The sequence below is a fragment of the Streptomyces sp. NPDC050161 genome, from assembly GCF_044460025.1.
Classification (GTDB): Bacteria; Actinomycetota; Actinomycetes; order Streptomycetales; family Streptomycetaceae; genus Streptomyces.
This window is the reverse complement of sequence record NZ_JBITJM010000002.1, coordinates 57,672-114,117: the sequence shown is the minus strand read 5'-3', so window position 1 is coordinate 114,117 and position 56,446 is coordinate 57,672. Positions and strand designations below refer to the sequence as shown.

Annotated in this window: 46 protein-coding genes, 1 tRNA gene, 1 other RNA gene and 4 pseudogenes (1 of these 52 running past the window's edge); 16 read left to right on the top strand and 36 right to left on the bottom strand. The window is 71.4% G+C overall.

The window, feature by feature from the left end; genetic code table 11:
- The 4 genes from ACIBK8_RS03710 to hppD form a co-directional block, all read right to left on the bottom strand.
- Positions 1-1,085, bottom strand: the 5' portion of a protein-coding gene (locus ACIBK8_RS03710; protein ID WP_399039874.1) for a dihydrolipoyl dehydrogenase family protein. The gene continues 370 nt to the left of window position 1, outside the view; only the first 1,085 of its 1,455 coding nucleotides appear in the window; it begins with the start codon at positions 1,083-1,085; its stop codon lies beyond the left edge, outside the window.
- 93 nt (positions 1,086-1,178) lie between these two features.
- On the bottom strand, positions 1,179-1,472 hold the full coding sequence (locus tag ACIBK8_RS03705; protein ID WP_399039873.1) for a hypothetical protein: 294 nt from the start codon (positions 1,470-1,472) through the stop codon (positions 1,179-1,181).
- A gap of 65 nt (positions 1,473-1,537) precedes the next feature.
- Positions 1,538-2,902, bottom strand: coding sequence for an FAD-binding oxidoreductase (locus ACIBK8_RS03700; RefSeq protein WP_399039871.1), 1,365 nt, complete (start codon positions 2,900-2,902; stop codon positions 1,538-1,540).
- Positions 2,903-3,021: 119 nt separating this feature from the next.
- The gene (hppD, locus tag ACIBK8_RS03695) at positions 3,022-4,173 is read right to left on the bottom strand and encodes a 4-hydroxyphenylpyruvate dioxygenase (protein WP_399039869.1); all 1,152 of its coding nucleotides are present in this window, start codon (positions 4,171-4,173) and stop codon (positions 3,022-3,024) included.
- Positions 4,174-4,302: 129 nt separating this feature from the next.
- On the opposite strand from hppD, the gene ACIBK8_RS03690 reads away from it, so the two are divergent.
- Genes ACIBK8_RS03690 through ACIBK8_RS03670 form a run of 5 tightly spaced genes read left to right on the top strand, consistent with a single transcriptional unit; the run spans position 4,303 to position 8,591 of the window.
- Positions 4,303-4,770 carry an Lrp/AsnC family transcriptional regulator gene (locus ACIBK8_RS03690; RefSeq protein ID WP_227049569.1) on the top strand — a complete coding sequence of 156 codons (468 nt, stop codon included), beginning with the start codon at positions 4,303-4,305 and terminating at the stop codon, positions 4,768-4,770.
- A gap of 15 nt (positions 4,771-4,785) precedes the next feature.
- Positions 4,786-5,433 (top strand): ABC transporter permease, encoded by a 648-nt coding sequence (locus ACIBK8_RS03685; protein ID WP_399039868.1) that lies wholly within the window; start codon positions 4,786-4,788, stop codon positions 5,431-5,433.
- On the top strand, positions 5,426-6,691 hold the full coding sequence (locus ACIBK8_RS03680) for a betaine/proline/choline family ABC transporter ATP-binding protein (RefSeq protein WP_399039867.1): 1,266 nt from the start codon (positions 5,426-5,428) through the stop codon (positions 6,689-6,691). The genes ACIBK8_RS03685 and ACIBK8_RS03680 overlap by 8 nt, the downstream gene beginning before the upstream one ends.
- Entirely contained in the window at positions 6,688-7,575 is an 888-nt protein-coding gene (locus ACIBK8_RS03675) for an ABC transporter permease (protein WP_393685764.1), read from the top strand. Before ACIBK8_RS03680 ends, ACIBK8_RS03675 begins: the two co-directional genes overlap by 4 nt.
- The gene (locus tag ACIBK8_RS03670; RefSeq protein WP_399039866.1) at positions 7,572-8,591 is read left to right on the top strand and encodes a glycine betaine ABC transporter substrate-binding protein; all 1,020 of its coding nucleotides are present in this window, start codon (positions 7,572-7,574) and stop codon (positions 8,589-8,591) included. Before ACIBK8_RS03675 ends, ACIBK8_RS03670 begins: the two co-directional genes overlap by 4 nt.
- Positions 8,592-8,691: 100 nt before the next feature.
- On the opposite strand, the gene ACIBK8_RS03665 is transcribed toward ACIBK8_RS03670, so the two are convergent.
- From ACIBK8_RS03665 to ACIBK8_RS03650, 4 genes are all read right to left on the bottom strand, one after another.
- Positions 8,692-9,471 (bottom strand): S16 family serine protease, encoded by a 780-nt coding sequence (locus ACIBK8_RS03665; protein WP_399039865.1) that lies wholly within the window; start codon positions 9,469-9,471, stop codon positions 8,692-8,694.
- Positions 9,472-9,582: 111 nt separating this feature from the next.
- Complete coding sequence (locus tag ACIBK8_RS03660; protein ID WP_393685770.1) at positions 9,583-10,224, bottom strand: IclR family transcriptional regulator; 642 nt, start codon at positions 10,222-10,224, stop codon at positions 9,583-9,585.
- Between the two features lie 349 nt (positions 10,225-10,573).
- The gene (locus ACIBK8_RS03655; protein ID WP_399039864.1) at positions 10,574-12,370 is read right to left on the bottom strand and encodes a DEAD/DEAH box helicase; all 1,797 of its coding nucleotides are present in this window, start codon (positions 12,368-12,370) and stop codon (positions 10,574-10,576) included.
- 82 nt (positions 12,371-12,452) lie between these two features.
- Positions 12,453-14,042 carry an MFS transporter gene (locus tag ACIBK8_RS03650; RefSeq protein ID WP_399039863.1) on the bottom strand — a complete coding sequence of 530 codons (1,590 nt, stop codon included), beginning with the start codon at positions 14,040-14,042 and terminating at the stop codon, positions 12,453-12,455.
- 209 nt (positions 14,043-14,251) lie between these two features.
- Between ACIBK8_RS03650 and ACIBK8_RS03645 the strand changes: the two genes are divergently transcribed.
- Positions 14,252-14,326: transfer RNA gene (locus tag ACIBK8_RS03645), tRNA-Cys, on the top strand.
- Between the two features lie 67 nt (positions 14,327-14,393).
- On the opposite strand, the pseudogene ACIBK8_RS03640 reads toward ACIBK8_RS03645, so the two are convergent.
- Both ACIBK8_RS03640 and ACIBK8_RS03635 read right to left on the bottom strand, forming a co-directional pair.
- Positions 14,394-14,715: pseudogene (locus tag ACIBK8_RS03640) on the bottom strand (site-specific integrase); the annotation flags it as partial.
- A 16-nt stretch (positions 14,716-14,731) separates the two neighbouring features.
- A pseudogene (locus ACIBK8_RS03635) lies at positions 14,732-15,100 on the bottom strand (ATP-binding protein); the annotation flags it as partial.
- Between ACIBK8_RS03635 and ACIBK8_RS03630 the strand changes: the two are divergent.
- The 3 genes from ACIBK8_RS03630 to ACIBK8_RS03620 all read left to right on the top strand — a co-directional run bounded on the left by ACIBK8_RS03630 (position 15,027) and on the right by ACIBK8_RS03620 (position 17,774).
- Positions 15,027-15,671, top strand: coding sequence for an HAD family hydrolase (locus tag ACIBK8_RS03630; protein ID WP_399039862.1), 645 nt, complete (start codon positions 15,027-15,029; stop codon positions 15,669-15,671). The pseudogene ACIBK8_RS03635 and the gene ACIBK8_RS03630 sit on opposite strands and share 74 nt — an antisense overlap.
- 265 nt (positions 15,672-15,936) lie before the next feature.
- Positions 15,937-17,148 (top strand): DUF262 domain-containing protein, encoded by a 1,212-nt coding sequence (locus tag ACIBK8_RS03625; RefSeq protein ID WP_399039861.1) that lies wholly within the window; start codon positions 15,937-15,939, stop codon positions 17,146-17,148.
- 11 nt (positions 17,149-17,159) lie between these two features.
- Positions 17,160-17,774 carry a HEPN domain-containing protein gene (locus ACIBK8_RS03620; RefSeq protein WP_399039860.1) on the top strand — a complete coding sequence of 205 codons (615 nt, stop codon included), beginning with the start codon at positions 17,160-17,162 and terminating at the stop codon, positions 17,772-17,774.
- Positions 17,775-18,580: 806 nt separating this feature from the next.
- Here the strand turns inward: ACIBK8_RS03620 and ACIBK8_RS03615 are convergent.
- The 9 genes from ACIBK8_RS03615 to ACIBK8_RS03575 form a co-directional block, all read right to left on the bottom strand.
- Positions 18,581-20,920 carry a xanthine dehydrogenase family protein molybdopterin-binding subunit gene (locus ACIBK8_RS03615; RefSeq protein WP_393685776.1) on the bottom strand — a complete coding sequence of 780 codons (2,340 nt, stop codon included), beginning with the start codon at positions 20,918-20,920 and terminating at the stop codon, positions 18,581-18,583.
- Positions 20,917-23,625: a 2Fe-2S iron-sulfur cluster-binding protein gene (locus tag ACIBK8_RS03610; RefSeq protein WP_399039859.1), complete on the bottom strand. Its 2,709-nt coding sequence runs from the start codon at positions 23,623-23,625 to the stop codon at positions 20,917-20,919. The genes ACIBK8_RS03615 and ACIBK8_RS03610 overlap by 4 nt, the downstream gene beginning before the upstream one ends.
- Entirely contained in the window at positions 23,622-24,518 is an 897-nt protein-coding gene (locus tag ACIBK8_RS03605) for an FAD binding domain-containing protein (RefSeq protein WP_399039858.1), read from the bottom strand. The genes ACIBK8_RS03610 and ACIBK8_RS03605 overlap by 4 nt, the downstream gene beginning before the upstream one ends.
- A gap of 309 nt (positions 24,519-24,827) precedes the next feature.
- Positions 24,828-26,492 carry a beta-N-acetylhexosaminidase gene (locus tag ACIBK8_RS03600; RefSeq protein WP_399039856.1) on the bottom strand — a complete coding sequence of 555 codons (1,665 nt, stop codon included), beginning with the start codon at positions 26,490-26,492 and terminating at the stop codon, positions 24,828-24,830.
- A gap of 4 nt (positions 26,493-26,496) precedes the next feature.
- Positions 26,497-27,354 (bottom strand): carbohydrate ABC transporter permease, encoded by an 858-nt coding sequence (locus tag ACIBK8_RS03595; protein WP_399039855.1) that lies wholly within the window; start codon positions 27,352-27,354, stop codon positions 26,497-26,499.
- Positions 27,351-28,298, bottom strand: a complete 948-nt coding sequence (locus tag ACIBK8_RS03590; protein WP_399039854.1) for a carbohydrate ABC transporter permease — start codon at positions 28,296-28,298, stop codon at positions 27,351-27,353. Before ACIBK8_RS03590 ends, ACIBK8_RS03595 begins: the two co-directional genes overlap by 4 nt.
- The gene (locus ACIBK8_RS03585) at positions 28,295-29,593 is read right to left on the bottom strand and encodes an extracellular solute-binding protein (protein WP_399039853.1); all 1,299 of its coding nucleotides are present in this window, start codon (positions 29,591-29,593) and stop codon (positions 28,295-28,297) included. Before ACIBK8_RS03585 ends, ACIBK8_RS03590 begins: the two co-directional genes overlap by 4 nt.
- A 280-nt stretch (positions 29,594-29,873) precedes the next feature.
- Positions 29,874-30,179: a DUF3039 domain-containing protein gene (locus ACIBK8_RS03580; protein ID WP_399039852.1), complete on the bottom strand. Its 306-nt coding sequence runs from the start codon at positions 30,177-30,179 to the stop codon at positions 29,874-29,876.
- Complete coding sequence (locus ACIBK8_RS03575) at positions 30,163-31,350, bottom strand: MFS transporter (RefSeq protein WP_399039851.1); 1,188 nt, start codon at positions 31,348-31,350, stop codon at positions 30,163-30,165. The genes ACIBK8_RS03580 and ACIBK8_RS03575 overlap by 17 nt, the downstream gene beginning before the upstream one ends.
- 182 nt (positions 31,351-31,532) lie before the next feature.
- On the opposite strand from ACIBK8_RS03575, the gene ACIBK8_RS03570 reads away from it, so the two are divergent.
- Positions 31,533-32,498, top strand: coding sequence for a LysR family transcriptional regulator (locus tag ACIBK8_RS03570; protein ID WP_399039850.1), 966 nt, complete (start codon positions 31,533-31,535; stop codon positions 32,496-32,498).
- 34 nt (positions 32,499-32,532) lie between these two features.
- Here ACIBK8_RS03570 and ACIBK8_RS03565 read toward each other — a convergent pair whose 3' ends face one another.
- Positions 32,533-33,204: a YqgE/AlgH family protein gene (locus ACIBK8_RS03565; protein ID WP_399039849.1), complete on the bottom strand. Its 672-nt coding sequence runs from the start codon at positions 33,202-33,204 to the stop codon at positions 32,533-32,535.
- Between the two features lie 297 nt (positions 33,205-33,501).
- Between ACIBK8_RS03565 and murA the strand changes: the two genes are divergently transcribed.
- Positions 33,502-34,848, top strand: coding sequence for a UDP-N-acetylglucosamine 1-carboxyvinyltransferase (murA, locus tag ACIBK8_RS03560; RefSeq protein WP_399039848.1), 1,347 nt, complete (start codon positions 33,502-33,504; stop codon positions 34,846-34,848).
- A gap of 51 nt (positions 34,849-34,899) precedes the next feature.
- On the opposite strand, the gene ACIBK8_RS03555 is transcribed toward murA, so the two are convergent.
- Genes ACIBK8_RS03555 through ACIBK8_RS03540 form a run of 4 tightly spaced genes read right to left on the bottom strand, consistent with a single transcriptional unit; the run spans position 34,900 to position 38,983 of the window.
- Positions 34,900-36,030 carry an ABC transporter ATP-binding protein gene (locus ACIBK8_RS03555; RefSeq protein ID WP_399039847.1) on the bottom strand — a complete coding sequence of 377 codons (1,131 nt, stop codon included), beginning with the start codon at positions 36,028-36,030 and terminating at the stop codon, positions 34,900-34,902.
- Positions 36,027-36,932 (bottom strand): ABC transporter permease, encoded by a 906-nt coding sequence (locus ACIBK8_RS03550; RefSeq protein WP_399039846.1) that lies wholly within the window; start codon positions 36,930-36,932, stop codon positions 36,027-36,029. Before ACIBK8_RS03550 ends, ACIBK8_RS03555 begins: the two co-directional genes overlap by 4 nt.
- Positions 36,920-37,783 (bottom strand): ABC transporter permease, encoded by an 864-nt coding sequence (locus ACIBK8_RS03545; RefSeq protein ID WP_399039845.1) that lies wholly within the window; start codon positions 37,781-37,783, stop codon positions 36,920-36,922. The genes ACIBK8_RS03550 and ACIBK8_RS03545 overlap by 13 nt, the downstream gene beginning before the upstream one ends.
- A gap of 51 nt (positions 37,784-37,834) precedes the next feature.
- The gene (locus tag ACIBK8_RS03540; RefSeq protein ID WP_399039844.1) at positions 37,835-38,983 is read right to left on the bottom strand and encodes an extracellular solute-binding protein; all 1,149 of its coding nucleotides are present in this window, start codon (positions 38,981-38,983) and stop codon (positions 37,835-37,837) included.
- A gap of 292 nt (positions 38,984-39,275) precedes the next feature.
- On the opposite strand from ACIBK8_RS03540, the gene ACIBK8_RS03535 reads away from it, so the two are divergent.
- Positions 39,276-40,016, top strand: a complete 741-nt coding sequence (locus tag ACIBK8_RS03535) for a GntR family transcriptional regulator (RefSeq protein ID WP_399039843.1) — start codon at positions 39,276-39,278, stop codon at positions 40,014-40,016.
- Positions 40,017-40,063: 47 nt separating this feature from the next.
- Positions 40,064-40,741 (top strand): HAD family hydrolase, encoded by a 678-nt coding sequence (locus ACIBK8_RS03530; RefSeq protein WP_399039842.1) that lies wholly within the window; start codon positions 40,064-40,066, stop codon positions 40,739-40,741.
- Between the two features lie 92 nt (positions 40,742-40,833).
- Here the strand turns inward: ACIBK8_RS03530 and ACIBK8_RS03525 are convergent, their stop codons facing one another.
- The 4 genes from ACIBK8_RS03525 to ACIBK8_RS03510 form a co-directional block, all read right to left on the bottom strand.
- Positions 40,834-41,115 (bottom strand): HU family DNA-binding protein, encoded by a 282-nt coding sequence (locus ACIBK8_RS03525; protein WP_004951951.1) that lies wholly within the window; start codon positions 41,113-41,115, stop codon positions 40,834-40,836.
- Positions 41,116-41,453: 338 nt separating this feature from the next.
- A complete protein-coding gene (locus ACIBK8_RS03520; RefSeq protein ID WP_399039841.1) occupies positions 41,454-42,887 on the bottom strand; it encodes an NAD-dependent malic enzyme in 1,434 nt (477 codons plus the stop codon).
- A gap of 471 nt (positions 42,888-43,358) precedes the next feature.
- Positions 43,359-45,890: a HelD family protein gene (locus ACIBK8_RS03515; RefSeq protein WP_399039840.1), complete on the bottom strand. Its 2,532-nt coding sequence runs from the start codon at positions 45,888-45,890 to the stop codon at positions 43,359-43,361.
- 89 nt (positions 45,891-45,979) lie between these two features.
- Entirely contained in the window at positions 45,980-46,555 is a 576-nt protein-coding gene (locus ACIBK8_RS03510; RefSeq protein WP_399039839.1) for a CGNR zinc finger domain-containing protein, read from the bottom strand.
- Between the two features lie 317 nt (positions 46,556-46,872).
- Here ACIBK8_RS03510 and ACIBK8_RS03505 point away from each other — a divergent pair, with 317 nt between their 5' ends.
- On the top strand, positions 46,873-47,649 hold the full coding sequence (locus tag ACIBK8_RS03505; RefSeq protein ID WP_399039838.1) for a class I SAM-dependent methyltransferase: 777 nt from the start codon (positions 46,873-46,875) through the stop codon (positions 47,647-47,649).
- A 73-nt stretch (positions 47,650-47,722) separates the two neighbouring features.
- Here ACIBK8_RS03505 and ACIBK8_RS03500 read toward each other — a convergent pair whose 3' ends face one another.
- Both ACIBK8_RS03500 and ACIBK8_RS03495 read right to left on the bottom strand, forming a co-directional pair.
- A complete protein-coding gene (locus tag ACIBK8_RS03500; protein WP_399039837.1) occupies positions 47,723-48,955 on the bottom strand; it encodes a uroporphyrinogen-III synthase in 1,233 nt (410 codons plus the stop codon).
- 160 nt (positions 48,956-49,115) lie between these two features.
- Positions 49,116-50,525, bottom strand: coding sequence for a nitrate/nitrite transporter (locus tag ACIBK8_RS03495; RefSeq protein WP_399039836.1), 1,410 nt, complete (start codon positions 50,523-50,525; stop codon positions 49,116-49,118).
- 244 nt (positions 50,526-50,769) lie between these two features.
- Between ACIBK8_RS03495 and ACIBK8_RS03490 the strand changes: the two genes are divergently transcribed.
- Entirely contained in the window at positions 50,770-51,552 is a 783-nt protein-coding gene (locus tag ACIBK8_RS03490) for a GIDE domain-containing protein (RefSeq protein ID WP_399039835.1), read from the top strand.
- A gap of 25 nt (positions 51,553-51,577) precedes the next feature.
- Here ACIBK8_RS03490 and ACIBK8_RS03485 read toward each other — a convergent pair.
- A pseudogene (locus tag ACIBK8_RS03485) lies at positions 51,578-51,823 on the bottom strand (LysR family transcriptional regulator); the annotation flags it as partial.
- Here ACIBK8_RS03485 and ACIBK8_RS03480 point away from each other — a divergent pair.
- Positions 51,823-52,218 (top strand): annotated as a pseudogene (locus ACIBK8_RS03480) (MFS transporter); the annotation flags it as partial. The pseudogenes ACIBK8_RS03485 and ACIBK8_RS03480 sit on opposite strands and share 1 nt — an antisense overlap.
- Positions 52,219-52,302: 84 nt before the next feature.
- On the opposite strand, the gene ssrA reads toward ACIBK8_RS03480, so the two are convergent.
- The 5 genes from ssrA to ftsE all read right to left on the bottom strand — a co-directional run bounded on the left by ssrA (position 52,303) and on the right by ftsE (position 56,197).
- Positions 52,303-52,672, bottom strand: a transfer-messenger RNA (tmRNA) gene (gene ssrA, locus ACIBK8_RS03475).
- A gap of 146 nt (positions 52,673-52,818) precedes the next feature.
- Positions 52,819-53,316 (bottom strand): SsrA-binding protein SmpB, encoded by a 498-nt coding sequence (gene smpB, locus ACIBK8_RS03470; RefSeq protein WP_393685818.1) that lies wholly within the window; start codon positions 53,314-53,316, stop codon positions 52,819-52,821.
- Positions 53,317-53,334: 18 nt separating this feature from the next.
- Complete coding sequence (locus ACIBK8_RS03465; RefSeq protein WP_399039833.1) at positions 53,335-54,522, bottom strand: S41 family peptidase; 1,188 nt, start codon at positions 54,520-54,522, stop codon at positions 53,335-53,337.
- A gap of 67 nt (positions 54,523-54,589) precedes the next feature.
- Complete coding sequence (gene ftsX, locus ACIBK8_RS03460; RefSeq protein ID WP_399039832.1) at positions 54,590-55,498, bottom strand: permease-like cell division protein FtsX; 909 nt, start codon at positions 55,496-55,498, stop codon at positions 54,590-54,592.
- A 9-nt stretch (positions 55,499-55,507) separates the two neighbouring features.
- Complete coding sequence (gene ftsE / locus ACIBK8_RS03455; RefSeq protein ID WP_030069385.1) at positions 55,508-56,197, bottom strand: cell division ATP-binding protein FtsE; 690 nt, start codon at positions 56,195-56,197, stop codon at positions 55,508-55,510.
- Positions 56,198-56,446 lie beyond the last annotated feature (249 nt).

The window sequence follows — 56,446 nt, the reverse complement described above, 5'->3', positions numbered from 1 at the left end:
TCGGCGGTGGCGGCGTGCGCCCCCCAGCGGTCGGATTCCAGGACCGGTACCTGCCGGGCGCGGGCGACGATGGCGGCGCCGGCGATCCTGGCCTGGTATTTGCCCTGGTGGGTCAGGAGCGCGCGGTGGTTGACGTCGCCGACGCCGTAGAGCCAGTCGCCGTCGCCGGGTGTGGCGACCAGGCAGCTGTCGTCGACCGTGAGCCAGCTGCCGGGTTCCAGGCCGACGGTCTCCAGGCCGATGTCGTCGGTGCGCGGCGCGCGGCCCGCGGCGATCAGGATCTCGTCGGCGATGATCTCGTCGCCGGTGTCCAGGACGACGGTGACGACACCGCCCGGGGCCTCCCGGCGCACCTCACGGGCCTCGACGCCGGTGCGCAGCAGCACCCCCGCCTCGGCGAGCGATTCGGCGACCAGGTGTCCGGCGAACGGTTCCATCCGGGGCAGCAGTCCGTCGCCGCGCACCAGGAGCGTCACGGACGCGCCCAGGGCCCGCCAGGCGGTGGCCATCTCGACGCCGACCACACCGCCGCCGACGATCACCAGGCGGCCGGGTACGGATCCAGCGCTGGTCGCCTCGCGGCTGGTCCAGGGCTTGGCGTCGGCGAGCCCCGGGACCGGCGGCAGCACCGCGCGGCTGCCGGTGCAGACCGCGACCGCGTGCCGTGCGGTCAGGGTCCTGCCGTCGACGGCGACCCGCCGCGGCCCGGCGAGCCTGCCCTGGCCGCGGATCAGGCCGATGCCGGCCGACTCCAGCCAGCGGACCTGCCCTTCGTCCTTCCAGTGGGAGGCGAAGGCGTCGCGGTGGGCGAGCACGGCCTCGGCGTCCAGGGGTCCTTCCACCGCGTCCTTGAGGCCCGGCACCCGGCGGGCCTCGGACCTGGCGGTGACCGGGCGCAGCAGGGCCTTGCTCGGCATGCAGGCCCAGTAGGAGCATTCGCCGCCGACCAGTTCGCTCTCCACGACGACGGCGCTCAGCCCGGCGGCGTGCGCGCGGTCGGCGAGGTTCTCGCCGGTCGGGCCCGCGCCCAGCACGATGACGTCGTAGGTTTCGTCGGCGGCTCGGGGCGTTGCGCTGGCTGCCATCGGCTCTCGCTCCTCGGGTGGCTCGGCGGGGCCCGTGCGGATGCCGGGGTCTGGTGGAGACGTCCCAGGGCCCATCCTGGGCCCGGCGGGGCGTCAGCGCATCCGGCGCTCGACGGCCGTCTTGGCCTCGACGAGGTCGGAGCCGGTCAGTTCGCGGTGCCGCTTGATGGCCTGGATCTTCTTGCCCTGCCCCAGCAGCTCGTCGATCTCGGCGTGCGCGGGGTCATCGGGCTCCTGGAGGCCGGTGTGCGCGGACAGCAGGTCGATCCTCCGTTCCAGGCGGGCGATGCGGCGGTTCTGGGCCTTGGCGCGGCGGTCGGCGGCGGATATCAGCAGGAGGAGGGCGAGGACGAGCAGGCCGGTGACGGACATCAAGGTGGTGTTCATGGACGGAGACTCTACGAGGGCGGCGGGAGACACCGGGCCCCTCAGAGCGGGAGGCACCGGGCCCCTCAGAACAGCTTGCCCGGATTGAGCAGGCCCAGCGGGTCGAAGACGCCCTTGATGCCGCGCTGCAACTCCAGGCCCACCGGGCCCAGTTCGCGCGCCAGCCACTCCTTCTTCAGGACGCCGACGCCGTGCTCGCCGGTGATCGTGCCGCCCAGTTCCAGGCCGAGCGCCATGATGTCGTCGAAGGAGGCGCGGGCCCTGCGGGACTCGTCGGGGTCGCCGGCGTCGAAGCAGACGGTGGGGTGGGTGTTGCCGTCGCCGGCATGCGCGCAGACGCCGATGGTGAGGTCGTACTTCTCGGCGATGGCGGCGGTGCCGTCGAGCATGGCGGCCAGCCGGGAGCGGGGCACGCAGACGTCGTCGATCATGGTGGCCGACTTGAGCTGTTCCAGGGCGGTCAGGGTCAGCCGGCGGGCCTGGAGCAGCAGGTCGGACTCGGCCGGGGTCTCGGCGGGTACGACGTCGGTGGCGCCGGCCGCGGTGCACAGCGCGCCCACAGCGGCGAGGTCGGCGGCCGGTTCCGGGGTGTCGAAGGCGGCCAGCAGCAGCGCCTCGGTGGTGTCCGGCAGGCCCATCTTCGTCATGGCGTTGACGGCGCGGATGCTCGTACGGTCCATGAGTTCGAGGAGCGAGGGGGCGTGGCCGCGGGCCATGATCTCGCAGACCGCCTCGCAGGCGGCGGCGGTGGAGGGGAACTCGGCGGCCAGCACCAGCTGTTGGGGCGGCTGCGGCTTGAGGGCGAGGACGGCGCGGACGATGACGCCGAGGCTGCCTTCGGAGCCGACGAACAGCCGGGTGAGGTCGTAGCCCGCGACACCCTTGGCGGTGCGCCGGCCGGTGGTCAGGAGCCGGCCGTCGGCGAGTACGACGTCCAGGCCGAGCACGTACTCGGCGGTGACGCCGTACTTGACGCAGCACAGGCCGCCGGACGCGGTGCCGATGTTGCCGCCGATGGAGCACTCTTCCCAACTGGAGGGATCCGGCGGGTAGTACAGGCCGTGCTCGTTGACGGCGCGGGAGAGGGTGGCGTTGATGACGCCCGGTTCGACGACCGCGATCCGGTCGACGGGGTTGATCTCGACGATGGCGTCCATCTTGGACAGCGAGAGGACGATGCAGCCGTCGGACGCGTTGGCCGCGCCGGACAGGCCGGTGCGCGAGCCCTGCGGGACGACCGGGACGCGCAGCGCGGTGGCGGTGCGCATGACGTGCTGGACCTGCTCGACGGTGCGCGGCAGGACGACGACGGCGGGGGTGCCCGCCGCGCAGAAGCTGGCCATGTCGCGGGCGTAGGAGCCGGTGACGTCGGGGTCGGTGAGGACCGCTTCCCCGGGAAGTCCTGCGCGCAGGTGTGCGATGAGGTCCATGGCGTCCAGCGTCCCACCCGTGGGCGCCGCAGGGAAGATCGCGGCCCGGTGCGACGCCCGAGGGCATCGCACCGGGCCGCGCCGCGGGGAGGCGGACGGCGCTCAGGAGCGGGCGCGGCTCACAGGTTGCCGCGCAGCTCCTGCTCGCGCTCGATCGCCTCGAAGAGGGCCCTGAAGTTGCCCTTGCCGAAGCCCATCGAGCCGTGCCGCTCGATCATTTCGAAGAAGACCGTCGGCTTGTCCTGGACCGGCTTGGTGAAGATCTGGAGCAGGTAGCCGTCCTCGTCGCGGTCGACCAGGATCTTCAGCTCGCGCAGCGTCTCGACCGGCACCCGGGTCTCGCCCGCCCACTCGCCGAGGGTGTCGTAGTAGGAGTCGGGGGTGTTCAGGAACTCCACACCGGCCGCGCGCATCGCCCGGACGCTGGCGACGATGTCATTGGTGGCCAGCGCGATGTGCTGGACGCCGGGGCCGCCGTAGAACTCCAGGTACTCGTCGATCTGCGACTTCTTCTTCGCGATCGCCGGCTCGTTGAGCGGGAACTTGACCTTGCGGGTGCCGTCGGCGACGACCTTCGACATCAGGGCGGAGTACTCGGTGGCGATGTCGTCGCCGACGAACTCCTTCATGTTCGTGAAGCCCATGACCTTGTTGTAGAAGGTCACCCACTCGTTCATCCTGCCGAGTTCGACGTTGCCGACGCAGTGGTCGATGGCCTGGAACCGGCGGGGGCCGCTCTCCACGATCGGCGCGGTGGCGACATAGCCGGGCAGGTAGGGGCCGTGGTAATTCGTGCGCTCGACGAAGGTGTGCCGGGTCTCGCCATAGGTGGCGATGGAGGCGCGGACGACGGTGCCGTTCTCGTCCTTGGTCTCGTACGGCTCCTCGATGCCGGTGGCGCCGTGCTCCAGGGCGTAGGCGTACGCGGCACGGGCGTCGGGGACCTCGACGGCGAGGTCGATGACGCCGTCGCCGTGGGCGGTGACGTGGTCGGCGAGGAAGCGGCCCCAGTCGGTGGTCGCCTTGATGACGGAGGTGAACACGAACCGGGCGCTGCCGGATTCGAGCACGTAACTGGCGGTCTCGCGGCTGCCGTTCTCCGGTCCGGAGTAGGCGACGCTCTTCATGCCGAAGGCGGTGGCGTAGTAGTGCGCGGCCTGCCTGGCGTTGCCGACGGCGAAGACGACCGCGTCCATCCCCTTGACCGGGAAGGGGTCAGCCTGACGAGCCGTGCCGGGGGTGGGCTGCGTGTGCATCGTGGTGTCTGCCATGGCCGCAGATTCCCTCCGATCCACAAGGTGCGCAATAGTTTGTGCATTCACTGGGCATTATGTATAGCGAACTGGGGGTGCCACCGGTACATCTGTACAGGATGACCATCGAAAACGGAGGAGGCTGCGATGGCGATCGATCATTTGGACGGGGCGCTTCTCGAACTGCTGGCCCGGGAGCCGCGGATCGGCGTCCTGGAGGCGTCGCGGCGGCTCGGCGTGGCACGCGGGACGGTGCAGGCGCGCCTCGACCGCCTTCAGTCCAATGGAGTGATCAGAGGTTTCGGCCCGGACGTCGACCCGGCCGCACTGGGCTACCCGGTGACCGCATTCGCGACACTTGAGATCAAACAAGGGCAAGGTGCGGACGTTCGCGCCCATTTGACGACCGTTCCCGAGGTATTGGAGCTGCATACAACGACGGGACATGGGGACATGCTCTGCAGGCTCGTCGCGCGGTCCAACGCCGACCTCCAACGTGTGATCGACCGGGTAGTAGGTTTTGATGGCATCGTGCGAGCTTCGACAGCAATCGTGATGGAAAATCCGGTTCCGCTGCGCATCATCCCTCTGGTGCAACAGGCGTCGGGGGACTGACCGAGGGGAGCGCGAGTGAGCTTCTGGGAGTACGTCGGCAGCCGGCACGCCCAGTTGCTGACGGATACGCTGCAGCACGCCAGCGCGGTCATCCAGTGCATGGTGATCGCCACCGTGCTGGGGGTCCTGCTCGGCGTCCTCACGTACCGCAGCGACTGGGCCGGCAACCTCGCCACCACCGCCACCGCCACGATCCTGACCGTCCCCTCGCTCGCCATGATCGGCCTGCTCATCCCGATCGTCGGCCTCGGCGTCGCCCCCACCGTCATCGCCCTGACGCTGTACGGACTGCTGCCGGTCGTGCGCAACGCCATCGTCGGGCTGCGCGGGGTGGACCCCACCCTCGTCGACGCCGCCAAGGGCATCGGGATGTCCCGCACCGCCCGCCTCCTGCGGGTCGAACTCCCGCTGGCCTGGCCGCCGATCCTCACCGGCATCCGGGTCGCGACACAGATGCTGATGGGCATCGCCGCCATCGCCGCGTTCGCTTCGGGCCCCGGCCTCGGCAACGAGATCTTCCGCGGCATCGCCTCCCTGGGCAGCGCCAACGCCCTCAACCAAGTGCTGTCCGGCACCCTCGGGATCGCCGTTCTCGCCCTGCTCTTCGACGCCGTCTACGTCCTGATCGGACGCCTGACCATCCCCAGGGGGATCCGTGCCTGAGACGTCCGCCGCGGCCACCGCATCCGGCGCCCGCATCCATCTGGAGAACCTGACGAAGATCTACCCGGGCAATCCGAACCCGGCGGTGGACAGCGTCAACATGGAGATCAAGGCCGGCGAGCTGGTGGTCTTCGTCGGCCCTTCGGGCTGCGGCAAGTCCACCACGCTCAAGATGATCAACCGGCTGATCGAGCCCACCTCCGGGCGGATACGCATAGGTGACGAGGACGTCACCGACATGGACCCGGTCAGGCTCCGCCGCAAGGTCGGCTACGCCATCCAGTCGTCGGGGCTCTTCCCGCACATGACGGTCGCGCAGAACATCGCGCTGGTGCCGAAGATGGTGGGCTGGTCGAAGGCGAAGGTCAAAAGCCGCGTCGAGGAGATGCTCGACCTCGTCGGTCTCGATCCCGGCGAGTTCCGCCACCGCTATCCGCGCCAGCTCTCCGGCGGCCAGCAGCAGCGCGTCGGCGTCGCCCGCGCACTGGCCGCCGACCCGCCCGTACTGCTCATGGACGAGCCGTTCGGCGCCGTCGACCCGATCACCCGCGACCATCTCCAGGACGAGCTGATCCGGCTCCAGCACGAGCTGCACAAGACCATCTGCTTCGTCACCCACGACTTCGACGAGGCCATCAAGCTCGGCGACCGCATCGCGGTGCTCCGCGAGCGCTCGCACATCGCCCAGTTCGACACCCCCGAAGCCATCCTCACCAACCCGACGGACGACTTCGTGTCCGGCTTCGTCGGCGCGGGCGCCGCACTCAAACGCCTCAACCTCACCCGCGTACGCGACGTCGGCATCGTCGACTTCGCCACCGCAGGCGTGGACGACCCGCTCCAGGACATCTTCGACCTGCTGCGCTCCGGCACCACCAACGAGGTCCTGCTCCTCGACCGGCACCGCCGCCCCTACAAGTGGCTGCGCCGCGGTGACCTCTCCCGCGCCAAGGGGTCGCTGGCGCGGGCCGGGACGCTGGTGCACGACACGGTGACCCGGGACGCGACGCTGCGCGACGCCCTGGAGGCGGTGCTGACCGACAACGCGGGACGGGTCGCGGTCACCGGCAGGCGCGGCGAGTACATCGGCGTCGTCGACATGGAAACCCTGATGAACAACGTCCACGAACTGCTGGAGGCGGACCGGCTGGAAGCCGTCGAGCACCAGCACCAACTCCAGGAACAGCGGGCCCGCCAGACCCACATGGCGCAGGAGGGCATCAACGGCGCGGGCAGCTCCCGGGGAGCCGGCGCATGACGCCGCGCGACGAGCGCACCCCGCGCAGGGACGAACGGCCGCCGGGCGAACACGAGGTGCACGGGCTGGCCTTCCGCGACCTGGTCCAGGCCGAGGAGCGGGAGACCGCGACCGGCGAGGCACCCGTCCGGGCCGCACCCGGAGCCCGCCGCATCAGCTGGCAGAAGTGGACCTTCATGCCGGTCTTCCTGATCGCCGCGCTGCTCATCACCTGGCTGTGGTTCCGCGGCGCCCGCCTCGACTCCATCGCCCACCAGGCGGTGGACAACGGCAAGGTGGGCCTCGCGGTGCGCCAGCACATCCAGCTCACCGTCGTCTCCACCTTCTTCGTGCTGATCATCGCGATCCCGCTGGGCATCGCACTGACCCGCGCCAAGCTGCGCCGGGCCACCCCGGTGGCGATGGCCCTCGCCAACCTCGGCCAGGCGATCCCCGCGCTCGGCCTGCTGATCCTGCTGGTGATCTGGCTGGGCATCGGCGCGGGCTCCGCCATCGTCGGCATGGTCATTTACGCGGTGCTGCCGGTGCTGGCCAACACCATCGCAGGGCTGCGCGGCATCGACCCCACGCTCACCGAGGCCGCCCGCGGCATCGGCATGTCCCCCCTGGGCGTCCTGCGGAAGGTCGAACTGCCGCTCGCCGTACCGCTGATCCTGGCCGGGGTCCGCACCGCGCTGGTCCTGAACGTCGGCACCGCGACGCTGGCCACCTTCGGCGGCGGCGGCGGTCTCGGCGACCTGATCTCGGCGGGCATCGTGACCCAGCGGATGCCCGTACTGATCCTCGGCTCCGTCCTGACCGTGGCGCTCGCCCTGCTGGTCGAATGGCTGGCATCGCTCGCCGAACTGCTGCTGAGGCCACGCGGCCTGGAGGCGACCACGTGAGCATCCAGCGGAAACACCGGAACCACCGGCAGCAGAGCCGCCTGCGCCGCGCCGCCCTCCTCGCCACCGCGCTGCTGGCCTGCACCGCGCTCAGCGGGTGCGGTCTGGTCAGCGGCAGCGCGATGAGCGACGACGTCTCCCCCGGCCCGGACGGCTATCCGGGACGGCCGCTCGAAGGCGCCCAACTGACCGTGACGTCCAAGGAGTTCACCGAGCAGATCGTCCTCGGCCAGATCATGGGCATCGTCTTCGAGGCGGCCGGCGCCACGGTCATCGACAAGACCAGCATCCAGGGGTCGATCGGCGCCCGCGAGGCGGTCAAGTCCGGTACGGCGGACGCCACATACGAATACACCGGCACCGGCTGGATCACCTACCTCGGCCACGCCAAGCCGATCGCCGACCCGCACAAGCAGTGGCAGGTGGTGCGGGACGAGGACGCGAAGAACGGCATCGTCTGGCTGCCGCCGTCGAAGCTCAACAACACCTACGCGCTGGCGCTCAACACCGCCCACCAGAAGAAGCTGGGCCTGCACACCCTCTCGGACGTCGCGCGGCTCTCCCGCAAGAGTCCCGGCGCGCTGTCGATGTGCGTGGAGAACGAGTTCTCCGCCCGCAACGACGGCTACCCCGGCATGGCGCGGGCGTACGGCATGAAGATCCCGCCCGCCAACATCCGCAGGATGACCGGCGGCGTCGTCTACACCGAGACCGCCAAGGGCAGCACCTGCACGCTCGGCGAGGTCTTCACCACCGACGGCCGGATCAAGGCGATGCAGCTGCACGTGCTCGCCGACGACAAGCACTTCTTCCCCAACTACAACGCCGCCCCCGCGATCAACTCCGCGTCCCTGAAGAAACACCCGAAGATCGCCGAGGTGCTGGCGCCGATCACCAAGGCGCTCGACAACACCGTGGCTCAGCGGCTCAACCGCCAGGTGGACGTGGACGGGCAGGACCCGCACAAGGTCGCCCTGGACTGGCTGGTCGAGGCGGGCTTCGTCAAGGAGGGCTGACCGGGGCCGGCTCGCCCCTACGGGATCCCGCCTGCCACCGCCGGGCCATCGGGCCATCGGGCCATCGGGCCATCGGGCCATCGGGCCATCGGGCCAGGCTTCAGCAGGCGGGGACCTTGCCGCCGCCCTTGAGGGCCTTCAGCGCGTCCACCGCGCCGTCGAGCGTGGTGACGGGGACCAGCCGCATCCCCCGGGGCAGCTCGGCCTGCGCGTCGGCGCACTCCCGCTGCGGGACGAGGAAGACGGTGGCGCCGTCGCGGTGCGCCGCCTGCGTCTTCAGCGGCACCCCGCCGACCGGGCCGACCTTGCCGTCGGCGGTGATGGTCCCGGTGCCCGCGATGGTCCGGCCGCCGGTCAGGTCGTGGCCCGCGCCGTCCCCTTCCAGCTTGTCGATGATCCCGAGCGCGAACATCAGGCCGGCGCTCGGCCCGCCGATGTCCGCCAGCCGCAGGGTGACCTTGACGTCCTTCGGTGACTTGTGGAGGTGGCCGAGCGCGGCGCTGGTCGCGGAGTTCTGCGAGCCCTTCATCTGCGCCGCGTTGTGCTCGGCGATCTCCTTGATGTTGTCGCCCACCGGGTAGACCGCCTCGCGCGGCATCACGGCCTGGTCCGTACGGAACCAGCTCCTGACGACGTCCGGCAGATGGACCGGGGCGTCGGGTCCGGTGGCGACGATGGCGGTCATCCGCAGCTGCCCGCTGGTCTTGCGGACGTCCGCTCCGGAGACGGTGATCACCGGTTTCCCCTTGTTGACCCCGAGCACATTCGCCGTCGGCCCGGGATAGGCCACCGAGAACGGCAGCGGCGCGAGGGCCGCCGTCAGCAGCAGGGCGAGGACGAGGACGGCACAGATCGTCAGGGCACGGGCGCGTGAGGACACCCCGCCACCCTAGTTGACCCCCGTACGGGACGGGTCACCGCAGGCGCCCAGGCCCGTACGCCGCGCCGCGACGGCTCACCGCAGGGCTTCGGTGCCCCCCTACGGAACGAGTCACCGCAGGGCTTCGGCGACCTCCCTGGCCGCGTCGACCACCCGCGGCCCGATCCGGTCGTTGACGGTGTCGGCGAGCATCACCACGCCCACGCTCCCCTCGATGCCGCTCACCCCGAGCAGCGGCGCCGCCGCCCCGCTCGCGCCCGCCTCCAACTCCCCGTGCGTCAGGGCGAGTCCGGCGTCCTGGGTGCGGCCCTGGCGGGCCTTGAGGATCGCCCGGCCTGCCGCCCCGCGGTCCAGCGGGTGCCGGAAGCCGGTCCGGTAGGCGACGTGGTAGTCGGTCCAGGTGGGCTCCACGACGGCGACGGCGAGCGCTTCGGTGCCGTCGACGAGCGTGAGGTGCGCGGTGGCCCCGATGTCCTCGGCCAGCGAGCGCAGCGCGGGCAGCGCGGCCTCCCGGACGAGCGGGTGGACCTGACGGCCGAGCCGCAGCACGCCCAGGCCGACTCTGGCCCGGCCGCCCAGATCGCGGCGCACCAGAGCGTGCTGCTCCAGGGTGGCCAGCAGTCTGTAGACCACGGTGCGGTTGACGCCGAGCTTGTTGGACAGCTCGGTGACGGTCAGCCCGTGATCGGTGTCGGCGAGCAGTTTCAGGACACGCAGTCCTCGGTCGAGCGTCTGGGAGGTCTCCGCGGTCACGACGCCCCCTCCTGGTCTGAGTGGCGGGCTCGGACGCGGCGCGCTGTCGTCCCGGATCAGCGCGCGCAAGAGGCCGCCGGCCGCATCGCACCGGCTGCACTCCGCGGCGGCGCTGCCACGGGGCGTGTGCGTGACCGGGACAGTAGCGAGCCAGTCCGGTCAGCGGAAGGGTCCGTCCAGAATCCGGTCTTTCCTGCCCGGAATGTCCGCTCCATCCCGACCGTACGCGTCAGTAATCTTTCGGCTACGAGCGGGAGTTGACCATTCCGCCGGGTCGGCGGAGCCGGGCGCGCACGCGACGGGGCGGCACGCTCCCGGCGCACCGCCCCGTCCCGCTTCGTCCGTTTCGCTACCGCATCCGCGTGGCCCACTCCTGGACCTTCTTGATCCGCTCGCGCAGCTGCCCCGCGGTGGCCTCCGCGCTCGGCGGCCCGCCGCACACCCGGCGCAGCTCGGTGTGGATCACCCCGTGCGGCTTGCCGCTCTGGTGCACGTACGCGCCGACCAGAGTGTTCAGCTGCTTCCGCAGCTCCAGCATCTCCTTGTGCGAGACCACCGGGCGCCGCTCGGCCGGCAGCTCCAGCAGATCGGCCTCGGCGTCCGGCTTCTTCTTGCTGTGCGCGATCTGCCGGGCCTGCCGCTTCTGGAGCAGCATCTGCACCTGGTCGGGCTCCAGCAGCCCGGGGATGCCGAGGTAGTCCTGCTCCTCCTCGCTGCCCGCGTGCGCCTGCATGCCGAACTCGGCACCGTCGTAGAGCACCCGGTCGAAGACGGCCTCGGACTCCAGCGCCTCGAACGAGAACTGCTCCTGCTCGCCGGTGTCCTCGTCCTGCTGCTTCTCGGCCTCCTCCATCTCCTTCTCGGACTCCGCGTACGGGTCCTCGTCGCCGTCCTTCTTCGGCTTGTCGAGCACGTGATCGCGCTCGACCTCCATCTCGTTCGCGAACTCCAGGAGCATCGGAACGGTGGGCACGAAGACGGACGCCGTCTCGCCGCGCTTGCGGGACCGTACGAAACGGCCCACCGCCTGCGCGAAGAACAGCGGCGTGGAGATGGTCGTGGCGTACACGCCGACCGCGAGCCGCGGCACGTCGACACCCTCGGACACCATCCGGACCGCGACCATCCAGCGGTCGTCGGACTGTGCGAAGTCGTCGATGCGCTGCGAGGCACCGTTGTCGTCGGAGAGCACGAGGGTCGCGCCGTGCCCGGTGATCTCCCGGATCAGCTTCGCGTACGCGCGCGCCTGCTCCTGGTCGGATGCGATCACCAGCGCGCCCGCGTCGGGGATGCCCTTGCGGACCTCGGTCAGCCGCTGGTCGGCGGCGCGCAGCACGTTGGGCATCCAGTCGCCGCGCGGGTCGAGCGCGGTGCGCCAGGCCTGCGAGACGGCGTCCTTGGTCATCGGCTCGCCCAGCTTCGCGGCGATCTCGTCACCCGCCTTCGTCCGCCAGCGCATGTTGCCGCTGTAGGAGAGGAAGATGACCGGCCGCACCACGCCGTCGGACAGCGCGTTGCCGTAGCCGTAGGTGTAGTCGGCCGATGACCTGCGGATCCCGTCGTTGCCCTCCTCGTACGTCACGAAGGGGATCGGGTTGGTGTCCGACCGGAAGGGCGTACCGGTCAGCGCGAGGCGGCGGGTGGCCGGCTCGAACGCCTCCAGGCACGCCTCGCCCCAGGACTTCGAGTCACCGGCGTGGTGGATCTCGTCGAGGATGACCAGGGTCTTGCGCTGCTCGATGCGGTTGCGGTGCAGCATCGGCCGCACGCCGACACCGGCGTAGGTGATCGCGATGCCGTGGTACTCGCGGCCCAGCGGGCCGGCGCTGTACTCCGGGTCGAGCTTGATCCCGATCCGGGCCGCCGCCTCCGCCCACTGCTTCTTCAGGTGCTCGGTGGGCGCGACGACGGTCACCTGCTGCACGACGTGGTGGTGCAGCAGCCACGAGGCGAGGGTGAGCGCAAAGGTGGTCTTGCCGGCGCCGGGTGTCGCGACGGCGAGGAAGTCCTTCGGTTGGGTCTGGATGTACCGGTCCATGGCCGCCTGCTGCCAGGCGCGCAGCTTGTTTGCGGTACCCCAGGGGGCCCGGCCCGGGAAGGCCGGGGACAGGTGGTGGCTGTTGGTGGCGCTGGTGGTGGTAGTCACGGTCTCCGTCGGCTGGCTCGGCGATCGGCAACCGCGTCAGCCTACCGGTGCGGGCCGCCCCGCCCAGGGGCCGGACGCCGGGTCACCGGGCGGTGGGACCGAGGTCACATCCGGCGCCCGGGTCCGCCGTCCTGGCCTCCCGCGCCTTCGGCCGCAGCCGCCCCGCCAGACACGCGCCGGTCAGGGCCACCGCCGCCATCGCGGCGAAGACGGCGGCGAAGGCCGCGGGCTGCGCGGTCGGGCCGCCGGTGGCCGCGGCCTGCCCGCCGGCCGCGATCGCACCGCCGCCGAAGGCCACGAACAGCACCCCGCCCAGGCCGACGAATCCGACGTTGCCCAGGGAGTCCGCCATCTGGAGCGACGCGGAATTGCTGCCCGCCTCCTCGGGCCGCGACAGCTTCAGGAGCAGCACCCCGCCGCTGGAGATGTTCAGGCCCATGCCGAAGCCGCCGAGCCCCCAGCCGACGGCGACGGCCCAGACCGGCACCCCGTCCAGCAGCACCAGCGGCACCACGGCGATGGCGCAGCCGAGGAAGAGCAGACCGAGGCCCATCAGCCGCTCCCGGTACGCCTCCATCCGCGGCCTGCTCTGCACGTACGAGCCGAGCGCCCAGGTCAGGCCGCCGCCGGTGAGCGAGAGACCGGCGAGGGTGGGCGACAGTCCCCGCTGGGTGACCAGCATCAGCGGGATGAAGCTCTCGGACGCGACCAGCGCACCGGACGCGAGCCCCCGCATCAGCACCACGGTCGGCAGCCCGCGCGCCGCCCGGAACGTGCCGCGGGGAAGCAGCCGCAGCACCCCGGGCACCAGCAGCGCGAGCCCCGCCGCGGCCGGTATCAGCGCGTACGGGTCCGGGTGCTGGCCCGCGTACTGGAGCAGCGCGGCGCCCGCCGCGACGGCCAGGGCGAGCAGCGCGCGCCGGCTGCGCAGCACCCGGCCGATGCCGCCCGCCGCGACCGCCTCCTTCGGCAGTCCGCGCAGCGCGGGCAGCATCACACCGAGCGGCAGCAGGATCAGCACGGGGATGGCGAGGAAGACCCACCGCCAGCCCGCGTGCTCGGTGATCGCCCCCGCGACCAGCGGTCCGACGATCACCGGCAGCACCCAGGCGGCCGAGAACGACGCCATGACGGCAGGCCGCAGCCGCTCGGGATAGGCCCGCCCGACGACGACGTACAGCGAGACGATCACCAGACCGCCGCCGAGCCCCTGGACGCCGCGGCCCGCCACGAACATGCCCATGCTCTGCGCGCCGCCCGCGGTCAGCAGCCCGGCGCCGAACGCGGCGATGCCGGTGAACAGTGGGGCGAGCGGGCCGCGGCGGTCGTTCCACTCACCGGCGAGCGCCATGGCGAACAGGCTCGCGGTGAAGAACGCCGAGAAGGCGAAGGCGTACATCTCGATGCCGTGCAGCGCACGGGCGGCCACCGGCATCGCGGTGTTCACGGCGCTCGCCTCGAAGGCGATGAGCGAGACGACGGAGATGATGCCGAGGGTCAACGCGCGGTACTCCCGCCCGAGAACCCCCGTCCCACCGTCATCGGCCTCCGGTGGCCGGCCGGCTATGCCGGGAAGCTCGCCTTCGTCCGCGGCACCTGCGGCCACCGGCACGGCGGCGGTATCGGCGACGGCGTCGGCACCGTCCGTGTCGGGTGAGAGGTCGGCACTCATCGGGCCAGCGTAAGGGCCGCAGCGCGGCAACACCCCTGTCGCGGGACGGGAATCACCTCGGCCATCGGTCCTAGGGCGCCCGCGAACTTCCGTCGCCCGCCCGGAGAGCGCACTTCATGAACCGCGCATTGCAGCCTCATGGCAGCCCGCCCGGCACCCTTGCCGCGCCCCCCACCACCCGGCCTACAGTCGGCACATCGCGTCATCCCGGCCGTGTGCCCGAGTGGTTCAGGGACTCGCCTGCAAAGCGAGTTACGTGGGTTCGAATCCCGCCACGGCCTCCACTGCCTTGACCAGGCAAAAGGAACGGGCGGCACCCCATGCGGGATGCCGCCCTTTTGGCCGCCCGTCTCAGTTGGCCGGCACGAGGGCTCCGGCCGCACCGCCGTCGTCATCGTCCGGCCGGTCCGTCTCGGGCTTCCAGATCAGGCCGTCCACCTGCCTCGCGATATCGGTCCGTACCGCGTCGACCATGTGCTGATACCAAGCGGCCATAGCCGACGTCGACCAACCCATGAGGCCCATGATGGCCCGCTCGGACACGCCGATGGCGGCCGTGTGGGCGCGCGTCATGCAGACGTCCGTCACGGACCTTCGCTTCTACCAGGAGGGCCTTCCATGCGGTCCAGTCCTCCCGATGGGAAGGGGCACGGCCGTACTCGTTGGGGAACACCTAACCGCCTTCCACCCAGGTGCGGGGCGGCGCCGCCATCCACGGCCTTGTCGCCCAGCGCCATCCGGGCCTGCGACTCCGTCCCGAGCGCGAGAGAAGCATGGGTGTGGGCGCCCTCGCGAGCCAGCTTGGGAAAGTTCTGGTCGGTGGGATCCTGGGTGCCCTCCCACAGGATCACGTCGACCGCGCGGCCCTGGTTGTGGACCTTGCGGACGCCCATGAAGTGCCGGGAGGTGGCCTTGGAGCCGCCGTAGGGGCGGCCTTCCTCGTCCTTGACCGGGCACATGAACGCCACTTGCGCATCGTCCACGATGCCGATCAGCGGATCGAAGACCGCGCCCGGGTTGTTGCGGCGGGCCTCGATCCGGCGGTTCATCTCCTCCACCAGGGTTGAACTTCTGTCGGACCCTGGCGGCCCGCCGCCGGGACACGAAGAGTCCGATCCGCTGGCATTGCTTCGTCGGATCGCTGATGAGCGGGAGGATCTGGTCTCCGTCGCCGACGAGACGCTGGCGCAGTTGGAGGTGGAGGCCATTGACCAGGCTCAACCCACGCCGGGCGGGGTGGCCTTCCTTGAGGCTTGCGCAGCGAGCGGGCGCTCGGTCTGGATGGTCAGCAACAATGCGACGGTGGCCATCGACCGCTACCTGAGTACCCACGGACTCAGCCAGCTCGTTGCCGGCCAGTTCGGCCGGGTGAGCGGCCAGCCGAAGTCCATGAAGCCATCCCCGCGGCTCCTGTCCGCAGCCGTGGGGGCGGCTGAGACGAAACCGGGCGATTGCATCTTCGTCGGCGATGCGGTGCGCGATGTCGAGGCCGCCCATGCTGCCGGCATGCAAGCGATCGGGTACGCGAACAAGCCCGGCAAAGACGCGGCACTGGCTGAGGCCGGAGCCGTGGCGGTGATTGCCTCTATGGACGACCTCGTCCGGGCAGTCATGAACAGGGACGACTAGCCAGGAGCTGTTCGGTTCTCTGCCCCGGCGGCAGCGCCCCGATCCCGTTCAGTTCCGTTCGTTGTCCTGTTGTTTGTCAAGTGCACTGACGGACACCACCGTTCACCGCCGTACGCGCTCCCCGTCTGACCTACCACGCGCCCCCATAGACGCCCATACGGTCATCAGATAGTTCGTAAAAGTGATCGCAGCCCTGCGCGACCTCTGACAAGGTATGGCCACTGGGCCAGCAGAGCCTCTGACCGCCAGCAAGGATTGGGGAGTTATGGCGTACGCCGACGAACTGGAATGGGACGACGTCGACGGCGAGGCCGACGACACGACAGAGCCCGTCAGCTCAGATGACGTCACACGCGCTGTCGTCACGGACACGGACTGGACCGCTGAAACAATCTTGAGTCAGCTCCGGCGAGGGAACATTCAGCTCAATCCTCGCTTCCAACGACGCGATGCTTGGACAAAGCCCAGGAAGAGCCGCTTCATCGAATCCTTGATCTTGGGTTTGCCTATCCCGCAAATTGTTCTAGCAGAGGATAAGAATAAGCGAGGAAAGTTCATCGTGCTGGACGGGAAGCAGCGATTGCTCGCCCTCCGACAATTTGCAGCAGGATCCTCATTCGCCGTGTCGGATGGCGAAGAGGATTTCAAGGGATTCTCCCTTACTGGCCTTGAGGTACGAGAGGACCTGCGTCTCGTGACCCTGAAGAAAATGGAGAAGAACGACGAACACCTTGACGACCTAAACGCCTTTCTCAATGAGACCGTTCGGACGGTCGTAGTCAGGCGCTGGCCAAACGAGGATTTCCTTAACCTGGTCTTCTTGCGATTGAATACGGGTAGCGTGAAGCTGTCCCCACAGGAGCTCCGACAAGCTCTTCACCCAGGCCCGTTTACCGACTATCTCGATGACGCTGCCTCTAACAGTAAGTGGCTACGCAGGGCACTCCGAAACGAAAACCCGGACTTTCGAATGCGGGACGTCGAAGTCCTGCTTCGCTACTTCGGGTTCCGCTACATGCTGGAAGAGTACACAGGAAACCTCAAGAAGTTTCTGGACGACACACTGAATCTTCTCAATGATAATTGGGATAGCGACGAAGAGACAATTCGAGAAACGGGTGCCGCGTGCGATCGAGCAATTGAGGCGACCTTCGAAGTCTTCGGCGAGAACGCCTTCTATCGATGGTCGAATACTCGCTACGAGGGACGCTTCAATCGAGCGGTATTCGACATCATGACCTATTATTTCTCCGATGAGAGAATCGCAAAGCGAGCGATTGAGCAAAAAGACGCTGTCGAAGCCACCTTTCAGGCCCTCTGTGACTCGAACACGCGGTTCGTAGAATCCATTCAGACAACGACGAAGACTCCGTCTGCCACGCACCGCAGGCTGTCACTCTGGGGCGACGAGCTTTCGGGCGCACTCAAGATGGATATCGATGTTCCGACTCTACAAGAGAACCGAATTGTCCTCTAGGGGGAATCGACATGTCTTCCCTTCGGTTCCAGGAGTTGGAGACCCGAATCACAGACCTGGAGAAGCATTTACTCCCTTCCCCTTTCGACCCTACAGGAAGCTATGACGATGTCGTGTACGAGCATACGCGAGCCTTCAGGGTTCTCGTACACGCGGAGTTTGAGGCGTTCATCGAGGATCGCGTGATCGAGGTCGTGAACACGGCTTTCTCCCGCTGGGAGTACTCTGGAGTAATATCCACAAGTCTCCTCTCGGTGGTGGCCCACAAAGAATCACAGCACGCCATCCCAGAATCCCTATCGGATGCCTCACAAAAGAAGAAATATCCAGATCTGAAGGCGAGAATTGAGGCTGCAAAGAACGAATTCAATCGGTACGTCAGGACCCAGAATCACGGCATCAAAGAGAAGAACATCCTTCGCCTTCTGATGCCTATTGGGGTCACCGAGAAGGAAATGGATCCAGTGTGGCTTAGCGTAACCGAAACGTGGGCGACGGCCCGTGGAGAAGTTGCGCACAACTCTGCAAAAATACAGGTTCGCCCCGACCCTCAGAAAGAAGTCAAGACCGTCAAGCAGATCCTTTCCGGATTCCGCAATATCGACATCCTCGTGACAACGAAATAAATCCTCAAGGTGGGCAAGTTGTCATAGTGGCGTCCTGGTTCCACGAGCGGCGCTCCCGACTCGTGGAACCCTCGGCGGAAGATCATGTGCCCAGCGGAATTTCTAAGGTTTAGTGCGCGGGGCAGTAACTGCTAGCCCGAAAGGGGCGACTACGACGGCCCCTTGGAACGCGAGGCGTAGACCTTCGCTTGGCCTCAGTGTGCCGCCGGCCACAGATTTTTCCTCGTCGTGGGCAACCGCAGGGGAGGCTGAAGTCGTCGGCGTCGTGCCTCGCGTCTGACCTGATCTCGGTTCAAACTGACGGACGCCACCGTTCACCGACGTACGCACGCCTCGCCTGACCCTGCCGCGCGAACCCCGACGAACGCCCCCGTACAGTCATGCGGACAGTTGGAAAGCTATATCGGGAGCAACCCCTCGGACGTTCGAATCTCGTATCCTCCGCCAGCCCAGAGGGCCGGACCGCGGAAGCGGATCCGGCCCTGTTGCGGCGGACCTTGGTCCGTTCGATGCCCCCGCGCTGCTCGTCGCCGGATGGCGCGCCCGTCTCAGTTTCCGTCTCGTTCGTCGCCGTACGCGGCCGTCCAGAGCCGTTCTCCCTGCCCCTGTGGGCGAAGTTTCCGTACGCGACTGAACGCCAGTGAACCCGCCCGGATCACGCCCTGCCCAGCACGGACAAACCTGCAAAGCGAGTTACGTGGGTTCGAATCCCGCCACGGCCTCCGGTGCCCCTCAACAGGGGCCGCGCAAAGGGCGGTTCACCTACGGGTGGACCGCCCTTTCCGCCGTACGGCTCGGATTCCGGCTCAGCCGGTCTGCGTCGCCGCCTGTGCCACCGCCGCCTGCGGGCGGATCGGGAGGCGGCCGATGGGACGGCCGGTGGCCGCGCGGACCGCCGATGCCACCGCGGCGGGCGAGGTGACGACCGGGATGGCGCTGGCGGCCTTGGCGCCGAACGGTGCCACCACGTCGCGTTCCTCGACGAGCTTGACGATCCGGATGTCCGGGGCGTCCAGCGCCGTCGGCAGCGCGTAACCGGTCAGATCCGGGTGCCGCACCAGACCGCGGGTGGTCCGCAGGTTCTCCATGAGCGCGGCGCCCAGCCCCTGGGTGACCCCGGCCTCGATGCGCGCCCGCAGCTGCCGGGGGTTGAGCACCCGGCCGACGTCCTGCGCGACCGACATCTCCACGACCCGGATGGTGCCCAGTTCGATGTCGACGTCGGCGACGCAGCGGATCGCGCAGAAGGCGAGTCCGACGAAGGCGTCGCCCTGCCCGGTGTCGTCGAGCGGTTCGGTGGGGTGCGGCCGGCACTGGGCGGTGGCCCACAGTTCCTTGCCGTCCAGGGCCTCGGCGACGGTCGTGCTGAGCACTCCGTCATACGAGGTGATCTTGCCGTCGGTGATCTGCAGCAGCTCGGTGGACATCCCGAACTTGTGGGCCAGCGGCTGGAGAAGCTGCGTACGGACCATCTTGGCCGCCCGTTCGACGGCGCCGCCGGAGACCCAGGTGTGCCGTCCGTGGCAGGCGGGCCCGGCCGGCGGCTGGTCGGTGTCGACGGCGGCGACGCGGACCTCGTCCACGCCGAGCGTCTCCTGCACGATCTGCCGGGCCAGGGTGGAGAATCCGCCGCCGGTCTCGACCGCGGAGCAGATGACGGTGGCGACGGAGCCGCTGACCTTGACCGTCGCGGTGGACACCTCGTCGGCGCCCTCGGCGCCCAGCATGTGCACCATGCCGAGTGCGTAGCCGACGCCGCGGCGCACCGCGCCCGGCTCCCCCGCGCCCTCGGGGCCGCCCGGAAGCAGCCACTCCGCTTCGGGGGTGTCCTTGGGCAGGTCCGGCAGCGGCGCTTCCTTGACGGCGCGCAGCAGTTCGGCGACCGGTGCGGGGCAGGTGACCGTCTGCCCCGTGGGCAGCAGATCACCGGTGGCCATCACATTGCGCCTGCGGATCTCGTCGGGATCGAGCCCCAGCCTCGCCGCCAGCTTGTCCATCTGGCCCTCGTGGGCCGCGCAGACCTGGAGGGCGCCCTCACCGCGCATGTGTCCCGACGGCGGGTTGTTGGTGCGCACCGCCCAGCCCTCGATCACGGCGTGCGGCACGACGTACGGGCCGCAGGCGAAGGAGACGGCGGCGGCCAGCGCATCGGCCGAGGTGTCCGCGTAGGCACCGGCATCCATCAGGATCTGCGCCTCCACCTTCACCAACTGGCCTTCGCCGTCGGCGTGGTGGCGGTAGCGCAGCAGGGTGGGGTGGCGGTGTGCATGGGCGAGGAAGGACTCCTCGCGGGTGGCGGCGAGCTTGACGGGGCAGCCGGTCCGCAGGGCGAGCAGCCCCAGGGAGAGCTGAATGCCGGGGTCCTCCCGGTCGGCGGTCGCCCCTGGCACGCCGGTCACCACGACCTTGACGCGCTCCGGGTCGAGGCCGAAGGAGGCGGCGGCCAGGTCACGGTCGGTGTGCGGGTCGGTGGACGCGGTGTAGATCTCCACCCCGCCGTCGGGCCGCGGCACGGCGAGCCCGGCCTCGGCCCCGATGGGCGCCGGGTCCTGACGCCCGATCCGGTAGAGCCCCTCGACCATCACCTCACCGACCGCATCGGCGTCACCGAAGCGGAGCGGGATGTGCCGGATGAGGTTGCCGTCCGGGTGCAACGGCTCGGCCTCGAAGGCGAGTTGCGGGTCGGTGACGGCGTCCAGCAGCTCGTACTCGACGGCGATGGCGGCGGCGGCGAGCCGGGCGGTGTCGGGGTGGTCGGCGGCGACCGCGGCGATCGGCTCGCCGTGGTGGCGCACCTCGTCCTTGGCGAACACCGGCCGGTCGGCGGTGCCCCGGCCGTGCCCGGCGTCGCCCGGTACATCCTCGTGCGTGATGACGGCCCGCACCCCGGGCATCTCGGCGGCCTGCCGGGTGTCGAGGGACACGATCCGCGCGCGCGGGTGCGGGGAGCGCAGCACCGCGGCCCACAGCAGGCCCTCGGCCCACAGGTCGGCGGCGTACGGGAACGTCCCCTGGGTCTTCGCCGGGGCGTCGGCGGGCGGCAGGGAGACGCCCAGGCCGTGCGGCGGCGGCTCGACGGGGGGAATCGGGATGCCGGCCGGAGGGGTCGCGGTGGCGGCTCCGGCTCCGTCGGTCGTACCGCTCATGCGGGGCCTCCCGTCTGCGGATCGGCGCCCGGCCCCTGGTGGTGCGGCCCGTGCGGGTCGCCGGGCCGGTGGCCGGTGTGCTCGTTCTCGTGCGCTGCCGGGTCGTGCGGGGCACGGCCCTCGGGGTCGGCGGGGCCGGCCTGGTGGGGGATGCGGGCGGTGTCGTCCGCGGCGGCCTCCGGGGCGGCTGCCGCCTCGGACGCCTGGGCGCGGGCCTGGACGACCGCGTCGACGGCGTCCAGCACCCCGCGGTAGCCGGAACAGCGGCAGAGGTTGCCGCACAGCGCCTTGCGGGTCTCCAGTTCGCTGGGGGCGTGGTTGCCCTCCAGCAGGTCGTGCACCGTCATCGCCATGCCCGGTACGCAGAATCCGCACTGCACCGCACCGGATTCGGCGAGCGCGCGCTGCACGTCGGACGGCGCGCCGTTCTGCGCCAGACCCTCGACCGTGCGGACCTCGCAACCGGCCGTCGTGGCCGCCGGCACCAGGCAGGAGGCGACCAGACGGCCGTCCACCTGGACCGAGCAGGCCCCGCACTCCCCTTGCGAACAGCCGTCCTTGGCCCCGGCGAGGCCGAGCCGCTCCCGCAGGACGTAGAGCAGCGACTCGCCGATCCACGCGTCGGTGACCGGCCGGTCGGCGCCGTTGACCCGCAGCACGTACGAGGCGTGCGGGTGCTCATCGGCATAGGCGTCGGAGCTCGCGGCGAGGTCGGGGTCGTGGTGCGGGACGACCTGGGGGGCGCCTTCGGGGGCAGCTTCGGGGTCGGCGTGCGGGTCGGAATCCGGGACGGGGTCCGGGGTGGCGCGTGCCGCGTCGGTGGCCGGTCCCGGCAGCTCGCCGTGTCCGGCGGCCAGGCCGTCACTCTCGGCGGCAACTGCCGCACCGCTGGGGGGAGTTGACCCGGGTTTGGCCGCGGCGTGACCGTCACCGGGCGCGGCCGGGGCCGCACCGGCCTCCGGGACGGGGCGGCCGGACGGGTCGTCGAGGACGGACGGGTCGGTCACGGCGCCCACCGGGCCGGCGTCGGCGGCAACGGCCGCGCCCGCCGCCGTCATTGCCGCACCGGCGGCGTCATCGGGCTCGCCGTGCGCACCCGGCGCCGAGGGCTCGGGCGGCGCGAAGGCCCCGCCGACGGCGTCGCCTTCACCGCTCCCGGCGTCGCCCCCGAGGCCATCCGCCTCCGGGGCCACGGTCGCTTCCGGGACCGCGCCGGCCGCATCGGCCACCGGGGCGGCGTCCGCGTGCTCCGGCTCCTGCTGCGGCTGCTGCTGCGCGGCCGGCTCCTGCTGCGCGGCCGTTCCCGCGGGCCCGGCCTGGGGTACGTCCGTCCCGTCGGGGGTCTCCGGCGCCGCTTCGGGTGCCGGTGCCGCCGTGCCGGGGTGCGGCCCTTCGTAGGGCGCCGCCTCGTACGCCGGGTACGTGCCGTATCCGGTCCCGTGCGCCGCTCCGGTCGTGAACCCGCCCGATGTGTCCGGCTGTTCGTCGCGTGCCGCCGGGACCGCCCACGAGGATCCGCCGACCGGCGCGCCGCCTTCGGTGCCGTCCGCCGGGCCGTGGTCCGGTACGACCGGTGCCTCGGTCGTGTCGTGCCGGGGCGCGGCCTCAGCGGCCGGCGGCCACTGGGCCAGGGCGTCGGCCGGCAGCGACCAGTGCCCGGTCGTGCCGCCCGTCGGGGCCTCGGGGACGGCCGGGCCCCTCCCGTAGGGGTCGTCCGCCCGGTGCGCGTCGTCCTGGCCCGGCAGGCCGCCGCCCGGCGCGTACGGATCGTCCGCGATGCCGCCGAACAGCGGGTCCTGCGCCATGAGGTGGCCCGCCGGGTCCGGGACGGCCGGGATGTCCGTGCCGTCCGGAACGTGGCCGGTGGGCGCCTGTTCCGTGGGGAAGTGCTGGTGGACGGGCTGCTGTCCGGCGCCGTGGCCCGTGTCGTGCGCGGCGCCGCCGTCGTGGTGACCGACGTCCTGCCCGGCGCTCTGCGGGGTGCCTGACGTGCCGCCGTAGAGGCCGTGCGCGCCGCCGTAGGTGTCGCCGGAGTGCCCGTAGCCGACGGCCTGGCCGCCGTAGGTGTCGCCGGACGCCCCGTAGGTGAGGCCCTGACCGTAGGTGTCGCCGGAGCGGGCGTAGCCCTGGCCGGGGTCGCCGTAGCCGCCCTGCCCCGGGTGGCCCGGATGCCCGGTCGGGCCGTCGTTGCCGACGAGGTATTCGCCGGACTCCTCCAGGACGTCGTCCGGCGCGGCGGGTACCGACCACGGTCCGCCGCCTGCCGCCTCCGCGCTGCCCGCGACCGGCCAGTCGACCGTGTCGCCGCCCCACTGCCGGTCGCCCCCGGGCGCGTTGCCCGGGTGGCCCGCCGACGGGTCCTGGTGCGGGGCGTCCTGGGCCGGGTAGCCGGCCGACGGGTCGGCGTATCCGGCGGAAGGACCCGCGAACGGCATCGTCCACTGGCCGGTGGCCGACGGATCGGTACCGGCACCGGCGATCGGCGGGGTGAAGGAAGCCGGCGGGACGTAGCCGTGGCCGGGTGCGGCGAGCGGGTCGGCGCCGGGCGCGTAGTAGTCACCCGGTGTACCGGCGCCGCCCAGGGCCCCGGTGGTGAAGCCTTCGGGCAGCTGCACGAAGGCCGTTGCCTCCTGCTCGTACTCGCCGCCCTGCGGCAGTGGCTGCCAGCCCTGTTCGGGCTGCTGCCTGCGGTTGTCTTCGCTCACGAGAGCGCCCTCCCAAGTGCGCGGCGGGCCAGGGCTGCCACCGTACGGCGCAGGTGCAGCGCGGCGGGCGGCAGGGTCTGCGGCTCGGAGCCGTCCTGCGGCGGCGCCGGGTCGGGGATGCAGGCGGCGGCGACGTAGTCACCGAAGGCCGCCAGCGCCTCCGGAACCAGGCCGCGTTCGCCGTCCCAGTCGATGAGGGATGCCACCCACTGCTCGGCCTCCAGGGGGCGCAGCGGCATCGCGGCGACCGCGCCCACCGCGCAGCGCACGCCGCGCCTGGCCGGGTCGAGCACCAGCGCGACGGACGCGGTGGCGCGGCCGGGGCCGGTGCGGCCGGTGGCCTTGAGGAAGGTCTGCGGGGCGTGCAGCAGCGGCACCCGTACGTAGCCGACGAGTTCGCCGGGCCGCAGCATCTCGCGGCCGGCCAGGAGGTGGCTGACCGGGATCTCGCGCCGGTCACCCCCGGGGCCCGCGATGATCAGGGTGGCTTCCAGGGCGGCGAGCACCGGAAGGGTGTCACCGGTCGGCGCGGAGCTGACGATGTTGCCGCCGAGCGTCCCCGCGTTGCGGATCTGCGGCGGGCCCGCCGCGCGGGCGGCGGCGGCGAGTCCCGGGATCAGCGCGGCGAAGTCGGGGCGTCCCATCCGGGCGAGGGTGAGTCCGGCGCCGAGCAGCGCGTGCCCGTCCTGGTACTGCCAGCCGCGGATTTCGCTGATCCGGGCGAGGCCCACCAGTCCTGCCGGTCTGAGGAGTCCGGCGTTGACCGCCGCCATGAGATCGGTGCCGCCCGCGACGGGTACGGCGGCGGGCATGGCGGTGAGCGCCGCCACCGCCTCGTCGAGCGAGGCCGGCAACGTCACCGTGTGCGACGCCTGCGGTGCGTGCATGGTCAAGCCAGCTGCCCCTTCCCCGGTGTCCCGGCAGTTCCGCTCCGCCGTACGGTACGTGCTCACGGCCCGGACGTGGCAACTCTGGCACATCTTCCCGGGCCCACGGCGCGAGGGTCCACGAAGCGGTATTCCGTCCCCGACGGGGGTGCTGGTCCGGTTTCGTCCGCCGTGCCGAAGACCCCGAAGGAGGCGCGGTGGGCCCCCTGGTGGTGCGTCGAGCGTGTGCGTCCTGCGGTGCGGGCCGCCCGTGCGGCGGTGCGCGGACCACAGTCCCAGGGACCGGCCGCACGGGCGCCCTCCTTGCACTCGGGCTCACACGTTTGGGGGCGCCCCCTCGATCGGGCGTCCGAGCAGTCCGGGGCGCTTCTGCCAAGGGAGCGGGCCGGTGGGCGGGCGGTAGGCGACGCCGAGCGCGTCGAGCCTGCGGTAGTGGACGGTCATCCGCCGGGTGAATTCCTGGTAGTCGCGGTCCTGCGGGGGCGGCAGCTGCGACCAGGCGACCTCGGCGAACGCGGCGAGGCGCGGAAAGACCTGGTAGTCGATGCGCTCCCGGCTCTCCAGGACCTCGGTCCAGACGTTGGCCTGGGTGCCGAGCACGTGCGCCGCCTCGCGGCCCGTCAGCTGGGGCGGCAGCGGATCAAAGCGGTAGACGTCCTCCAGGGTCCGCACGAAGCCGAGCGGCACCGGCTCGTCGGGGCCCGCGTGCTGACGGTGGTCCAGATAGACCTGCTGCTCGGGGCAGATGACGACGTCGTGGCCCGCGCGGGCGGCGGCGATCCCGCCCGCGTAGCCGCGCCAGGAGGCGACGGTGGCGCCCTGGGCGAGGCCGCCTTCGAGGATCTCGTCCCAGCCGATGAGCCGCCTGCCGCGGTCGGCGAGCCAGCGGTCGAAGTGCCGGATGAACCAGCTCTGCAGCCCGTCCTCGCCGTCGAGACCGAGTTCGGCGATGCGCGCCTGCGCGGTGGCGGACGCCTTCCACTGGTCCTTGGGGCATTCGTCGCCGCCGATGTGCACGAACGGCGAGGGGAAGAGTTCCAGCACCTCCTCCAGGACCTCTTCGTAGAAGCGGAGGGTGTTGTCAGTGGGGGCGAGTACGTTCGGGTTGACGCCCCAGGTGTCCCAGACCTTCAGGGAGGTGGTGTCGATGACGTCGGTGTTGCCGAGTTCGGGGTATGCCGCGATGGCGGCCTGCGCGTGGCCGGGAATGTCGATCTCCGGGACGACGCTGATATGCCGCTGGGCGGCGTACGCGACGATCTCGCGGATGTCGTCCTGGGTGTAGTAACCGCCGTACGGGCGTTCGTCCCAGAGCGGGGAGGCCCGGTGGCCGAGCTTGGTGCGTTCGCGCCAGCCGCCGGTCCTGGTGAGTTCGGGGTGGCGGGCGATCTCGATGCGCCAGCCCTGGTCGTCGGTGAGGTGCAGGTGCAGGACGTTCAGCTTGTGCGCGGCCAGCAGGTCGATCCAGCGCAGCACGCCGTCCTTGGGCGTGAAGTGCCGGGCGACGTCGAGCATCATGCCGCGCCAGCCGAAGCGGGGGGCGTCCTCGACGCGGAGGGCCGGCAGGGCCCAGGCGCGGACGTCCGGGGCGAGCGGGGCCCGCCGGAAGGCGTCGGGGCCGAGGAGTTGACGGAGGGTCTGGGCCCCCCAGAACAGCCCGGCTTCGCCGCCGCCCTCCAGGGTGACGAGCCCTTCCCCGATGGCGAGGCGGTAGCCCTCCGGCCCGAGACCGCTCCCGGTCTCCGGTGTGACGCGCAGCAGGATGCGGCTGGTGCAGCCGGCGTGATGGGGCGGCAGCGGCAGTCCGGTGGCGGCGCCGACGGTGGCCCGCAGCCACTGCGCGACGAAACCGGCGCCCGCCTGCGCCTCGATCCCGGTGCCCTCGTCCAGCAGGCAGCCCGCGCCGCCGTCCGTACGGGCACCGGCCCGGCGCGGAAGCGGAATGACGTGGTGTGCCGTGGTGCCTTCGGTGTCGTTCATGCCATCAGCCCTTCACCGCGCCGCCGAGGCCCGAGACCAGTCGGCGCTGTACGAGTACGAAGAAGACGAGCACGGGGATGGTCATCACGGTCGATGCCGCCATGATGCCGCCCCAGTCGTTCTCGTCCGGTTTGAAGAAGACGAGGAGTGCCATGGGGAGCGTGGAGTTCTCGGTGGCGCTGATCAGGAAGGACTTGGCGAACAGGAAGTCGTTCCAGGTGGAGATGAAGGAGAAGACGCTGGTCGCGATGAGTCCGGGGAGGACGAGCGGGAAGAGGATCTGCCACAGGAAGCGGGCGCGGCTCGCGCCGTCCAGGTAGGCGGCCTCCTCCAGGGCTTCCGGTACCGCCTTGACGAAGCCGCGCAGCATCCAGATGGCGAACGGGAGGGAGAAGGCGAGGTGCGGGAGGATCAGTGAGCCGAGGGTGTTGAGGCCGATGCCGGGCACCGCCCCGCCGAGGTCCCGCATCAGGAAGAACAGCGGGATGGTGAGCGCCTCGACCGGCACCATCTGCGCGACCAGGAACATGATGAGCAGCGTCGTACGGAACCGGAAGCGGAAGCGGGTCACGGCGGTGGCGGCGAGGAACGCGATCAGGGCCGAGGCGAGGACCACGACTCCCGCGACGAACAGGCTGTTGAGGAAGTAGCGGCCGAAATCCTGCTGTTGGAAGACGCGCCGGAAGGCGTCGAGCGACGGGTCGAGGGTCCAGGGTCGCGGCGTGCTCGACTGCACCTCCCCCGCCGGTTTGAAGGCCGACAGCACCATCCAGTAGAGCGGGAAGGCGACGGCGGCGGCGATGAGCAGCGCACCGGCCTCCGCGGCGAGCCGCCAGGGCCTGCGGATGCGGGGAGTTCTCATAGTTCCTCCCCTTGGCGGCGCAGCAGTCGCAGATAGCCGAGCGACACCGCGAGCAGGATCAGCAGCATCACGACGCCGATCGCCGAGCCGAGGCTGTACTGCGCGGAGGCGAAGGCGGTTTGGTAGGCGTAGACGTTCAGGACGAGGTTCTGTTTGGCGATGCCGCCGCCGTTGGTCATGACGTAGATCTGGGTGAAGACCTTGAAGTCCCAGATCACCGACTGGAGGGTGACGACGACGAGAATCGGCCGCAGCATCGGGGCCAGCACGCTGCGCCAGATCCGCCACTGCGAGGCGCCGTCCAGGGCCGCGGCCTCCAGCACCTCGCCGGGTATCGCGCGGATCCCGGCGTAGACGGTGACCATCACGAACGGGAAGGAGCACCAGACGACTTCGAGGAGGACCAGCGCGAAGGCGGTGTAGCGGTCGTAGGTCCAGGAGTAGTGGGCGAAGCCGCTCAGGCCGATGGCCGAAAGGACCTTGTCGACCGGGCCGAAGTCGGGGTCGAAGAGGAAGAGCCAGACCGTGGAGCCGGTGATGGCGGGGGTGGCCCAGGCCCCGAGCGCGGCGAGCATCAGGGCGAGCCTGGGCAGCGCGCGGATCCGGGTGAGGAGGACGGCGAGTGCGCAGCCGACGGCCAGCGTGGCCAGGACGCAGGAGCCCGCGAACAGCACGGTGGCCAGGAGGACCTGCCAGAATCTGCCGTCGCTGAACAGCGTGGCGTAGTTCCCGAGCCCCTGGAAGGTGGTCGGTTCGCCGCCGCTGACCTGTGCCTGGGTGTATTCGAGTAACGAGATCAGGCCGAGTTGGTAGATGGGGTAGACCAGCAGTCCGCCGAGGACGATCAGCGCGGGGGCGAGATACAGCCAGGGTGTCCAGCCGCCGCTGCGTCTCTTACCGGTACGGGTGGTGCGTGCGGGGCTCAGGATGCTCGCGCCGCTCACTTGCGGAAGACCTCGTTCATCGCCTGCGCGGCGGCGTCGGCGGCGGTGTCGATGTCCTTCCGGCCGCTGACGATCTGCTGGAACATGGTCGGCAGCACCTGCGAGGCGTCGATGGCGCCCCAGCCGGGCGACGCGGGCACGAACTCGGCGCCGGCGTCCAGGGTGTTGACGAAGGGCGCGAGGTAGGGCCGGCGGGCGGCGGCCTCGGCCCGTACGTCGGTGAAGGTGGGCAGGAAGCCCATCGCGTCGAACAGTGCGCGCTGGGTCTTCTTCCCCGCCAGCTGCTTCATCAGGCCGACGGCGAGGGTGCGGTGGCCGCTGCTCTTGAGGACGCCGATGTTGTTGCCGCCCGCGAAGGCCGGCGCTATCTCGCCCTTGCGGACGCCGGGCAGCGGGACGACGGCGTAGTGGCCCTTGGCCTTGCCCGCCTCGACGGCCTGGTGGTTGAAGTCGCCGCCGATGGCCATGCCCGCCTTGCCGGACGCGAAGGCGGTGACGGTGTCGTTGCCGCCCATGTCCGCGCACTTCGACGCCGGGCAGTTGTCGTCGCCGAACAGGCCGGTGTAGGCGGCGATGCCCTTCTTCGCCGCGGGGCTGTTGACGGCCGCGGTGTAGCGGCCGTCCTTGCGGGTGGCGAGTTCGCCGCCGGCCGCCCAGATGAAGGGCATCGCGCCGTAGGTGTAGGCGCCGCCGACCGCCAGGCCGTACATATCGGGCCTGGCCCGGTGGATCTTCTCGGCGGCGGTGGCGAGTTGGTCCTGGGTGGTGGGGGGTGCGAGGTGCAGGTCCTTGAAGACGTCGGTGCGGTAGTAGAGCGCGCGGACGCCGACGAACAGCGGTGCGCCGTAGATCTTGCCGTCCACGGTCACCGACCGTTTGGCGGTGGCGTCGGTGTCCTTGGCCTCCGGCCAGGCGCCGAACTCCTCGGTGACGTCGGCGAGTCCGCCGTCCTTGACGTAGCCGGCGGTGTCGGTGTTGCCGTACTCGATCACGTCGGGGGCGCTCGCGGGATCGTTGAAGGCGGCCTTGATGCGTTCGGCGCGGGTGTCGACGGGGATGTAGTCGACGGTGACCTTGACGCCCTTGTGGGCGGCGGTGAAGGCCGAGACGGCCTGCTGGACCGCCTTCTCCTTGGGGGTGTTGTCGACCTCGCGGAAGAGCCAGACGCGCACGGTGCCGGTCGCGGCGTCACCTGCGGCGCCGGGGCCCGCGGTGGACGGTGCGCAGGCGGTGACGGTGAGCGCGGTCAGGGCAAGTGCCGCGGCTGCGGCGGATGTTCGAGCAGAGAGGTGCATGGCAGAACCCTCCGATTCGTTATTGCAACATGCGCAACGGTCGTTTCGCAGTGCACAATTCACAGGAGATTAAGGGTGGTTGCCCGGCCGGACAAGGGATCATCAGAGGTCTCCACCACTCCGTGACCGGCACCCGCCCCGCCCCCGGGCACGACGAAGGGCCCGGGTCCATGAAAGACCCGGGCCCTCGCCCTGCGACTGCCTGCGCCGGAGGCCGCTCACCCCCGCGGGCGGCGTACCCGTACGCGCACGGCCCGGCCCGCCGCGGCGGGCCTGACGGCTACTTCTTGCCGCCGTCCTTACCGCCCTTGCCGCCCTTGTCCTTGTCGCCACCGGCGCCCATGGACTCGTAGATCTCCTTGCACATCGGACAGACCGGGTACTTCTTCGGGTCGCGGCCCGGTACCCAGACCTTCCCGCACAGCGCCACGACGGGCGTGCCGTCCAGCGCGCTCGCCATGATCTTGTCCTTCTGGACGTAGTGGGCGTAGCGCTCGTGGTCTCCGTCGCCGTGCGACACCTGCGGTGTCGGCTCTACGAGGGTTCCCGTACCTGCCCCGCGCTCGGGCTCAAGAGGAGTGCTCATAACTGCCAAGGGTACTCACGCGCCCGGCAACCCGGGAGCGTCGACCCGCCGCCCCGTGCACGACGAGACCCAGGGCCGCCACCCCGGCCGCGACCCACGGCAGCGCGTACGGCGCGAGACCCGCGGCCAGCGCGAGGCCGCCCAGCGCGGAGCCGACCGCACTGCCCAGATAGAGCGCCGAGTTGTTCAGCGCGAGAACGATCGGACCGCGGTCCGCGCTCAGCTCCAGCAGCCGGTGCTGCTGGGGCACCTGGAACGCCCAGCCCGCCGCCCCCCAGGCGACCAGCAGGGCCACCGCACCGGGCAGCGCCACCGACGCCAGCGAAGGCAGCAGCGCCTGCGCCGCGACGACCATCACCAGCAGCACGCCGACCAGCACACGGACCCGGCCCTTCGTACGGTCCACCAGCGGACCGGCCAGCACACTGCCGAGCACCCCGCCCGCGCCCCAGGCCCAGAGGTACGGCGCGACCTCGCCGACCCCGCCGGCCGCGGCCAGCACCGGCGCCAGGTAGGTGTAGAGCCCGAGGCTGGCGACCGCGGCGAGGAACGACACCCCGACGACCGGTGCCACCGCGCGGTCGGTGAGCGCGGTGAGCCGGGCGCGCACCGGCACCGCGGGCCCGGCGGGCACCGGCGGCAGCAGTCCGGCCAGACCGGCGAGCGCGACCACGCCGAGGCCGGTGACCAGCCACATCGTGGCGCGCCACCCCGCGTGTTCGGCCAGCAGTACGCCCAGCGGCACCCCCAGGACGGTGCCCGCGCTCATCCCGCCCATCACCAGCGCCAGCGCGCGTCCGCGCCGCTCGGGCGGCACCAGCGCGGCGGCGGCTGCCGTGGAGAGCGCCGAGTACACCCCGGCCCCGGCACCCGCGACCACCCGGGCGGCGAGCAGCCCGCCCAGCGAAGGCGCCACCGCGGTCAGCGCGTTGCCGAGCGTGAACACGGCCAGCGCGGCGATGAGCAGCACCCGCGGGCGCACCCCGGACAGCAGCCCGGCGACCAGGGGCGCCGAGATCGCGTACGCCAGGGTGAAGACCGTCACCAGTTGGCCGGCCAGCGAGACCCGGGTGCCGATGTCGTCGGCGAGCACCGGCAGCAGCCCCGCCATCACATAGGCGTCCAGGCCGAGGGTGAAGGCCCCCAGCGTCAGCAGCAAGACCTTGCGCACCTGCTCAACTCCCCTGATCGTCCGGGGCTTCGAAGGCCCCGGCTCACACCGACCGGGGAAACGTAGGCACTCTCCGGATGCTCGGGGAAATGCCCGCGGCGGTGCACTTATGCTGGTGCGGCATGAATGCGGAGCGCGCCGGAGAGCGGCACGTGACAGCCGGGACGGACAGGGGCGCACCGATGAAGCCGGACGACAGGGACGGACACCCCGTGGACACCGCGCCACGGACGCCGGACGCGCCCGACGTCCTCGACGGCCTGCGGGGCATCGAGCTGCGGCACCTGCGCGGCTTCCTCGCCGTCGCCGACGAGCGCAGCTTCACGCACGCCGCGGCCCGGCTGCGGATCGGCCAGCCCGCGCTGACCCGGACCGTCCGCGCCCTCGAAGCGACGCTCGGCGCCCGGCTCCTCGACCGGACCACCCGCCGCGTCGAACTGACCGAGGCAGGCCGCAGGCTGCACGCCGACCTCGCGCCGCTGCTCCCCCGGCTGGCCGCCGCGCTGCACCCCGCGGGCCCGGCCGCCCTGCGCCTCGGCTTCACCTCGCTGCTGCCCGACGCCTGCGCCTCGCTCGCCGCGCGGTTCAAGGCGGCGAGCGGCGCCGGAGTCCGGCTGGTGCGCCGGGACTCGCCGCTCGCGGGCCTGGAGAGCGGGGAGTGCGACATCGCCGTGGTGCGCGGCGACGTACCCGCGGACGCCGCGCTGCGCACCACGGTGCTGCTGCACGAGGCACGGGTCGCCGCGCTCTCCCGTACGGCGGCCACCGCCCGGCAGGAGACGCGCCCGGGGGAGGCGGCTGCCGTGCGGGCGGTGGCCGGGCGCCGGGTCCTGGACTGGGCCGAGCTGGCGGACCTGCCGCTGGTGGTCAACACCGTCACCGGCAGCACCCGCCCCGAACTGTGGCCCGCGGACCGGCGCCCGCAACTCGCCTGTACGGCGGGGAACTTCGACGAATGGCTGGAAGCCGTCGCCGCGGGGCACGGCGTGGGGGTGGCCCCGGAGTCCGTCGCCCGGCGGCACAGCCATCCCGGGATCCGCTACGTCCGCCTGAAGAACGCGCCGCCGGTGCCGGTACGTCTCGCCGTCCCGGCCCGCGACACCCACCCGCTGGCGGAGCGGTTCTTCGCCCTCGCCCTCGTGCCCTGAGGCACGGCGGCACGGGGCCCGCCCGGCGAAATCGTCAGTTCAGCGATGGGTCGTCCGGATATGTGGCGACCATCGCCAGTTCGTTGCGCTGCCGCCGCAGGACCGCGCGCCAGAGCTGTTCGGGGTCGGGCGACGAGACGTCGCCCGGTTCGGAATCGACGACGTACCAGGCGCCTTCGACCAGTTCGTCCTCCAGCTGGCCAGGCCCCCAGCCCGCGTAGCCCGCGAAGATCCGCAGGCTGCCCAGCACCGTGGCCAGCAGTTCCGGCGGGGTCTCCAGGTCCACCAGGCCGATCGCGCCGTGCACCCGGCGCCACCCCAGCGGCTCCTCGCCCGGCATACCGCCGTGCGGGGCGTCCGCCCGCGCCCCGGCCGCGGCGGTCTCGGCCGCTTCGGGCCGTACGCCGCTCTCCAGGGTGGCGACGCCGTCCGCGCCGGACAGGCCGCCGGGGATGACCGCGACACCCAGCGCGGAGTCCAGCGAGACCGGGCCGCCCTGGAAGACCACTCCCGGATCGCCCGCCAGCGCCGCCCAGGGCGCGAGGATGTCGCCGACCCCCACCGGGGTGGGGCGGTTGAGGACCACGCCGAGCGAGCCCTCCTCGTCGTGATCGAGGAGCAGCACCACCGCGCGGTCGAAATTCGGGTCGGCGAGCGCGGGCGTCGCGACGAGCAGCCGGCCTGTGAGCGAGGACACCTCGGTCATGGCGACATGATCCCGCACTTCGGCCCGGAGCGGGGAGTCAACGCCAGGACCCGTGCGAGAGCAGGGCAGGGCGTACGGCGGCAGCACCGGCGCACATCACTACCGACAGAAGACACATTCGAGACATTCGCTGTCATTTTTGGCCAAATGGCGATTACAGATCAAAGGCGGCTCGTAGCCGAGCGTGTTGTGACAAAGCCATTACATGGCCGAAGCCAGTACGGCCCTACGGGCACCCCCTCCGGCCCCCTTACCATTTCTCATTGGCCCCTGCCCGTCTCCAGGAACGCGAGATCCATGACCGTCTCTACTGACGACGTACTGCTTGTCCACGGCGGCACCCCGCTGGAGGGCGAGATCCGGGTTCGCGGTGCGAAGAACCTCGTGCCCAAGGCCATGGTCGCGGCCCTGCTCGGCAGCGGTCCAAGCCGGCTGCGCAACGTGCCCGACATCCGCGACGTCCGCGTCGTGCGCGGGCTGCTGCAGCTGCACGGCGTCACGGTGCGCCCCGGCGACGAGCCCGGTGAGCTGATCCTCGACCCGTCGCACGTGGAGAGCGCCAACGTCGCGGACATCGACGCGCACGCGGGCTCCTCGCGCATCCCGATCCTGTTCTGCGGCCCGCTGCTGCACCGCCTCGGCCACGCCTTCATCCCGGGCCTGGGCGGCTGCGACATCGGCGGTCGCCCGGTGGACTTCCACTTCGACGTGCTGCGCCAGTTCGGCGCGACGATCGAGAAGCGCGCCGACGGGCAGTACCTGGAGGCCCCGCAGCGACTGCGCGGCACCAAGATCCGGCTGCCGTACCCGTCGGTCGGCTCGACCGAGCAGGTGCTGCTGACCGCCGTCCTGGCGGAGGGCGTCACCGAGCTGTCGAACGCCGCGGTGGAGCCGGAGATCGAGGACCTGATCTGCGTCCTGCAGAAAATGGGCGCGATCATCTCCATGGACACCGACCGGACGATCCGGATCACCGGCGTCGACAAGCTCGACGGCTACACCCACCGCGCCCTCCCCGACCGCCTGGAGGCCGCCTCCTGGGCGTCCGCCGCGCTGGCCACCGAGGGCAACATCTACGTCCGCGGCGCGCAGCAGCGGTCGATGATGACCTTCCTGAACACCTTCCGCCGGGTCGGCGGCGCCTTCGAGATCGACGACGAGGGCATCCGCTTCTGGCACCCGGGCGGCTCGCTCAACGCCATCGCGCTGGAGACGGACGTACACCCCGGCTTCCAGACCGACTGGCAGCAGCCGCTGGTCGTGGCGCTGACGCAGGCGTCAGGGCTGTCCATCGTCCACGAGACGGTGTACGAGTCCCGGCTCGGCTTCACCTCCGCGCTCAACCAGATGGGCGCGCACATCCAGCTCTACCGCGAGTGCCTGGGCGGCTCCGCCTGCCGCTTCGGACAGCGCAACTTCCTGCACTCCGCGGTGGTTTCCGGGCCGACCAAGCTGGAGGGCGCCGACCTGGTCATCCCCGACCTGCGCGGCGGCTTCTCGTACCTGATCGCGGCGCTGGCCGCGCAGGGCACCTCGCGGGTGCACGGCATCGACCTGATCAACCGCGGCTACGAGAACTTCATGGAGAAGCTCGTCACGCTCGGCGCCAAGGTCGAGCTGCCGAACGGCGCACTGCGCGACTGAGGTTCAGGGGCGGGGCCGGGGCCGCCGAGCGGCTCCCGGCCCCGCCGTCCGCTACCGCGCCCCTCGTGCGGCCACCAGCACCGGATTGTCGTGCGGCAGCAGCACGCACCGCGCCCCCGGCACCAGCCCGCCCGCTTCCCAACTGGGCAGGTCGGCCTTGACGCCGGTGCCGTCGTCGCAGGTCAGCTGCAGCCGGGTGGTGGCGCCGAGGAAGGTCGCCACCCGTACGGTCGCGGGCGCGCCCGCCGTGTCCGCTCCCCCGTCCGTGCCCGCTCCCGGGCGCACGGCCAGCCCCTCGGGCCGCAGCAGGACATCGACTTCGGTGCCCGCCGCCGGCACGTCCCCGTGCACCGGCAGCCGGCGGCCGAAGAGTTCGACCACCCCGCCGTCGCGGACCGTGCCCGGCAGCCGGTTCATGGTGCCGACGAATTCGGCGACGAAGGGTGTCGCCGGGCGTTCGTACAGCTCGGCGGGGGCCGCGCACTGTTCGAGCCTGCCGCCGTGCATCACGGCGACCCGGTCCGCCACGGACAGCGCCTCTTCCTGGTCGTGGGTGACGAAGACCGTGGTGATGCCCAGTTCGAGCTGGATGCGGCGGATCTCCTCGCGCAGGGTGAGCCGCACCTTGGCGTCGAGCGCGGACAGCGGCTCGTCCAGGAGGAGCACCCGCGGCCGGACGGCGAGCGCGCGGGCCAGCGCGACGCGCTGCTGCTGACCGCCGGAGAGCTGGTGCGGATAGTCGCCCGCGCGGCCCGGAAGGCCGACGAGTTCCAGCAACTCCCCGGCCCGCGCGGCGCGTTCGGCGGCCGGGGCCTTGCGGACCCGCATGCCGTAGCCGATGTTCTGGGCGGCCGTCATGTTCGGGAAGAGGCTGTAGGACTGGAAGACCATGCCGATGTCGCGGCGGTGGGCCGGCAGGTGCGTGACGTCCTCGCCGTCCATGGTCAGGCTGCCGCTGTCGGCGCTCTCGAAACCGGCGATGATGCGCAGGGCGGTGGTCTTGCCGCAGCCCGACGGGCCGAGCAGCGCGATCATCTCGCCGGGCGCGATGTCCAGATCGAGGCCGTCCAGCGCGGTGGTGGCGCCGAACTTCCGGCGCAGCCCGGCGAGTTGTACGGGCACACCGGCCGACGTGGCATCCGGTGCGGTCCCCCGCGTCGTGGGCAGTACCGACACACTCATGACGACTTCCTTTGCGTGCGCGGGCGGCGCGCTCGGCCGCCGGCCAGGGTGGTGAGCAGGAGCAGCAGGCCCCAGGTGAGGAAGAGGCTCAGCATCGCGGCGGCACCGGCGAGTTCCGCGTCCGCGTCGCCGACCTCGACCATCCAGACGGCGAACGGCCGGTAGCCGAGCACGGAGGCGACGGTGTACTCGCCGAGCACCATGGCCAGGCCGAGCACCGCGCCGCCGACGACGGCGGAGCGCAGGTTGGGCAGCACCACGCGGGCCAGCGTGGCGAGGCGTCCGGCACCGAGGCTGCGGGACGCCTCGACCAGCGTCCCGAGGTCGACGGCGCGCAGCCCCGCGTCCAGCGAGCGGTACAGGAACGGCAGCGACATCACGGTGTAGAGCAGGACCAGGACCAGCGGGAAGTGTTCGTCCTGGATGACCATCAGCGTCCGGTAGAAGGGCGTACTCGCCAGATCGGGCGCCCAGGAGAGCACCGTGTTGACGCCGGCGACCAGCGCGATGGGCGGCACGACCAGCGGCGTCATGCACAGGATCTCGACGACCGGACGCAGCCGGGGCAGCCGCAGATGCACCACGACCACGGCCGGGACGACGACGAGGAGCCCCAACGCGACGGTGGCGAGGCCGAGTTCGACGGACAGCAGGAGGCTGCCGAACATGTCGGCGGAGACCAGGTGGCCGGTGTAGACGTCGAGCGAGAGGCCCTGGACGGGGTCGTCGACGGTGAACCACAGGGAGGCGGCGACCGGAACGGTGAAGTACAGGAGGGCGAGGAGAAGGACGGCGACGCGCCCGTAGGGGCGGCGTGCGCGGCCCGCCCGGGGGCGCGGCGCGTCCTCGTCGGCTCCGGGGCGCAGCGCGGGCGCCGGTGGGGCGGTGGTCATCCCAGCCATCGGGCACTCCTGCGCTGCAGCGGCATCTGTACGGCCATCACCAGCAGCGCGATGACGACCATGTTGAGGCTCATGGCGAGGGCCAGGTTCTCCTGGCCGACCAGGACGTTCCCGGCCAGCGCGTTGGAGATCTGCACGGTGATCAGCGGCACCGAACTGCCGACCATGACGGCGGCGGTGGCGTGCGAGGCGAAGGCGGTGCCGAAGAGCAGCACCGCGCCTCCGAGCAGCGAGGGGGTGAGCACGGGGATGCCGATGTGCCGCCAGAACTGGCCGCGGGTGGCGCCGCAGGACGCGGCGGCCTCCTGCCACTGGGTGCGCAGCCCGTCGAGCGCGGGCAGCACGGTCACCACCATCAGCGGGATCATGAAGTACAGGTAGGCGAGCACCAGTCCGGCCCTCGTGTAGAGACTGAACCCGGCGTCGCCCAGGGACAGCAGCCGGGTGAGGGTGCCGGTGGTGCCGAGGGTGGCGACGAAGGCGAAGGCGAGCGGGGCGCCGCTGAAGTTGGCCAGCACGCCGGACGCGGCGACCACGGCGCGGCGCAGCGCGGGACGCCGCGAGGAGACCACGGCCTGGGCGACGAGGGTGCCGCCTGCGGTCGCCAGGAGGGCGCAGATCAGGGAGAGTTCGACGCTGCCGCCGAGTCCGGTGGCGTAGCTGCCCCTGAGGGACTGGCGGACGTTGTCGAGGGTGGCGTGGCTGCTGCCGGTGACGGGGTCGACGGCGGTGAACGCGCCGTACACCATGGCGCCGGCCGGCAGCCCGAAGCACAGAGCGAGGAAGGCGAAGAACGGGACGAGCGCGGGCCAGTGGCGGCGCCGTCCGGGGCGGTGGGTGTGCACGGTCATACGCGGGGGGTTCCTCCGGGAGGCGGGCGGGCTGCGGTGGGTGACGCGGGGTCAGCCGACGGCTTCGCCCCAGCCCTCGTTGATGGCCACCTTGGCGGCGTCCTCCTGTTCCGGCGTGGGGAACTCGGGGGTGCCGTGAACCGCGGGGAGGCGGGCGGCGGCCTTCTTGTCGACGGTGCCGTCCCTCGTCATGTCGTCCAGGAGGGCCGGCCGTGCGTAGCCTTTGAGCCAGATGTTCTGGCCCCGTGGGCTGTAGAGGAATTCCAGCCACAGCCGGGCGGCGGCGGGGTGCGGGGCGTAGGCGTTGATGCCCTGGTTGTAGTACTGCGCGTACGGGCCGTCGGACGGCACCGCGACCCGCCAGTCGACGCCCTTGGCCTTCAACTGCTCGCCGTAGCCGAGGTTGAGGTAGTCCCAGTCGATGGAGATGGGCGTCTCGCCCTTGCGGATGGTGGCGGGCGAGGACTCGACGGGGACGAAGTTGCCGCGCTGTCTGAGCTTCTTGAAGTAGTCGAGTCCCGGCTGCACGTCGCCGAAGGATCCGCCGTTGGCGAGGGCCGCGGCGAAGATCGCGGAGAAGGCGGACGAGGACTCGGAGGGGTTGCCGTTGAGCGCGACCTTGTTCCGGTACCGGGGGTCGAGGAGTTCGGCGAAGGTCGTGGGGCACTTCTTGACGGCCCTGGCGTCGCAGCCGATGGAGATGTAGCCGCCGTAGTTGTTGAGGTAGGAGCCGTCGGGCTGTTTCTGGGCGGCGGGGATGTCCCGCCAGCCGCGCACCTTGTAGGGCGCCAGGAGCCGCTTGCCGCGGGCGTTGCGCATGAAGGAGGTGCCGAGGTCGAGTGCGTCGACGGCGCGGTCCTGGCCACGGCGCTTGTCGGCGGCGCCGAGGGCGAGCTGGCTGCTGCCGCCGGGGTTCTCGTTGTTGACGTGGATGCCGTAGGTGTCTTCGAACGTCTTGATCATCTCGCCGTAGTCGGCCCAGTCGGGGGCGAGCGCGTAGACGTTCAGGCGGCCTTCCTTCTTGGCGGCCCTGACCAGCGCGTCCATGCCGCCGTAGTCGGCCGCCGACCGTGCGGTGGCCGCCTTGCCGGTGACGGCGGCCGGGGCGTAGCCGCAGCCCGCGGTGGCCGTCGCGGTGACGAGGAGCGCGGCACAGCCGGCGAGTGCGCGGTGCGACCGGGCCGTTCCGGGTGGCGTCACGATAGCTTCTCCTGGATCTTCGGCCGTCCACCTGTATGAACAAGCCGCCGTCAGTGAGCCCCGGCAAGCTAACAGCAAGAAGACCTCGGAACAAACCCCTGAGACCAATAAAACCGCAGGTCATAAGCGTTATGAAGGATAAGGTTTAGAGCTTCGCGAAGCGGTTAGACGCATACCCCGTGCCCGTGGAGATGCGGACAACTGCGCACAGGTGACATGATCGCCTCCGAGGCGGGGGAAGACACAGGACACCGCCGGGCAAGGCCGCAGGAACCGCCGCGAGGAGCTCGTGTTGACCCGACGCCACCAGCAGATCGCCGAGACGCTGCGGCAGGCCGTCACCGCAGGTACGCACCCGGTGGGCAGCGCACTGCCGTCGGAGGCCGAACTCGCCGCGGCCCACGGCGTCTCCCGCGGCACGGTCCGCCAGGCGCTGGCCGCCCTCCAGGCCGAGGGGCTGATCGGCTCCCGCCAGGGCGCCAGGCACCTCGTCCTGAGCACCGCGCCCAGCCAGAGCTTCACCGAACTGCGCAGCTTCGCCCAGTGGGCGCGGGCCGGCGGACGCACCCCGGGCGGCCTGGTCCTGGAAACGGCGCGCGGCACGGCCGACGGCGAGGAGGCGGCCCTGCTCCAGGTCCTGCCGGGCGCCGCCGTACTGCGGGTGCTGCGGCGCCGGACCCTGGACGGCGAACCGGTACTCCTGGAGCGCACGGTCTACGCGCACTGGGTCGCCGACGCCGTCGAGGCGCTGCCCGCCGACTGCGAGTCCGTCACCCAGGCGCTCCTGGACTCGCCCGGCCTGGTCTGCGCGCACGGCGAGCACCACATCGACGCGGTGGCCGCCGGCACCGTCGACGCGCGGGAGCTGCGGGTACGGCGCGGCAGCCCGCTGCTGCGGGTACGGCGCACCACCACCACGGCCGACGGCCGCCCCGTCGAGACCTCCGACGACCGCTACCGCCCCGGCGCGGTGGTCTTCACCGTGCGCAACTCCGCCCAGGCCAACCCCCTGGCCCGCACCCCGGCCGGCTGACCGCCCGGCCCCCGTCCCGTCCCCACCCCAGCGAACTGCGAGCCCGCATGCCCTCTTCGAACGCCCCAGGCCCCGCCCTCCCCGCAGCCCTGCTGTGCGACATGGATGGCACCCTCGTCGACACCGAGCGCCAGTGGCTGGCGACGGTGGCGGGCCTGCTGCGCGCGCACGGCGCCCCGGACGGGCCCGATGCGCTGGCCCCGTTCGCCGGCGCCCCGGTGGCCACCGCCGCCGAACTCCTGGCGGACGGCTACGGCATCGGCCGCGGCACGGCGGCGACGGCCGCGCTCCTGGACCGTGATTTCACCGCCCGGGTGGCGGCCGGCGTCACCGTCCAGCCCGGCGCGCTGCGCCTCCTCGACCGGGCCCGTGCGCTGGGGATACCGGCGGCCCTGGTGACCGCGTCCGAGCGGCACGTCGCTGACCTGGTGCTGCGCACACTCGGCGCCGACCGCTTCGCGACGTCGGTGACCTCGGGCGATACGCCACTGGGCAAGCCGCACCCCGACCCGTATCTGGCCGCCGCCGCCCGCCTCGGCGTGGCGCCCGCCGACTGCCTGGCCGTGGAGGACACCCCCACGGGCGCCGCCGCGGCGCTGGCCGCGGGCTGCCGGCTGCTGGCGGTGCCGACCGTGCCGGGCATCGCACCGGGGCCACGGACCGCCGTGCTCGCTTCTCTGGAGGACGTCGACCTGCTGGACCTCCCGTTCGCTCCGGCGGCCTGAGCGCCGCCACCAGCGGTCCGCACGGGCGCACACAGAAGGGCGGCCACCCCCCGGGGAGGGGGCAGCCGCCCTTCAGAGCCGTGCTGAGGGACTTACTTGCCCTTGGCGGCTTCCTTGAGCTTCGAGCCCGCGGAGACCTTCACGCTGTAGCCGGCAGCGATCTGGATCGGCTCGCCGGTCTGCGGGTTCCGCGCGGTGCGAGCGGCACGGTGGGTGCGCTCGAAGGTGAGGAAGCCGGGGATGGTGACCTTCTCGTCGCCCTTGGCGACGACCTCACCGACGGTCTCGGCGAGGGCGGCCAGAACGGCGTCGGCGTCCTTGCGGGTCACCTCGGCACGATCGGCCAGAGCGGCCACCAGCTCACTGCGGTTCATGTTTGTACTCCCGTGTTCTTCTTGCCAATGGGCGTGCCCTGCGGCAGAGCCGCAAATAAGGCACAGCGAAGCCGATGCTGCCAGGGCCCTCGGACAGTCCCCGGACCCGGGTCTGCTGCCAGACCCTCGCGCCCGGTTACGCATCCTGCCCCCACCTGCGGCGGTAAAGCCAATCCGGCACCCTGGAGGGTCACACGGAAAGCCGTCACCGCCTCATCCTGGTGACGTTCCGCAACCGTGCCGCTCCGGGCCGGCCGACCACACAGGGCGGGGGGCCGTTTGCTGCCCCGCCACCCTATGGGCGCGTCCGGGACGGCATGTCCCGCGACGCGCCGTACTCAGAGCGCCGTGGCACCCGTCACAGTCGGATCCGCGGACTTCGCCGCGTCCCGCACCGCATCCGCCACAGCGCCCGCGACCTTGTCGTTGAAGACGCTGGGGATGATGTAGTTCGGGTTGACCTCGTCCTCCAGGACGACGTCCGCGAGCGCGCGGGCCGCGGCCAGCATCATCTCGGTATTCACCGTACGGGACTGGGCGTCCAGCAGGCCGCGGAAGACTCCGGGGAAGACCAGGACGTTGTTGATCTGGTTCGGGAAGTCGGAGCGGCCGGTGGCCACGACGGCCGCGGTCTGCCGGGCGATGGCCGGGTCGACCTCGGGGTCCGGGTTGGCGAGGGCGAAGACGATCGCGCCGTCCGCCATCTTCGCGACGTCGTCGCCGTCCAGGACGTTCGGGGCCGAGACACCGATGAAGACGTCCGCGCCGACCACGGCCTCCTTGAGGGTGCCGGTGACGCCCTCCGGGTTGGTGTTGTCGGCGATCCAGCGCAGCGGCGAGTCCGAGTCGGCGTCGACCAGGTCCGTACGGCCCGCGTGCACGACACCGTGGATGTCGGCGACGACGGCGTGCCGCACACCGGCCGCGATCAGCAGCTTGAGGATGGCGGTGCCCGCGGCGCCGGCGCCGGACATCACGACCCGCACGTCCTCGGTCTTCTTGCCGACCACGCGCAGCGCGTTGGTGAGGGCGGCGAGCACCACGATGGCGGTGCCGTGCTGGTCGTCGTGGAAGACCGGGATGTCCAGGGCCTCGCGCAGCCGGGCCTCGATCTCGAAGCAGCGCGGCGCGGAGATGTCCTCCAGGTTGATGCCGGCGAAGCCGGGGGCGATCGCCTTGACGATCTCCACGATCGCGTCGCTGTCCTGGGTGTCGAGGCACAGCGGCCACGCGTCGATGCCGGCGAACCGCTTGAACAGGGCCGCCTTGCCCTCCATGACCGGCAGCGCGGCCTTGGGGCCGATGTTGCCAAGGCCCAGCACCGCGGAGCCGTCGGTGACGACCGCGACGCTGTTGCGCTTGATGGTCAGGCGGCGGGCGTCCTCGGGGTTGTCCGCGATGGCCTGGCAGACGCGGGCGACACCCGGCGTGTAGACCATCGAGAGGTCGTCGCGGTTGCGGATGGGGTGCTTCGACGACATCTCGATCTTGCCGCCGAGGTGCATCAGGAACGTACGGTCCGAGACCTTGCCGAGCGAAACGCCCTCGATGCCGCGCAGCTTGCCGACGATCTCGTCGGCGTGCGCGGTGGAGGTCGCGGCGATGGTGACGTCGATCCGGAGCTTTTCGTGGCCGGACGCGGTCACGTCGAGGCCGGAGACCGACCCGCCGGAGGACTCCACGGCCGTGGTGAGCTGGCTGACGGCGGTGCCGCTCGCGGGAACTTCCAGTCGCACCGTCATCGAATACGAGACGCTAGGCGCCGTTGCCATGGCCGACTTCCTCTGCTTTCCCTGGTTTTCACTCTGCGCGCCGCTCCGTGACTCGGGGGTGCCGGGCCGGAGCGCGTTGTCCGATCGTCCCACCTACCAGCCGGTATACGGTAACCAGCCTCGAATTACGGAAAGACGCTTCCACCATACGAGAGATGATCTGTCGAGCGGAACCCCTTCCGGGTGGCGGCTTCCGGCCGCGGACCGAAGCCTCCCGCACGGCCGGGCCCCGGAACGCATACGGGCGCCTCTCCCGGAGGAGAGGCGCCCGTTGTCACGCTTCAACGGCACCGACCCGCCATGCTCGCCTCGCGGCAAGTGGTCGCTCGTAGCGACGATGGTTGGGCCCGGGGGCTTGGATCGAGCCGGTGCCGTCACCAAGGCTAACAAACCATCCCCGGAAGCGAATCCCGTCCCGGTCCACCTTTTCCGCGCCTCCCGGACGGCCCCTCGGGGCACGCCCGGGGCGGCTCAGTCGCGCAGCAGGTCGGGCACCCCGTGGGCGTCCGGTTCGTCGCGGCTGCCGGAGAGCACCGTCAGCTGCTGGGTGGCCCGGGTCAGGGCGACGTAGAGCACCCGCAGGCCGGCCGGCGACTCGTCGGCGATCTCCGCGGGGGCGACCACCAGCGTCGCGTCGTACTCCAGACCCTTGGCCTCCAGGGAGCCGAGGGCGACCACCCGGTCGCCGAGACCGGCCAGCCAGCCGCGCGCCTGCTCCCTGCGCCGCATCGCCACGACCACCCCGACCGTGCCCTCCACCTCGCCGAGCAGCCGTCCCGCCTCCTCGGCGGTGGCCCGTGCCAGCGCCTCGTCGGTGACCGCGCCGCGCTCGCCCGTCGCCGGGGTGACGGCGAACCGCGGCCGGAGCCCGGTGGAGCGGACCGCGGCCGGGGACTCCATGCCGGGCATCGCCAACGCCAGTACCTTGGCGGCCAGTTCGGCGATCTCCGCGGGGTTGCGGTAGTTGACGGTGAGCGTGAAGCGGCGGCGCGGGCGGGTGCCGAGCGCTTCGTCGCGGGCCTCGGCCGCCTCGTCCGGATCGGACCACGAGGACTGCGCCGGGTCGCCGACGACGGTCCAGGTGGCGTGCCGGCCGCGGCGTCCGACCATCCGCCACTGCATCGGCGTCAGGTCCTGCGCCTCGTCCACGATCACGTGGGCGTAGTCGGTGCGCTCCTCCTCCAGGCGCTCCCGGCGGCTGCGGCCCGACGCGTTGCGGTCCGCATACGTGGTCAGCTCCTCCAGGCCGGTCAGGTGGTCCAGCGGATCGGCCTCGCGCTTCCTGGCCTGGCGGGCCGGGGCGCCCAGGATCAGCTGGAGTTCGTCCAGCAGGGCGATGTCGTGCACCGACAGCGGGCCATGGCCCCCGGCGTCGAGCCGGCTCAGCGAGCGGGCCAGCAGGCGCGCCTCGCGCGAGGTCAGGATGCGGCGGGCCCAGCGGCCGAGCCGGCGCTCGTCGGCCATCGCGGCCAGCACCCCGCGCGGGGTCAGCTCCGGCCACCAGGCGTCCAGGAACTGCTGGAAGTCCGGTTCGGTGAGGAGGTCCTCGTCGAAGCCCTGGCGGGCCTCGGCGGCCAGTTCGGGGTCGGAGTGGCGCCGGTCGGCACCCGACTTGGCCCACAGGGCGTCCAGGATCAGCCTGCGGGCGCGCGGGCGCAGCAGGTTGACCGGTGCGGTGCCGCCGAGCGCGGCCTGCCGGATGCGGCGCAGCTCGGCCGCCTCCAGTTCGATGCGGGCGCCGAAGGCCACCACCCGCAGCCGGTCGGGCGCCGCGGTACGGCCGGGCGCGGTGTCCTCGCCGGGTTCCGGGTCGCCCGCGGAGGCGAAGAGGCCCTCCAGGGACAACTGGCCGTCCGCGCCCGCCCGTTCGTCTTCCTTTTCCTTGGTGCCGGACCGCGGCTTGGCCGGCCTGACGGCCTCGCCGCCCGCCGCCGCCTCCAGCGCCCCGCGCGCCGCCTTGCGCAGCAGCTTCTGCATCCGGCTCGATCCCTTGATCCGGGAGACCTCGGGCGGGTCGTACGCATCGCCCGACGCGTCCGCGCCCTCGACGAGCGAGCCGAGCGCGCGGATGGCGACCTGGCCCTCCTCGCCGAGCGAGGGCAGCACGCCTTCGGTGTAGGCGACCAGCAGCGGCGTCGGCGAGACGATCAGGATGCCGCCCGCGTAGCGGCGGCGGTCCTGGTAGAGGAGGTAGGCGGCGCGGTGCAGGGCGACGGCGGTCTTGCCGGTGCCGGGGCCGCCCTCGACCTCGGTGACGGAGGCGGCGGGCGCCCTGATCACCATGTCCTGCTCGGCCTGGATGGAGGCGACGATGTCGCGCATGGCGTGGCTGCGGGCCCGGCCGAGCGCGGCCATCAGGGCGCCGTCACCGATGGCGGGCAGCTCCTCGCCGTTCAGCGTCGCCGTGACGTCCGGGCGCATCAGGTCGTCCTCGACGCCGAGGACCTTGCGGCCCTTGGAGCGGATGACGCGGCGGCGCACCACCCGGCCGGGTGCCACCGGGGTGGCCCGGTAGAAGGGCGCGGCGGCCGGCGCCCGCCAGTCGATGACCAGGGGCGAGTAGTCGGCGTCGAGGACGCCGAGGCGCCCGATGTGCAGCGTCTCGGCGATCGTCGCGCGGTTGTTGACGATCGTGCCGTCGGCGGGCTCGACGGAGGTGTACGCCCCGTCCGGGCCCTTCTTGCCGTCCTTGCCGAGGAGCAGGTCGATCCGGCCGAAGAGGAAGTCCTCGTACTCGGAATTGAGGCGGTTGAGATGGACGCCGGCCTGGAAGACCTGGGCGTCGCGCTCGGCGTACGCGCCGGGCGTGCCGACCTGGCCGCGCTTGGCGGCGTCGTCCATCAGGAATTCCGCTTCGTGGATCTTCTCCTCGAGGCGCCGGTAGACGCGGTCCAGATGCGTCTGCTCGGATGCGATCTCCCGGTCGCGGATGCCGGGCGGCACCCCTTCACCGGACGGATCCGAAGCGTGGTCCGGTGCGTGCGTGGCGTTCTGCGCGGCCACCCAGGCCCCCTTCTGCTGTTCATAGGGCAGCCGTCAACCGTACGCGAACCGAGCAGCCTGCGCACCTGGTCCCCCGCGTGACGCGACGCTCAGCGGGAGCGGTCCGCCCGCCGCCGGTGCCTGGCCACCCGGGCGCGATTGCCACAGGCCGAGCTGGAGCACCAGCGCCTGCGCCGCCCCCGTGACGTGTCGAGGTAGACCAGCGGGCAGCTCTCGCCCTCGCAGTGGCGCAGCCGGCCGCGGGCCGCGGTGTCGGTCAGCAGCGTGAGCGCGTCCCGTGCCACCGCGGCCAGCAGCGCCGCGCAGTCGGGCGGGCCGGGGAGGGTGCGGACGAGGGCGCCGTCGGGGCCGCGGACCGCGCGGACGGCGGGCGGATCGGCGGCGGCTGCGGTGCGGTTGAGCAGGTCGAGGTCCCCGGTGGCCGCCCGGCCGCCGAGTTCGTCCTGCACCACGCGGCGCAGCAGCGCGCGCAGGGCGCGGAAGCGGACGACCCAGCGGCCGTCGACGCCGTCCAGTGGTGCGGCCCCCGGCACCACGCCGGCTCCGGCGAGCCAGGCGCGCAACTGCTCGGGCCCGGTGAGCCGTTCGGCCGGCGGGCCGTCGGTGGCCATCAGGTCCAGGCAGATCCGCCCGCAGTCGAACCGCAGGCCGTCAGGCGCCGCCATGTTCCTGTCACTCCTTAGCCGAACTGCGCGAGAGGAATTGCCCGAACGGTGAGAGGCTTCGAGAACCAACCGGCACCGTGAGTGCGTCGTCCTCCAGAGTGCCCCGCCGTGCGGTCCCGCCGGAACCCTGCCGGCTCCCCCGCGTTGCGGTGCGCGTTCGCCCGTCAGCCCATGTCCCCCATGTACCCCCTCTCTATACATTCTGCGTATACAACTGCTGTATAGTCCCGGGCGTGGCGCCGCGGTCACTCCGCTCGGCCCCCGCGCCGCCCGTCGGCCCCGCCCGACCCGCCCGGCTCCTCAGGACGAAGGTCTCCATGTCGCGCACATCGCTGAACACCAACCGCTCCAGCATCACGCACAAGATCGGTTACGCGGTCCGCAACCCGGCCAAGATCACCCCGTACGTCAAGCGCACCGCGCGCGACACCTGGCTGCGGGTCAAGCACCCCAACCACGTGGACTATTACCGGGCCGTGATGGCGTCCGACGCGGGCCGCAACCCGGAGGCGGCGGTGGGCAGCCAGACCCACGACCGCTGGCTGGCCCTGGGCAAGATGCAGTTCGACTACCTCGCGGAGCACGGCCTCACCCCGCGCCACCGCATGCTCGACATCGGCTGCGGAAACCTCCGGGCGGGCTGGCGCTTCATCGCGCACCTCGACAGCGGCAATTACTACGGCATCGACATCTCGCCCGACATCCTGATATCCGCGAAGCAGACCCTGACGACGTACGAACTCCAGGACAAGCTGCCGCATCTGACGATCGTTCAGGACCTGAAGCTGGAGTTCCTCCCGGACGCCCACTTCGACATCGTGCACGCCCACAGCGTCTTCTCGCACTCGCCGCTGAGCGTCATCGACGAATGCTTCTCCCACGTCGGCCGGGTCCTGGCCCCCGGCGGCTTCTTCGACTTCACCTTCGACCGCACCGAGGGCACCGAACACCAGGTGCTGCGCGAGGACTTCTACTACCGGACCGAGACCCTGCTGGAGCTGGCGCGCAAGCACGGCCTCGAAGCCCGTTTCATGGAGGACTGGGAGACCCGCAAGCACGGCCAGTCCAAGATCCGGGTCAACAACCCGTCCTGAGACGGGACCTGAACCCGTACGGGGCGGTCCTTCCCCCGAGGCCGCCCCGTACGACCACCCCGCACCTCCGCGGTCAGACGCCGTACTTGTCGGTGTCCGCGTGCGGGTCGAGCGACAGCCGGTAGCCGCGCTTGACGACCGTCTGGATCAGCTTCGGGGTACCCAGCGCCGCCCGCAGCCTGGCCATCGCCGTCTCCACCGCGTGCTCGTCCCGCCCGGCCCCTGGCAGCGCCCGCAGCAGGTCCGCGCGGGAGACCACCCAGCCGGGCCTGCGGGCCAGCGCCCGCAGCAGCGCCATGCCGGCCGGCGGCACCGGCCGCAGCCCGCCGTCCACCAGCACCGCGTGCCCGCGCAGTTCGAGCTGCCGCCCGGCGACCGGCAACGTCCCCGCCCGGCCGGGGAGTTCCCGGCACAGCAGCTGCACCAGCGGCCCGAGCCGGAAGCGCTCCGGCTGGTGGGTGGGGACGTCCTGGGCCTGGAGGGGCAGCGCCGTCACCGGGCCCACACAGGCCGCCAGCACGTCCCGCCGCAGGGCCGCCAGCGCCGCGTCGCCCATCCCCCGCTCCTCGGCCCTGCGCAGCAGCGAGGCGGCGGCCGGCGCGCTGGTGAACGTCACCGCGTCCACGCCGTGGCAGGTCATCAGGTCGAGCAGCCGGTCCACCGGGCCCAGGTCCTCCGGCGGCATCCACCGGTAGACCGGCACCCCGACGACCTCGGCGCCGCCGGCCCGCAGCGCCTCGACGAAACCCGGCAGCGGCTCACCGTGCAGCTGGACGGCGATCCGCTGCCCCCGCACACCCGTCTCCAGCAGCCGGTCGAGCACCTCGGCCATCGACTCCGACGCGGGCGACCACTTCTCGGTCAGCCCGGCGGCCCGGATCGCGCCGCGCACCTTCGGCCCGCGCGCCAGCAGCTCCACCCCGGCGAGACGCGCCAGCAGTTGCTCGCCCAGACCCCAGCCATCGGCGGCCTCGACCCAGCCGCGGAACCCGATCGCGGTGGTGGCGACGACCACGTCGGGGGCGTGGCCGATCAGATCGCGGGTGGTGTCCAGCAGCTCGGAGTCGTCGGCCAGCGGCACGATCCGCAGGGCCGGGGCGTGCAGCACCTGCGCGCCGCGCCGCTCCAGCAGCGCCCCCAGCTCCGCCGCCCGCCGGGCCGCCGTCACCCCGACGGTGAACCCGGCCAGCGGCGGCACGGCGGCGGGGACGGCCGCCGCCCGCTGTGGCCCGCCCGCCTCGTGCCCGTCCGTCCCACGGCCGTCCGCGCCGTCCGCCGGCGCTGCCTGCCCTTGCTCAACGTGCATGGTCCTCGTCCCGCTCCGCCCCGAGTGGTGTGGTGCCTGGTGCTCCCGTGCCGCCCGTGGCCACGGAGGTACCGGAGCGCCGAGCCTGCCAACGGCAGGTGACACGCGAGGTCCCACCGTATTTCCCGGCTGTTACGGGGCCGTTCCGGTAGCCGGTGTATCAGACCTCCGCACGGACCCGCGCCGGCGTCTCACGCGCCGCCGCACGGCCCGCCCCTGCCCCGTGCCCGCCGGGCCGCAGGTATACGGCCCAGGTCACCGCGGAGCACACCGCGTAACAGGCCAGGAAAGACACGAAGGCCGGCGTCCCCGACCCGGTCGCCCCGAAGGACTGCCGGAACGCCAGGTTGATCCCCAGCCCGCCGAGCGCACCGACCGCGCCGATCAGCCCCATCGCGGCCCCCGACAGCCGCCGCCCGTACGCCACCGCCGCCTCCCCGGCCAGCCCGCGCCGCACCGCCTGGGCCTGGAATATCCCCGGAATCATCTTGTACGTCGAGCCGTTGCCGATGCCGGTCAGCACGAACAGCGCGGTGAACCCGGCGAGGAAGACCGGCAGCGACCGGGCCGCCGACGCCTGGATCACCACTCCCGTCGCCGCCGCCATCGCCACGAAGTTCCCCAGCGTGATCCGCGCCCCGCCGAACCGGTCCGCCAGGCGTCCGCCCACCGGCCGCAGCAACGACCCCAGCAGCGGCCCGGCGAACGTCAGCGACGCCGCCTGGAGCGGGGTGCGCCCGAACTGGCTCTGGAGCACCAGCCCGAACGCGAAGCTGTACCCGATGAACGACCCGAACGTGCCGACGTACAGCAGCGACATCACCCAGGTGTGCGGCTCACGCGCCGCGTCGCGCGCCGCACCGGTGTCGTGCGTGACCGGCCCCAGATTGTCCATGAACCGCGCCGCGAGCACCGTCACGACCACGATCAGCGGCGCGTACACCAGCGGCACCAGCCGCGGCTGCGCGGCACCCGCCGTCCCGATGACCAGCAGCCCCACCAGCTGCACCACCGGCACCCCGACGTTCCCGCCGCCCGCGTTGAGACCCAGCGCCCAGCCCTTCTTCCGCAGCGGATAGAAGGCGTTGATGTTCGTCATCGACGAGGCGAAGTTGCCGCCGCCGACCCCGGCCAGCGCCGCGACCACCAGGAACGTCGCGTACGACGTCCCCGGCGTCATCACCCACGCGGTCGCCAGCGTCGGCACCAGCAGCAGCAGCGCGCTGACCACCGTCCAGTTCCGGCCGCCGAACAGCGCGACAGCGAAGGTGTACGGCACCCGCAGCACGCTCCCGACCAGCGTCGGAACCGCCACCAGGAAGAACTTCCCGGCCGGATCGATCCCGTAATCGGGCCCCATGAAGAGCACCATCACCGACCACAGGCTCCAGACCGAGAACCCGATGTGCTCGGACAGCACCGAGAACACCAGGTTCCGCCGGGCCACCCGCTCCCCCGACGCCGCCCAGAACCCGGCGTCCTCCGGATCCCACCGCTCGATCCACCGCCCGCCTCGCCTCGTACGGCCACCGGTACCCGCGCGGCCGTCCGCCGCTGCCTCGTCCGTCATCGACTCTCCCAGGGTCAGGTCAGGCCGCCGACGGTAGCCGCACCGGATTTCCGCACCGTGCCGCCCCGTGACGCGGACGAAACCGTGGTCTCACCGGGCGCCCCGCGGCCCCGTGAGCAGCGCCGCGGGCGCCCCCCCGTGCCCCGTCAACGGGGCGGTAGGATCCGCGGGTCGGGCCGGGCCGCGCAAGGGGAAACACGCGAACGGCCGCGACGGACCACACGACGGGAGAAAGGGGGGCCGCATGATTCCGTTCCTGGGACTCTTCCTCTTCGGCCTCGGCGTGGTGAGCGCCTTCCAACTGCGGCGCGCGAAGAAGCGCATCCGCACCATGGTCACCACCGAAACGCTGTCCGCGGGGGAACTCGGGCAGCTGCACCGGGCGGCGCTCGAAGCGGTCGGCGCCGGCGCGTTCCGGCAGCTCGCCGAGGTCGCCGGGGTCACCCGTGCCGCCGCCACCGGCCCGCTGACCTCCCAGCTGAGCCGGACGGAGTGCGTGTGGTTCCGCACCCGCGTCACCCGCACCTACGAGACCCGCGGCAACGGCCCGCGCCAGGTCCGCAAGAAGAGCGAGGTGGTGTCCGACTTCCTCAGCCCCGCGCCCTTCCTCGTCGAGGACGCGTCGGGCCGCACCGCGGTCGTCCCCGAGGGCGCCGTCGTCGACCGGGCGCCGAAGACCTACGACCGGTTCGAGGTGTACCGGCCCGGCGACAACCCGCCGCTCGGCGGCCTCGACATCCCCGGCATCACCCGCAATCAACGCACCCTCGGCTTCCAGCAGGAGGAATGGGCCGTCGCCCCCGGCGCCCTCTTCTACGCGCGCGGCGAGGCCAGGGACGACGAGCGCGGCGAGCTGGCGGTGGGCGCCCCCGCGGACGGCAGCGCGTTCCTGATGGCCGCCGCTTCCGAGCAGGAAATGATCGCCGCCGAGCAGCGCAAGCAGACCGTCTTCGCCATCTTCGCCTGGGGCTGCGTACCGGTCGGCGCCGTACTCCTCGCCCTCTCCTACGCGCTGGATCTGCTGTAGAGCTGTCGTTGCGGCGCCGGAACGCCTACCCGACGCCCATCGCCTCCGCGTCATCCGGCGGCAGCCACCACATGCCCCCGGGGACGGCCAACCAGCCTTCCGCCACGGCCAGTTCCCCGGCCGCGTCCCGCAGCGCGTCGAGCCCCGGATGCCGCAGCCCGTTCCGCCACACCATCCCCACCGGCGACAGCGGCACCGGATCCACCACCGGCCGCAGCACCATCCCGGGCACCTCAATGAACTCCACACTCGCCAGCACCGACCACCCCCGCCAGGACCGCCGTCCCCGCCACCGTCATCGCCGCCGCAGGCTCCCTCTCCCTCCTCCTCTGCGTCCACCACCACGCGCCCGCCTGGACCCTCTTCGCCTCGTACGCGGCGACCGCCACCACCCCCAACACCGGCGGCCTGTCCCGGGCCCGCTGGGCCCACCTGCTGTGCGGCGACCCGGCGGCCCTGCACACCGCCCACGCCTTCGAACAGGCCGCGGACGAACTGTGCTTCCTGCTCGGCCCTGTGCTTGCCACCCTGCTGTGCACCGCCGTCCACCCGGAAGCGGGCACCGCGGTCGCCGCCGCGCTCCTCCTCACCGGCATGCTGCTCCTCGCCGCCCAACGCCGCACCGAACCCCCCGTCGCACCACGTATACCGGCCGCCCGCACGCCCTGCGGGCGGCGCAGGACCAGCCCCTGACATGACTCAGGCCCCGGTGTCCTGACGGACACACGGGGCCTGGGCCTCACATGGGAATTGTGGAGATGGCGGGAATCGAACCCGCGTCCAACGGTGCGGAATCAGGGCTTCTCCGAGTGCAGTTCGCTGCGATTTTCTCGGCCCCGGAGATCACGCGAACAAGTCTCCGACGGGCCCAGTCACTGTTTGATTTCCTTCTACACCCCGCGACCGGGTCTAGAAGTTTAGTTCCCTAGCTGATGCCAGGATCCGGGTCGGGAACACCCCCGGGCTGACACTTCGCAAGTCGCTACTTAGGCAGCGAGGGCGAAGGAATCGCGCTTGGTATTGGCGATTATTGTTTGCGACACATGGTTAACGAGATCATTGCCGCTTCCTCGACTCGCTTCCCCTGCTTCGACATCCGCTGTCGAAACCGATCATCCCCATGTTGTTTTTTCAAGAAATAGCCGACCCCTGACAGCTGAGCTGCGGCTACCTGCTGCACACCCTCCGTGGGGTGCGTTGCCATCGTACGTGACCAACGTCCGAGGGTGCCAGCGAATTCCCCGGCCCTGCCTCCGCCGGCCCCCTTCAGGACCGCTGGCGCCGCTTGGCCGCGGAGATCGCACGGTCCGTCTCGCGCCGGTCCTGCTGCTCGCGGAGCGTCTGCCGCTTGTCGTACTCCTTCTTGCCCTTGGCCAGCGCGATCTCGACCTTGGCCCGGCCGTCCTTGAAGTACAGCGCCAGCGGCACGATCGTGTGGCCCGATTCCTGGCTCTTGGCCGCCAGCTTGTCGATCTCAACGCGGTGCATCAGCAGCTTCCGCTTGCGGCGGGCGCTGTGGTTGGTCCAGGTGCCCTGTGCGTACTCCGGAATGTGGACGTTGTGCAGCCACGCTTCGTGGTCGTCGATCTGGATGAAGCCGTCCACCAGCGATGCCCGGCCCTGCCGCAGCGACTTCACCTCGGTGCCGGTCAGCACCAGACCACACTCATAGGTGTCCAGAATGTGGTAGTCGTGCCGCGCTTTCTTGTGCTGCGCGACGAGCTTGCGCCCGGGATCCTTGTCCTTGCCCTTTTGCTTAGCCATAGTGCGGCCATTTTCGCACTACGCACCGCCCCCGAGGCCACTCAATACTGTGCGGGCCCGCTGCACGGCACCGTCGCCCGCCGCGAGGTCGGGGGTGATGCCCCGGCCGTCGACCGCCCGGCCCGCCGGAGTCCGGTAGTGGCCGACGGTCAGCTCGGCCACCGAACCGTCCGGCAGCTCACTGGGCATCTGCACCGAGCCCTTCCCGAAGGTCGGGGAGCCGACGACCACCGCGCGGCCACGGTCCTGGAGCGCACCCGCCAGCAGCTCGGCCGCGCTCATCGTCCCGCCGTCGACGAGGACGACCAAGGGGATACGGGTGTCGCCGCCGCCGTCGGCGTACAGCGCGCGCTGGCTGCCGTGCACGTCGTACGTGGCGACCAGGCCGCCGTCCAGGAAGGCGGAGGCGGCGGACACCGCCTCGGCGACCAGGCCGCCGGTGTTGCCGCGCAGGTCGAGCAGCAGCCCGGCGTGCGGCGCGGCGGCACGCACCGCGTCCCGGATCTGCGCGCCGGTGCCCTTGGTGAACGCCGCGACCTTGATCCGGGTCGGCCCGGCGGCGCCGGCCGGCCGGTCCGTGCGGACGTCATCGCTTCTGAGGCGGACGCGGTGCAGGGTGACGCTCCACTGCCGGGCGCCGCGCTGGAGGTCGAGAGCGACCGGGGTGCCCTCGGCGCCGGAGCCGCCGTCGCCGCGCAGCCGGGCGACGACCTCGGTGACCGGGCGGCCGCGGGACGGCCGGCCGCCGACGGCGCGCAGCCGGTCGCCCGTGGTGATGCCGGCGCGGGCCGCGGGCCCGTCGGGCCGTACCCGGGAGACCACTATGCGACCGCCCGCCGCCTGCCGCAGCCACAGGCCGACCCCTACGTAGTCGCCGTCGAGCTGCCGCTGGAAGTCCTCGAATTCGCCGGCCGTGTAGATCGTCGACCAGCGGTCGCCGCTGCGGCTGACGACGTCCGCGGCGGCCTGCGCACCGGACTTGCCGTCCGCCATCGCCTGCGCCGCCGCGCCCTCGACCGCCTCGCGGTCCGCGGTACGGCTTCCGGATCCCGGCGCCGCGGCCGGCTTTCCGTGGGAGCGGCCCTCGCGTCCTGCGTGCCAACTGCCCGTCGCGGCACCGGTGGCCAGCACGCTCGCGACGACCAACGTCAGGGCCGCCCCGCGGCGGCTGCGGCGGGGCCGGACGAACAATGACGTGCCCGACATGGCCGCGAGTCTAGAGGACGCAAAGGCGCCGCACGGTGAGTTGACCGTACGGCGCCCTTGGCGAAGTTCACACCTTGAGGTACTTGCGCAACGCGAAGAACGCGGCAATCGCGGGCATCACAAGGCCGATCAGCAGGACCAGCGGCAGCACCGAGGCGACCGAGTCCCAGCCGATGAAGTCGACCACCTTGATCTTCTGCGCCAACCAGTTGTTGATGAGCGCGTACTTGCCGCCGACGATCAGCACACACGCGAACGCGGCGCCGATCAGGCCCGCGATGGCGGCCTCCATGATGAACGGCATCTGGATGTAGAAGCTGGACGCTCCCACCAGCCGCATGATGCCGGTCTCCCGCCTGCGGCTGAACGCCGACACCCGCACGGTGTTGACGATCAGCAACAGCGCAACGACCAGCATCAGCCCCATGACACAGAGCGCCGCGATCCGCATGCCGTCCAGGAGGTTGAACAGCGGCTCGACGGTTCCCCGTTGGTCCTGCACCTCCTGGACGCCGGGCCGTTCGGAGAACGCCGACTTGATGACCGCGAACTTCGTCGGGTCCTTCAACTTGACCCGGAAGGACTCCGGAAGCTGGTCGGGCGTCACCAGACCGGCGACGGGCGTGTCACCGAACTGCTGCTTGTAGTGCTTGTACGCCTGGTCACTGGACTCGTACTGCACGCTCTCCACGAGCGGCAGCCGGTTCAGGTCGGCCTTGATCTCCGCCTTCTGCTGCGCGGTCGCCGCCCCCTTGGCGCAATTGCCGCCGGAGTCGTCGTTCTTGTTGCAGAAGAAGATGGAGACGTTGACCTTGTCGTACCAGTAGCCCTTCATGGTGTCGACCTGGTCGCTCATCAGCAGCGAGGCGCCGAACAGGCCGAGTGAGAGGGCTACGGAGACGATGACGGCGAAGGTCATCGTGAGGTTACGGCGGAGACCGACGCCGATCTCCGACAGGACGAACTGGGCGCGCATGGCGTCCTTTCAGTGCTGGTAGCCGTACACGCCGCGCGACTGGTCGCGTACGAGCCGGCCCTTCTCAAGTTCCATGACCCGCTTGCGCATCTGGTCGACGATCTGCTGGTCGTGGGTGGCCATGACCACCGTCGTACCGGTCCTGTTGATCCGGTCCAGCAGCTTCATGATGCCGACGGAGGTCTGCGGGTCGAGGTTGCCGGTCGGCTCGTCCGCGATGAGCAGCATCGGGCGGTTGACGAACGCCCGCGCGATGGCGACGCGCTGCTGCTCACCGCCGGACAGCTCGCCCGGCATCCGGTCCTCTTTGCCGCCGAGGCCGACGAGTTCGAGGACTTCGGGGACCGTCTTGCGGATCTGGCCGCGCGGCTTGCCGATGACTTCGAGGGCGAACGCGACGTTCTGGCCGACCGTCTTGTTGGGGAGCAGCCGGAAGTCCTGGAAGACCGTGCCCACCTGGCGGCGCATCTGCGGCACCTTCCAGTTGGACAGCTTCGCGAGGTCCTTCCCCAGGACGTGTACGGCACCATGGCTGGCGCGCTCCTCGCGCAGCAGCAGGCGCAGGAAAGTGGACTTACCGGAGCCCGAGGACCCCACCAGGAAGACGAACTCGCCGCGCTCGATCTCCAGGGAGACATCCCTGAGTGCGGGGCGGTTCTGCTTCGGGTAAGTCTTGGAGACGTTGTCGAATCGGATCACTGATGCACCACGGTCGACCTGGATAGGGACACGGGTTGCCGGGTTGCGGCTCCCGTCGGTGTGCGTGACCCTACGCGAACCTCAGACGGCGGCGCAGTCGGCGACCATGGTTGGTGCGTTTATTCACGGCGCCTACGGGACAAAAGCTGCGCATTCCGGCGGGGCGCGCCGTTCCGTCACGGAGCTGGCACAGTGGTAAGGGGAACACTCACGCTTCCCCGTGCGTTGGGGCTGTGGAGAAGGAGGTCG

What these genes read in the sequence shown, in the direction of transcription:
- ACIBK8_RS03615 (WP_393685776.1), bottom strand. Translation starts at nt 20,920, where the DNA reads ATGAGCGGTACGACCGACGGAGCCGGAGCCGCCACCGCGACCCCTCCG.
- ACIBK8_RS03565 (WP_399039849.1), bottom strand. Translation starts at nt 33,204, where the DNA reads ATGACCGAGGTGTCCTCGCTCACAGGCCGGCTGCTCGTCGCGACGCCC.
- ftsX (WP_399039832.1), bottom strand. Translation starts at nt 55,498, where the DNA reads ATGCGCGCCCAGTTCGTCCTGTCGGAGATCGGCGTCGGTCTCCGCCGT.
- ACIBK8_RS03500 (WP_399039837.1), bottom strand. Translation starts at nt 48,955, where the DNA reads ATGCACGTTGAGCAAGGGCAGGCAGCGCCGGCGGACGGCGCGGACGGC.
- ACIBK8_RS03700 (WP_399039871.1), bottom strand. Translation starts at nt 2,902, where the DNA reads ATGGACCTCATCGCACACCTGCGCGCAGGACTTCCCGGGGAAGCGGTC.
- ACIBK8_RS03465 (WP_399039833.1), bottom strand. Translation starts at nt 54,522, where the DNA reads ATGTCGGGCACGTCATTGTTCGTCCGGCCCCGCCGCAGCCGCCGCGGG.
- ACIBK8_RS03705 (WP_399039873.1), bottom strand. Translation starts at nt 1,472, where the DNA reads ATGAACACCACCTTGATGTCCGTCACCGGCCTGCTCGTCCTCGCCCTC.
- hppD (WP_399039869.1), bottom strand. Translation starts at nt 4,173, where the DNA reads ATGGCAGACACCACGATGCACACGCAGCCCACCCCCGGCACGGCTCGT.
- smpB (WP_393685818.1), bottom strand. Translation starts at nt 53,316, where the DNA reads ATGGCTAAGCAAAAGGGCAAGGACAAGGATCCCGGGCGCAAGCTCGTC.
- ACIBK8_RS03555 (WP_399039847.1), bottom strand. Translation starts at nt 36,030, where the DNA reads ATGAGTGTGTCGGTACTGCCCACGACGCGGGGGACCGCACCGGATGCC.
- ACIBK8_RS03585 (WP_399039853.1), bottom strand. Translation starts at nt 29,593, where the DNA reads ATGCACCTCTCTGCTCGAACATCCGCCGCAGCCGCGGCACTTGCCCTG.
- ACIBK8_RS03675 (WP_393685764.1), top strand. Translation starts at nt 6,688, where the DNA reads ATGACGCCGCGCGACGAGCGCACCCCGCGCAGGGACGAACGGCCGCCG.
- ACIBK8_RS03595 (WP_399039855.1), bottom strand. Translation starts at nt 27,354, where the DNA reads ATGAGAACTCCCCGCATCCGCAGGCCCTGGCGGCTCGCCGCGGAGGCC.
- ACIBK8_RS03650 (WP_399039863.1), bottom strand. Translation starts at nt 14,042, where the DNA reads ATGAGTGCCGACCTCTCACCCGACACGGACGGTGCCGACGCCGTCGCC.
- ACIBK8_RS03550 (WP_399039846.1), bottom strand. Translation starts at nt 36,932, where the DNA reads ATGGCTGGGATGACCACCGCCCCACCGGCGCCCGCGCTGCGCCCCGGA.
- ACIBK8_RS03490 (WP_399039835.1), top strand. Translation starts at nt 50,770, where the DNA reads ATGATTCCGTTCCTGGGACTCTTCCTCTTCGGCCTCGGCGTGGTGAGC.
- ACIBK8_RS03625 (WP_399039861.1), top strand. Translation starts at nt 15,937, where the DNA reads ATGGCGTACGCCGACGAACTGGAATGGGACGACGTCGACGGCGAGGCC.
- ACIBK8_RS03520 (WP_399039841.1), bottom strand. Translation starts at nt 42,887, where the DNA reads ATGGCAACGGCGCCTAGCGTCTCGTATTCGATGACGGTGCGACTGGAA.
- murA (WP_399039848.1), top strand. Translation starts at nt 33,502, where the DNA reads ATGACCGTCTCTACTGACGACGTACTGCTTGTCCACGGCGGCACCCCG.
- ACIBK8_RS03525 (WP_004951951.1), bottom strand. Translation starts at nt 41,115, where the DNA reads ATGAACCGCAGTGAGCTGGTGGCCGCTCTGGCCGATCGTGCCGAGGTG.
- ACIBK8_RS03690 (WP_227049569.1), top strand. Translation starts at nt 4,303, where the DNA reads ATGGCGATCGATCATTTGGACGGGGCGCTTCTCGAACTGCTGGCCCGG.
- ACIBK8_RS03510 (WP_399039839.1), bottom strand. Translation starts at nt 46,555, where the DNA reads ATGGCGGCGCCTGACGGCCTGCGGTTCGACTGCGGGCGGATCTGCCTG.
- ACIBK8_RS03530 (WP_399039842.1), top strand. Translation starts at nt 40,064, where the DNA reads ATGCCCTCTTCGAACGCCCCAGGCCCCGCCCTCCCCGCAGCCCTGCTG.
- ACIBK8_RS03620 (WP_399039860.1), top strand. Translation starts at nt 17,160, where the DNA reads ATGTCTTCCCTTCGGTTCCAGGAGTTGGAGACCCGAATCACAGACCTG.
- ACIBK8_RS03505 (WP_399039838.1), top strand. Translation starts at nt 46,873, where the DNA reads ATGTCGCGCACATCGCTGAACACCAACCGCTCCAGCATCACGCACAAG.
- ACIBK8_RS03570 (WP_399039850.1), top strand. Translation starts at nt 31,533, where the DNA reads ATGAAGCCGGACGACAGGGACGGACACCCCGTGGACACCGCGCCACGG.
- ACIBK8_RS03545 (WP_399039845.1), bottom strand. Translation starts at nt 37,783, where the DNA reads ATGACCGTGCACACCCACCGCCCCGGACGGCGCCGCCACTGGCCCGCG.
- ACIBK8_RS03630 (WP_399039862.1), top strand. Translation starts at nt 15,027, where the DNA reads ATGCCGATCAGCGGATCGAAGACCGCGCCCGGGTTGTTGCGGCGGGCC.
- ACIBK8_RS03495 (WP_399039836.1), bottom strand. Translation starts at nt 50,525, where the DNA reads ATGACGGACGAGGCAGCGGCGGACGGCCGCGCGGGTACCGGTGGCCGT.
- ACIBK8_RS03580 (WP_399039852.1), bottom strand. Translation starts at nt 30,179, where the DNA reads ATGAGCACTCCTCTTGAGCCCGAGCGCGGGGCAGGTACGGGAACCCTC.
- ACIBK8_RS03600 (WP_399039856.1), bottom strand. Translation starts at nt 26,492, where the DNA reads ATGAACGACACCGAAGGCACCACGGCACACCACGTCATTCCGCTTCCG.